At 50.1% G+C, this 41793-nt stretch carries 24 protein-coding genes and 7 pseudogenes; 17 read left to right on the top strand and 14 right to left on the bottom strand.

From position 1 onward, the window contains the following. The 5 genes and pseudogenes from G5154_RS20455 to G5154_RS20435 all read left to right on the top strand — a co-directional run. A partial coding sequence (locus tag G5154_RS20455; protein ID WP_421251589.1) for a T6SS phospholipase effector Tle1-like catalytic domain-containing protein occupies nt 1–1823 on the top strand: 1823 nt, incomplete at its 5' end. Further along, on the top strand, nt 1820–2506 hold the full coding sequence (locus tag G5154_RS20450; protein ID WP_421251588.1) for a DUF2931 family protein: 687 nt from the start codon (nt 1820–1822) through the stop codon (nt 2504–2506). The genes G5154_RS20455 and G5154_RS20450, both read left to right, overlap by 4 nt. Before the next feature lie 26 nt (nt 2507–2532). Continuing rightward, nucleotides 2533–2709 carry a hypothetical protein gene (locus G5154_RS20445; RefSeq protein ID WP_421251587.1) on the top strand — a complete coding sequence of 59 codons (177 nt, stop codon included), beginning with the start codon at nt 2533–2535 and terminating at the stop codon, nt 2707–2709. A 124-nt stretch (nt 2710–2833) separates the two neighbouring features. Beyond that, entirely contained in the window at nt 2834–4354 is a 1521-nt protein-coding gene (locus G5154_RS20440; RefSeq protein ID WP_421251586.1) for a tetratricopeptide repeat protein, read from the top strand. Next, nucleotides 4287–5326: pseudogene (locus G5154_RS20435) on the top strand (DDE-type integrase/transposase/recombinase). Before G5154_RS20440 ends, G5154_RS20435 begins: the two are co-directional and overlap by 68 nt. Nucleotides 5327–5408: 82 nt before the next feature. On the opposite strand, the gene pykF reads toward G5154_RS20435, so the two are convergent. The 4 genes from pykF to galE are packed head-to-tail and all read right to left on the bottom strand — an operon-like array spanning nt 5409 to nt 10119. Then, nucleotides 5409–6821, bottom strand: coding sequence for a pyruvate kinase PykF (gene pykF / locus G5154_RS20430; RefSeq protein WP_421251585.1), 1413 nt, complete (start codon nt 6819–6821; stop codon nt 5409–5411). Between the two features lie 20 nt (nt 6822–6841). After that, the gene (gene galK, locus G5154_RS20425) at nt 6842–7990 is read right to left on the bottom strand and encodes a galactokinase (protein WP_421251584.1); all 1149 of its coding nucleotides are present in this window, start codon (nt 7988–7990) and stop codon (nt 6842–6844) included. Beyond that, complete coding sequence (locus tag G5154_RS20420; protein WP_421251591.1) at nt 7987–9045, bottom strand: UDP-glucose--hexose-1-phosphate uridylyltransferase; 1059 nt, start codon at nt 9043–9045, stop codon at nt 7987–7989. Before G5154_RS20420 ends, galK begins: the two co-directional genes overlap by 4 nt. A 60-nt stretch (nt 9046–9105) precedes the next feature. Continuing rightward, nucleotides 9106–10119 carry a UDP-glucose 4-epimerase GalE gene (gene galE / locus G5154_RS20415; RefSeq protein WP_421251583.1) on the bottom strand — a complete coding sequence of 338 codons (1014 nt, stop codon included), beginning with the start codon at nt 10117–10119 and terminating at the stop codon, nt 9106–9108. A 201-nt stretch (nt 10120–10320) separates the two neighbouring features. Here galE and G5154_RS20410 point away from each other — a divergent pair, with 201 nt between their 5' ends. The 9 genes from G5154_RS20410 (at nt 10321) to G5154_RS20370 (ending at nt 26937) form a co-directional block, all read left to right on the top strand. After that, nucleotides 10321–11328: a substrate-binding domain-containing protein gene (locus tag G5154_RS20410; protein ID WP_421251590.1), complete on the top strand. Its 1008-nt coding sequence runs from the start codon at nt 10321–10323 to the stop codon at nt 11326–11328. A 438-nt stretch (nt 11329–11766) separates the two neighbouring features. Further along, nucleotides 11767–13047, top strand: a complete 1281-nt coding sequence (locus G5154_RS20405; protein WP_421251582.1) for an MFS transporter — start codon at nt 11767–11769, stop codon at nt 13045–13047. Between the two features lie 54 nt (nt 13048–13101). Continuing rightward, nucleotides 13102–16164: a beta-galactosidase gene (locus G5154_RS20400; protein WP_421251581.1), complete on the top strand. Its 3063-nt coding sequence runs from the start codon at nt 13102–13104 to the stop codon at nt 16162–16164. Nucleotides 16165–17048: 884 nt separating this feature from the next. Beyond that, on the top strand, nt 17049–19484 hold the full coding sequence (locus G5154_RS20395) for an inverse autotransporter beta domain-containing protein (protein WP_421251580.1): 2436 nt from the start codon (nt 17049–17051) through the stop codon (nt 19482–19484). 68 nt (nt 19485–19552) lie between these two features. Next, nucleotides 19553–20257: a ZirU family protein gene (locus tag G5154_RS20390; protein WP_270906224.1), complete on the top strand. Its 705-nt coding sequence runs from the start codon at nt 19553–19555 to the stop codon at nt 20255–20257. A 243-nt stretch (nt 20258–20500) separates the two neighbouring features. Continuing rightward, nucleotides 20501–22177, top strand: a complete 1677-nt coding sequence (locus G5154_RS20385) for an Ig-like domain-containing protein (protein ID WP_421251579.1) — start codon at nt 20501–20503, stop codon at nt 22175–22177. A gap of 1336 nt (nt 22178–23513) precedes the next feature. After that, nucleotides 23514–23891 carry a winged helix-turn-helix domain-containing protein gene (locus G5154_RS20380; RefSeq protein WP_374841491.1) on the top strand — a complete coding sequence of 126 codons (378 nt, stop codon included), beginning with the start codon at nt 23514–23516 and terminating at the stop codon, nt 23889–23891. A 71-nt stretch (nt 23892–23962) separates the two neighbouring features. Then, nucleotides 23963–24718 (top strand): hypothetical protein, encoded by a 756-nt coding sequence (locus G5154_RS20375; protein WP_270906227.1) that lies wholly within the window; start codon nt 23963–23965, stop codon nt 24716–24718. After that, the gene (locus G5154_RS20370; RefSeq protein WP_270906228.1) at nt 24715–26937 is read left to right on the top strand and encodes a putative bifunctional diguanylate cyclase/phosphodiesterase; all 2223 of its coding nucleotides are present in this window, start codon (nt 24715–24717) and stop codon (nt 26935–26937) included. Before G5154_RS20375 ends, G5154_RS20370 begins: the two co-directional genes overlap by 4 nt. A 135-nt stretch (nt 26938–27072) precedes the next feature. Here the strand turns inward: G5154_RS20370 and G5154_RS20365 are convergent. The 6 genes and pseudogenes from G5154_RS20365 to G5154_RS20340 all read right to left on the bottom strand — a co-directional run. Next, nucleotides 27073–27279, bottom strand: a pseudogene (locus tag G5154_RS20365) (IS481 family transposase); the annotation flags it as partial. Then, a pseudogene (locus G5154_RS20360) lies at nt 27276–27572 on the bottom strand (integrase core domain-containing protein); the annotation flags it as partial. The pseudogenes G5154_RS20365 and G5154_RS20360, both read right to left, overlap by 4 nt. A gap of 16 nt (nt 27573–27588) precedes the next feature. After that, the gene (locus G5154_RS20355; protein ID WP_307896554.1) at nt 27589–28671 is read right to left on the bottom strand and encodes an IS110 family transposase; all 1083 of its coding nucleotides are present in this window, start codon (nt 28669–28671) and stop codon (nt 27589–27591) included. Between the two features lie 273 nt (nt 28672–28944). Beyond that, a pseudogene (locus tag G5154_RS20350) lies at nt 28945–29819 on the bottom strand (IS3 family transposase); the annotation flags it as partial. Between the two features lie 254 nt (nt 29820–30073). Beyond that, entirely contained in the window at nt 30074–30523 is a 450-nt protein-coding gene (locus tag G5154_RS20345; protein ID WP_270906230.1) for a hypothetical protein, read from the bottom strand. After that, nucleotides 30474–31190, bottom strand: coding sequence for a winged helix-turn-helix domain-containing protein (locus tag G5154_RS20340; protein ID WP_421251578.1), 717 nt, complete (start codon nt 31188–31190; stop codon nt 30474–30476). The genes G5154_RS20345 and G5154_RS20340 overlap by 50 nt, the downstream gene beginning before the upstream one ends. Before the next feature lie 638 nt (nt 31191–31828). Here G5154_RS20340 and G5154_RS20335 point away from each other — a divergent pair. From G5154_RS20335 to G5154_RS20325, 3 pseudogenes are all read left to right on the top strand, one after another. Further along, nucleotides 31829–32143 (top strand): annotated as a pseudogene (locus tag G5154_RS20335) (transposase); the annotation flags it as partial. 78 nt (nt 32144–32221) lie between these two features. Then, nucleotides 32222–33426, top strand: a pseudogene (locus G5154_RS20330) (IS3 family transposase). Between the two features lie 81 nt (nt 33427–33507). Beyond that, a pseudogene (locus tag G5154_RS20325) lies at nt 33508–33977 on the top strand (IS5 family transposase); the annotation flags it as partial. Between the two features lie 224 nt (nt 33978–34201). Here the strand turns inward: G5154_RS20325 and G5154_RS20320 are convergent. From G5154_RS20320 to G5154_RS20305, 4 genes are all read right to left on the bottom strand, one after another. Continuing rightward, nucleotides 34202–35509: a carbohydrate porin gene (locus G5154_RS20320; protein WP_421251577.1), complete on the bottom strand. Its 1308-nt coding sequence runs from the start codon at nt 35507–35509 to the stop codon at nt 34202–34204. Between the two features lie 175 nt (nt 35510–35684). Continuing rightward, nucleotides 35685–37028, bottom strand: a complete 1344-nt coding sequence (gene melB / locus G5154_RS20315) for a melibiose:sodium transporter MelB (protein ID WP_421251576.1) — start codon at nt 37026–37028, stop codon at nt 35685–35687. 213 nt (nt 37029–37241) lie between these two features. Further along, entirely contained in the window at nt 37242–39368 is a 2127-nt protein-coding gene (locus G5154_RS20310; protein ID WP_421251575.1) for an alpha-galactosidase, read from the bottom strand. 964 nt (nt 39369–40332) lie between these two features. Further along, nucleotides 40333–41541, bottom strand: a complete 1209-nt coding sequence (locus G5154_RS20305; RefSeq protein ID WP_421251574.1) for a tyrosine-type recombinase/integrase — start codon at nt 41539–41541, stop codon at nt 40333–40335. Nucleotides 41542–41793: the final 252 nt, after the last annotated feature.

Genomic DNA, 41793 nt, shown 5'->3' with positions numbered 1-41793 from the left:
GCACCAGCAAAACCGTGACTCTGAAAGATGGCCCAACCCTGGTTGAAGGCTTTGCGGTGGGGCCGGTGACGGTCAAGCTGGAGACCCAACCCTGGCTCAAAGCTGCTCAGTCCCGTGAAGCCCTGAAAGAAGGCGAAACCAGCCAGGTTCCCGCTTATACCGAGAAGTTTTGGGGGCACGACGATGTGAAGCGCGAACACATCAAGGTGACTTCCGGCGACCTTTGCCTCACTGACCCTGAGCAGCCGCTACCAGAAGGGCACAAAGCTGGGCAGGCCCAACCGCCGCGCTTTATCACCAAGCACTCCTACGTGATTGAGGTGAAAGGCTATCAGCTGAATATCCTGCGTATCGGGGTGTTCTTTGACGGCACTGCCAACAACACCGCCAAGCATGAAGAGGGTAAAGCGGCGCTTGAGGACTTTCTGGCTCAATGCAGCGATCCGCTGGAGCAGGAGCGGATGCGTCAGCAGTGCATGGCTGGGGCGGTCTCGTTCAGCGATACCAGTCAGGCGAATGACGTCACCAATATCGGCAAGGCTTATGAGCTCTACCTTCGTACCCAGCAAGGGCGAATATCAGTTCCTGTCTATATCGAGGGGATCGGTACAGAGGCTGGGCAGGGTGATTCCATGAAGGGACAGGCGCTGGACTACGGTCCCACATCCAGTTACGACAAGGTTCTGTTGGCCTGTAGAGAGCTGGTTGTTGCAGAAATTACCCTGCAATTAGGGCGGGTTTTGCCGACTCTGGGGTGTATCCACAAGATCGAATTTGATGTATTTGGCTTTAGCCGGGGCGCATCGGCGGCGCGTCAATTCGTGAACACGATCGACCAGCAAACCGATCACCCGTTGGTCGAGGCGGTAGCCAAGGAATCTAGCATCCGCCTGAAAGCCGGTTTTGACTGGGCCAGCCGGGAAGATTGCCGGATAAAGTTTGTCGGACTGTTCGATACGGTGTGCTCGTCGTTGCTGGAGGCGCGTAGCGTCACGCTAGCCCCGGATTGTGCGGAGCGCGTTGTGCACCTGACGGCCAAGGATGAGTGGCGTTACTTCTTTGCCCTGACCCGGATCACTAATGATGTGGAGGGCAAAAAGATTGCGTCCAACTTCACCGAACTGGCGCTGCCCGGTTGCCATTCGGATATTGGTGGCGGTTATTACAGCCGCTGGAGCTTACGTAACCCTAATAGCGATCCGGCTCTGACAGAGCAAAAGGCTATCAAGCTGTTTCAAAGTATGGAACCCGCAGGAACTCGTCCAGAACAAAGTTCCGCTTATCAGCAAGCGATGGACTATGCCCAAGCCAAATTGAGTCAGGGGTGGGGTAACGGGCTGTCTGTGCTACCAACCCCTGCCAGTGACCCGATAAGAGGCAAAGTCAGCTTGCGGGTACGCACGTTGAACCGCCCCGAGTTTGGCTGGGAAAGACCGTTGGAAGTGAGTGTTACGGTGCTGCTCAACCGGGTGGTCGAGGGGGAGTATTCCCGTATCCCGCTGCACATCATGGTGGAAGCCGCACGGGCGGCAGGGGTGCCGTTTCAGGAGTGGAAAGCAGACAACAGAGACTTGATGCTGGAGAGCGGCGCCCCGATGCGGCCACGGGTTGATTTGAGCAAGCTGGATGAGCATTGGGTTAATGCAGGTAGCGAGGCTGGGGTGGCCAAAGATTTGAGCCAACAGCTCCCGGATGATGTCTATCGATACTTGCGCTTTGAGTACTTGCACCACAGCGCAGATGATGGGCTGGTGAATGGGGCAAACCGTATCAAAGGGCGAGAGGCTCGCCGTATGATCAGTAACTTGGAGGGGGGTAAATGAGACGATGGTTATTACTGCCGTTACTGTTACTGGGGCTGGCAGGGTGTAATGACAATGGTCCGACCAAGATGGATTGGAGCTATATGGTCGGATCTAATACGGATGAGATCTGGCATACCCGCGCCCTGTTTTTTCGAGAAGGGGTAAGAACCCATGAATCGAGCAATGGCGTAGTGTCTGTTGTGGGTGAGCGGCTGTTAAAAGAAAAAGATTATCAGTGGGATGTCGGAAAAGGTCGGAGTTTTTACGGCCAGCCGGTGCCGGACAAGGTAGAGCTAGAATGGGTGTCGTATCACGACAAGAAGCGATATGGGATTACGCTGGAACTACCCAAGGATCTGGGCAAGCAGATGGCGCAGCGTTATCGGCTTAACAACGGTCAAATAAAACAGCGCAATGTGATAGGGCTAGGATTTGCCCCCGGTGGGTATGTCGAGGTGTTTTTAACCAATCCTAAAGTGCAGCCAGACGTGCTGATTGCTAGTGGTATGGCCCATGAAGTGACTGACGATTGGTATGACAAGAAAGTACCACTCAATCGGCAGTATGGAATTGATGAGTTCACTGAGCGATTTGGGGCACTGTACCAGAAATATCCGATCCCAACCGGCGAGGCGTGGGCTCCTATCATGGATGCCTACCGCGCCGCACAGCCCAAGACGGATACCGATCCGATCAATTGATTGGGATTGCGGTTTAAGAGGTATCAATGAAGCAGTACCAAAACTGGCTGGCCCAGTATCTGATTTGTCGTCGTGATAACGACCATGCCATGGCCGCAGAATTGGCCGAGAGCATCTGTGCTTTCTGGCAGGCTAGAGGCGATAAGGCTGAACATACCAAGTGGCAGAAGGTCTGTCAGGATCACCGAGAGAAAACCACCTGACAGGCAAGGCTCATGGCCAGGGAAGGCGCCGCATTAGCTGTATGCCCAATCAGGTGGCCGCGTAGCATAACGCATTAGCCCGCAATGCAGCATCGTCACTTTTTCACTCAGCGAAGAATTTCCCATGATATATCGAGTCTTATGGCTGGCACTGGCAGTCAGTGTGCTTGCAGCCTGTTCTTCCACGACCCCACGTACTGACACCGAGTTATCCCAAGCGGCAAAGCAGGGGGATGGCCGCGCCCAGTATGAGCTGGCCAAACGTCTGGCAAGTCAGCCCGATTACCACAACGCCATGCACTGGATGCAGCAGGCCGCCGAGCAGTCTGGCCCCTTGTCCGCCGATAAAGAGATCCGCGCCAGCGCCGCCTGGCAGGTGGGTGACTGGTATCAGGCTGGGCTCGGGGAGCCCAAAAATCCAGCGCTCGCAACCCAGTGGTGGCAACGTTCAGCTCGCCTTGGCAACACCCAGGCCAGCTATCGGTTGGGGCTGATGTGCCAGGAGCAGCATCAAGGCAAGCTGGTGAGTGAATGCCTCGATTGGTTCGAGCTAGCGGCTAAGCAGGATCATGCTGACGCTCAGCTGGTACTGGCCCGCTGGTACAGCACCCAACCGGGGGCCGATACGGATGCCATCAAGTGGCTTGAGCGGTCCGCAGAACTGGGTAACCGTGATGCCCAGTACCTGCTGGGTGAGCGATATGCGCAAGGTAAAGGGGTAGTCAAACGACCAGACCTCGCCCAGCGCTGGAACGATAGAGCCGCCGCCCAACAGCAACCGGACGCCTTGTTGCTGCAAGCTAAACAGGCCGCCCCCACCAATGCTTTCGCTACCTATCTGCGTGCTGCCACAGCAGGCTCTGCTGAGGCTGAGCTCTGGCTAGGGATGGCTTATCTAGCAGGGGAACAAGTTTCTACAGACCCCGCCTTGGGTCGCTACTGGCTGGAGCTGGCCGCCGGGCATGGCTCCCATGATGCCGAGTACCAACTGAGTTTGCAGCAAGTGGATCGGGAGCAGCAGATCCACTGGTTAACTCGGGCTGCTGACGGTGGCGTACCAAAGGCATTGTTTGAGCTGGCGGAGCTACAGCATAAGCAAGGTGAACTGGAGCAGGCCAGAGCCAGTTATGCCAAGGCAGCCCAACAAGGACACATTCTCGCCCAGTACACCTACGGTGAAATGCTGCGTCTGGGACAAGGTGGCAAAGAAGATTACGCGCTGGCTCTCAAGCAGTATCGCCTAGCGGCCCAGCAAGGTGACCGCCAGGCCCAATACCGGATGGGAACACTGCGAGAGGAAGGCCTGGGGGCTCCGCGCAACCGGTGGATACATGCCTATGCCTGGCTCTCATTGGCTACCACAGAAGGGATGCCGGAGGCTATGCAGGCCCGTGATGAACTCGAGGCCACGATGACCAAGCCAGAAGTCAAACAAGTGCAGAAACTGTCGGAACATTGGTTTGGCAAGATGTATGGAGATGTTATTCACCTAACAATTGCCCACAAAAGGGAGTGGTCATACGGCTTCAAACCGGATAACAAAACGGTACCCCTACCGTGTTATCTTGAGTCACCATATGACCACCAACGAGAAAGTAGCACGTCGCAAACGCAGCCTGCTAGAGCTTGCCAAAGAGCTCAATAATGTCAGCAAAGCCTGCAAGCTCATCGGCTACAGCCGTCAGCAGTTCTACGAAATTCGCCGTAATTACCAGACCTATGGCGCCGAGGGATTGCTCGACAAATTGCCCGGCTGTAAAGGGGCTCATCCCAATCGGGTCGCTCCCGAGATTGAACAGGCCATACTCGATTACCCCCTCACCAGACCAACCCATGGCCCGCTGCTGGTCGCACAAGAACTGGCTCTGCAAGGCATAAATGTCAGTGCGGGTGGTGTGCGTGGCGTGTGGCAACGACACGACTTGCTCTCCAAACACGATCGCTTGCTGCGCCTTGAGAAAACTCACCGTGAGCGCTCATTGAGCTCAATGACGAGCAGATCCGCCTGCTCGAGCGCTTCAGCTCCGAGTTTCGCGAACGCCAGATTGAGGTTCACTACACCGGGGAACTGGTGGCGGTCGACACCTTCTTCGTCGGCGCACTCAAGGGGGTGGACAAGGTGTATCTGCAAACCGTACTGGACTGCTACAGTCGCCACGCTAGGGGACGGTTCTACACCAGCAAGCTTCCGATGACCTCGGTTCATGTTCTTAATGAAACGGTACTGCCGTTCTTCGAAGCCCACGAGCCACGGGTCTATACCATCCTGTCGGACAATGGACGCGAGTTCTGTGGGCGCCCTGACAATCATCCCTACGAGTTGTTCCTGCAACTGGAGGGAATTGAGCACCGGACCACCAATATACGCAGGCCACAGAGCCACAGCTTTATCGAACGGCAGCATCTTACCCTGTTGGATGAACATTTCCGTATCAAGGGGAGGACGACCAGGTATGAGTCGATGGAACAGAAGCAGATAGACCTGGATAGCTACCTGCAGCACTACAACATCCAGCAGCCACATCAAGGCAGGATGATGGAGGGACAGACCTCCTACAGCATGTTCAAAAAGGGTCTGAAATTGATACCGAAGGAAGTGCGCACTAAAGTAGCGTAAACAAGACACCGGTTTGAGGCCGGTGTCAGGTGATAACTAGATCTGTACATACAGAAATGGTTTGGATTACAACAGCCAGTCGTTACAGAACGTGAACAGAAGCGGTGTTGGTGGTGCCGCTCGGTACCAGAGCACCGGAGACCATCACAACCACGTCACCTTTCAGACCCATGCCGATTTCCAGCGCGGCTTCTTTACCGATGCGATAGAAATCGTCGGTAGAGGCGATGCTGTCAACCACGTGAGCAACCACACCCTTGGTCAGAACCAGCTGGGCAGCGGTCTTCTTGTTGGTGGTGATAGCTAGGATCCAAGCTTTCGGGAAGTACTTGCGAATGGCCTTGGCAGACTTGCCGCCTTCGGTAGCGACCACGATCAGCGGGGCGTCCAGCTTCTCGGAGGTCTCTACGGCGCCTTTACATACGGCTTCGGTGATGCGCAGCCTGTTGCTGTCGTTGGCAGCAGACAGGTTGGACGGCATCACGGCATCGGTACGCTCGCAGATGGTGGCCATGATGGTCACGGCTTCCAGCGGGTACTTGCCCTTGGCGGATTCACCGGACAGCATGACTGCGTCGGTACCGTCCAGGATGGCGTTGGCCACGTCTCCGGCTTCGGCGCGGGTCGGACGAGGGTTCTTGATCATGGAGTCCAGCATCTGGGTGGCAGTGATAACCACTTTGCGGGCCTTGTTGCACTTGGCGATGATCATCTTCTGGGCGAAGATAACTTCTTCAACCGGGATCTCTACACCCATGTCGCCACGAGCAACCATGATGCCGTCGGAAACAGCAAGGATCTCGTCGAAGTTGTCCAGACCTTCCTGGTTTTCGATCTTGGAGATGATCTGGATGTTCTCGCCACCGTGGGCTTTCAGGTGCTCACGGATTTCCAGAACGTCTTCTTTCTTGCGGATGAAGGAAGCAGCAACGAAATCAACGCTCTGCTCGCAACCGAAGATCAGGTCGCGCTTGTCTTTCTCGGCCAGGGCCGGCAGCTTGATGGAGACGCCCGGCAGGTTGACGCCCTTGTTCTCGCCCAGATCGCCGTTGTTCAGTACTTTACAAACAACTTCGCGCTCGGTGATTTCGATAACGTCCAGACCGATCAGGCCGTCATCAACCAGGATGCGGTTGCCGACGCGCAGATCGTTGGCGAAACCTGCATAGGTCACGGCCACTTTGTCTTTGTTGCCAACCACGGTCTGGTCGGTGGTGAAGGTGAAAGTCTGGCCAGCGACCAGCGCAACGTCGTTGCCGCCTTCCAGCTTCATGGTACGGATTTCCGGACCCTTGGTGTCCAGCAGGATAGCTGCGCGCTTGCCGGTCTCGGCCATCACTTCGCGCAGGTTGCGGATACGGGTGCCGTGCTCTTCGTAATCACCGTGAGAGAAGTTCAGGCGCATGACGTTCATGCCGGCGTCCAGCATTTTGGCCAGCATTTCTTTTGAATCAGTCTTCGGGCCGATGGTGCAGACAATTTTGGTCTTTTTCATTTTTGAGTTCCTAGTTTTATTTAATTTCTACAAGCGCCATCAGTTGACCGGCAAACATAGCAATCAGCCTTTAAGCCAGAGACAGTCGGATACTCCGCCTCGACGGCGGCAATCACCTCGGCCACCTTCTCGGGACGCAACAGGGCGACCACGCAGCCGCCGAAGCCGCCGCCGGTCATACGCACGCCGCCATCTGTGCCGATTTTAGCCTTGATGATCTCCACCAGACCGTCGATGGCGGGCACTGTGATCTCGAAGTCATCGCGCATGGCGGCGTGTGATTCGGCCATCAGCTCGCCGAGGCGGGTCAGGTCGTGGCTGGCCAGCGCATCGGCCGCCGCTAGAGTGCGGGCATTTTCTCCAACGATGTGGCGGGCACGGCGATAGCAGGCTTCATCCAGTCCGGCCTTGCCTGCTTCGAGAGCTGCCAGATCGAGATCGCGCAGCGCCTTGACCCCGTAGTGACAGGCGGCCTCTTCGCACTGCTGGCGACGGGTGTTGTATTCGCTGTCCACCAGACCGCGGCGCACATTGGAGTTGACGATCAGCACCGCCAGATCCGCCGGCATGGGGATGAGGTGGGTCTCCAGCGAGCGACAGTCGAGCAGCAGGGCATGATCGGTTTTGCCGCTGGCGGAGATCATCTGATCCATGATGCCGCAGTTGCAGCCGACGAACTTGTTCTCCGCCTGCTGGCCATTGAGGGCGATCTCGGCCTGAGTGATGTCGAGCCCCAGCGCCTCTTTGAAGGCCTGACCAATGGCCACTTCCAGCGAGGCGGAGGAGGAGAGCCCCGCCCCCTGCGGCACATTGCCGGAGACTACAAGATCGAGGCCGCGCAGGGCATAGCCACGCTCCTGCAGATACTTCACCACGCCGCGGATGTAGTCGCTCCAGCGCTGGCTGGGGTGGTGTTCAATGGGCTGGTCGAGGTCGAACTGGTCGCGCTGGTTGTCGTAGTCGGCGGCGATCACCTGCACTTGCCGGTCATCGCGCAGGCCGATGGCGACGCAGGTCTCGTAGTCGATGGCGCAGGGCAGCACGAAGCCGTCGTTGTAGTCGGTATGTTCACCGATGAGGTTGACGCGGCCGGGGGCGCGCACCAGCAGATCGGGCGCTTTGGCAAATTGCTCGGCAAAAACGGTGCTGACGCGTTGGCTGGGGGTCATAGGGCCTCCTCATTGGTGTGGCTGGTCTGGGTGTAGTGAACGGGGCTCAGAGCGCGCAGCCGCTCGGCGGCCTGCTCGGGGGTAAGGTCGCGCTGGGTTTCGGCCAGCATCTCGAAGCCGACCATGAATTTGCGCACGGTTGCGGAGCGCAGTAGTGGCGGATAGAAGTGGGCGTGCAGTTGCCACGCCTCGGGGCAATCCGATTTGGGCGGTGCAAAGTGCCAGCCCATGGAGTAGGGGAAGCTGCACTCGAACAGGTTGTCGTAGCGGCTGGTGAGCTCCTTGAGCGCTACCGCCAGATCCTGTTGCTGGGCCTGGGTCATATTGAGCATGGAGGGGACGTGCGCCTTGGGCAGTAGCAGGGTTTCGAACGGCCAGGCGGCCCAGAAAGGAACCACGGCAAGCCAGTGCTCGGTCTCCACCACGATGCGCGAGCGATCCGCCAACTCCCGCTCCACATACTCCAGCAGCATGGGGCAGCCATGCTCGGCCAGCCAGTCACGCTGGTGCTGCTCTTCGCGGGCGATCTCGTTGGGCAGGAAGTCGCTGCCCCAGATCTGGCCGTGTGGGTGAGGGTTGGAGCAGCCCATGACGGCCCCTTTGTTTTCAAAGACCTGCACCCACCCCCACTGGGCCGACAGCTCGGCGACCTGATCCATCCAGGTGGTGATCACCCCCTCGATGGCGAGCCGCGGCAGCTCGGGCAGGGTCTTGCCGTGATCCGGCGAGAAGCAGATGACCCGGCTGGTGCCGCGGGCGGCTTCCAGTTTCAGCAGGGGATCGCTGGCGCTATCGGCGGCCGGAGTATCCTGCATCAGGGCGGCGAAGTCGTTGGTAAAGACGAAGGTGCCCTTGTAGTCGGGGTTGATGTCGCCAGTGACCCGGGTGTTGCCCGCGCAGAGGAAACAGTCGGGATCATGGGCCTGTTTGGGGGCCTGACTCACCTTCTCCACCTGTCCCTGCCAGGGGCGTTTGGCCCGGTGGGGGGAGACCAGCACATACTGGCCGGTCAGCGGGTTGAAGCGGCGATGGGGATGATCGACGGGGTTGAACATCATCTCTCCTGAATAAGGTATTGAAAAATAGAGTCGTTTATTACCGGGGAGCAGGCGGACCTACTCCTCGTAACCGTTCGGATTGGCGGATTGCCAGCGCCAGCTGTCGGCACACATGGCGTCGATGTCCCGGGCCGCCTGCCAGCTCAGCTCACGCTGTGCCTTGGCCGGATCGGCCCAGCAGGCAGCGATGTCGCCCGGGCGGCGCGGTTCGATGCGAAATGGCAGCGGCTTGCCACAGGCCGCAGAGAAAGCGGCGACCAGCTGCAACACGCTCTGGCCCTGGCCTGTGCCCAGGTTGTAGATGTGCACGCCACCCTTGCCTACGCAGTGTTGCAGCGCCTTGACGTGTCCTTCGGCAAGATCCATTACATGGATGTAGTCGCGCACGCCGCTGCCATCAACAGTTGGGTAATCGTTTCCAAAGACCGACAGGCAGTCGCGACGGCCGATGGCGACCTGAGTGATATAGGGCATCAAATTGTTGGGAATGCCTTGGGGATCTTCCCCCATGGTGCCCGACTCGTGGGCGCCGACCGGATTGAAGTAGCGCAGCAGGGTCATGCTCCAGTGGGGCTCGGCCAGCTGCAGATCTTCGAGGATCTCCTCGATGATCAGCTTGGATCGCCCGTAAGGGTTGGTGGCGCTGCGAGGGAAATCCTCGCGGATCGGCAGGCTGGCGGGATCGCCATAGACGGTGGCCGAGGAGCTGAACACCAGATTGTGCACATTGGCCCGCTTCATCGCCTGCAGCAGGGTGAGGGTGCCGCCGAGGTTGTTCTCGTAGTAATCCAGTGGAATGCGGGTCGACTCGCCGACCGCCTTGAGGGCGGCAAAGTGGATCACCGCGTCGATCTGTTGCTCGGCGAAGATCCGGTCCAGCAGGGCTGCATCGCGAATATCTCCTTGATAGAAAACGGGTTGTTGGCCGCTGATGGCGGCGACTCGGGCCAGCACGCTGCGTTTGCTGTTGCCGAGGTTGTCGACCACCACGGGATTCATGCCTGCCGCTTGCAAGGCCAGACAGGTGTGGCTGCCGATATATCCGCAGCCGCCGGTGACTAGAACCTTCATCTTGCTCTCCATATAAAAACATTGGCAACAGTCTAAACGAGAGGCCTCGACGTAAACTGTGAGCTCATCTACAAATTAGTGTAAGCGGTTACACTAATTTGGTGTGAGACTACATTGCAAGATGTTTTTTCTCTATTCTTTTCAATTACTTTCAAGGGTATAATGGTGTTTAACGATAATGTGAAAATGAGTGAAAACAGTATGAGTACCATCAAGGACGTCGCTCGGTTAGCCAACGTATCGGTGGCAACAGTCTCACGAGTGATGAACAATTCACCAAAAGCCAGTGCAGCGTCCCGGGTCGCAGTGCAGAGAGCAATGGCTGAGCTTGGTTATACTCCCAATGCAAATGCCAGAGCCCTGGCTAACCAGTGTTGTGATACCTTTGGTGTTGTTGTTGGAGACGTGGCGGATCCCTTCTTTGGGGCATTGGTGAAAGGTGTAGGCACTGTTACTACGGAGCAGGGGCTGCATTTGTTGATGGGAAATGGACGACACACAGCAGATGCAGAACGGGAAGCAATAGAGTTGTTGATTGCTCGCCGTTGTGAAGGGCTTGTTGTACATAGCAAAGCATTATCTGATGACGAATTGCTGCAATATGCTGAGCGCATTCCTGGTTTGGTATTGATTAATCGTTACATTCCAGCTCTTCAGGCGCGTTGTATTGCATTGAATAACCAGCAAGGAACCACGTTAGCCACTCGGCATGTATTGTCGCAGGGACATGTCAAAATTGCTTATCTGGGTTCAAATCGACCTATCGAGGATGCCGAGTCACGCTTGAATGGTTATCGGGATGCATTGATATGCGCAGGGATTGCGCCAAGTGATGAGTTGATTGAATTTGCCCAACCAAATGAAGAAGGGGGGGAGCAGGCGACGCTGAACTTACTCGCCAAAGGAGCAAAGCTTACAGCTATAGTAACCTACAATGATGCTATGGCGGCAGGCGCACTCTCTGTACTGGCTGATAATGGAGTCAAAGTTCCAGAAGAAGTGTCCGTGATAGGCTTTGATGACATTATCTATGCTCGATATTTGCGTCCTAAACTAACGACTATGCGTTACCCTATTGAGTTGATGGCGGCTCAGGCTGCAAAGTTATCACTTGCCTTGATTCGTGGGGAGTCTTCACCCGAGCACTCTCATATATACACACCACTTCTAATAAACCGTCAGTCAGTTGCTCGTCCAGTGTCGGAATGACAACTTGTTAGTTCTCCCCGCGGCATAAGTCAATCATTTTGTGTGCGAATAACTAGCCCGCTATCACAACGTGTCTAGCGTACGCCTAGCTCATCTCGGTACCTGCTATGTACCAAAATCAGGTTAAACATAGTTCCTTTATTGCCAATTAGAGTGAGCATAGTGCGAGCGCTATCTAGTCATTGCTTACGTTAATGAGTTTACTTTGTGGTATCGTTTTCCTGCTTTTTTATGAAAAAAGTAGATTTTTATTAGTTTATTTGTGATTTTTATCACTTATTTTCTTTTCGAGCCCTCTCTGTGGTGTAACCGATTACACAAATTGTATCTCTCGTCACATTACGCTCCATCATAAGTGCGTACTCTTGCAGTCATGGGAGTGGATCTTGATGGTTCGCTCAAATGGTCGGCTTGTTATGTGAAATGGGTGGATACTTGATGAGCATTGAAAGACTGTTCGGATTGAACAAAAATTTGGTAATGTTTGGCGCCATATTCTTCCTTTACTTCTTTATAATGGGAGCTTACTTTCCTTTTTTTCCAATTTGGTTACATGATGTAAATGGCATCAGCAAGGCTGAAACTGGAATTGTTTTCGGCACAATTTCTCTATTTGCACTTCTATTTCAGCCCGTGTTTGGGTTGATTTCTGACAAGCTAGGGCTGAAAAAGCATTTGCTCTGGATAATCATCGGATTGCTGGTCTTCTTCGCTCCCTTCTTTCTTTATGTATTGGCACCATTGCTGAAATTGAACATCTATCTCGGTTCTATCGTAGGGGGCATGTACATAGGTTTTGTATTTGCTGGCGGGGCTCCAGCCATCGAGGCTTATGTTGAGAAGGTGAGTCGTTCCAGTCAGTTCGAGTTTGGCCGCGCAAGGATGTTTGGCGCAATAGGCTGGGCTCTCTGTGCCTCTATCGTAGGTATCATGTTTACCATTAACAATGAGTTTGTGTTCTGGATGGGGTCTGCTTTTGCTGTTGTAATGGCGGTTCTATTTTATTTTATAAATCCTGGTCGTGGTAGCACCAGTGAGGTATTAGATAGTATTGGCGCCAATCAGAAAGGGTTTAGCGTAAAACTGGCAATGGGGTTGCTGAAACAAGCAAAATTCTGGTTTTTCACCCTCTATGTAATCGGTGTGGCATGTACGTATGACGTATTTGATCAACAATTTGCAAACTTTTTTACCGGATTCTTTGATACAAAAGAAGAAGGTACTCGTTACTTTGGTTATGTCACCACTATGGGGGAGTTACTTAACGCCAGCATCATGTTTTTTGCCCCACTGATTGTGAATCGAATTGGCGGAAAAAATGCCCTACTAATCGCTGGAACCATCATGTCTATTCGAATCATCGGCTCCTCATTCGCCGAGACGGTTAGCCATGTCATTTTGCTGAAAACTCTGCATATGTTGGAAGTTCCATTCCTGTTGGTCGGCACATTCAAGTACATCACTAGTGAATTTGATGTTCGCTTTAGTGCGACTATCTGGTTGATTGGCTATCAGTTCTTCAAGCAGCTAGCAACCATGTTTATGTCTGTGTGGGCTGGATCTATGTATGAGGTGATGGGCTTTCGTGAAACCTATTTGGTATTGGGCATTATTGCCGCAACTTTCACCTTTATTTCTATTTTTACCCTCTCAGGAATGGGACCACTTGGGCTGTTAAAGGGTAGATCGATGCTTTCAAAAAAAGCCGCCAGTTACTAACAGACTGTTTTGTAATCAGAGATTTGAAAAAGGTTATAAAAGATGAATAACAGTATGACGTTACAAAAAATCGTTTGTCGTGCCGATTGGCAAACACAGGCTGTGACCAGTGTTAATCGTTTACCCGCCCATACCCCCATGTTCAGCTGGCGCAGCGAAGCGGATGCCAGGGGGGATCTGGCCTCTTCCTCCCGTCTCTTGCTCGATGGCGAGTGGCGCTTCTCCTTCTTTGCCGCTCCCGAATTGGTGCCTGAGAGCTGGCTGGCGCAGGATCTGGTGGATGCTTGCCCCATTACAGTGCCGGGCAACTGGCAGCTGGATGCCGCCTATCCAGCTGCACGGCCGCTCACCGATGGCCCCATCTACACCAATATCAAGTACCCCTTTCCCTGCGATCCGCCCCGAGTGCCAGCAGAGAATCCTACTGGCTGCTACTCCCGCGAGTTCGAACTGCCCGCCGACTGGCTGGCAAGCGGACAGAGCCGGATCATCTTCGACGGGGTGAGCAGTGCCTTCCACCTCTTCTGCAACGGCCGCTGGGTAGGTTACTCCCAGGACAGTCGGCTGCCCGCCGAGTTCGATCTGACTCCTTATCTGCAGAGCGGTCGCAACCGGTTGGCGGTGCTGGTACTGCGCTGGTCTGATGGCTCCTATCTGGAAGATCAGGATATGTGGTGGCTGTCGGGGATCTTCCGCTCCGTCAGCCTGCTGCACAAACCGTCCCGCCATCTGATGGATATGCGGGTGACCCCCGAGCTGGATGCCTGCTATCGGGATGGCCGTCTCAAGATTGCACTGCAGGTGGCTAATGGGGCCGGTTTGTCGGTGGAGGCCAATCTCTATGACGGTGGCGAGCGGGTTGCGACCCTGCGCCAGCCAATCGGCACCCAAGTCATTGATGAAAAAGGGGCGTATGACGATCGCGCCGAGCTATGGCTCGACGTGGCTGCGCCGCGCAAGTGGAGCGCCGAGACGCCCCATCTCTATCGTATGACCCTGACCTTGCTGGACGAACAGGGCCAGGCCATCGAGAGCGAAGCGTGCGATGTGGGCTTTCGGGTGGTGGAGATCTGTGGCGGCCTGCTGCGGGTCAACGGTCAGCCGCTGCTTGTTCGCGGTGCCAACCGCCATGAACACCATCCAGCCAAGGGTTATGCCATCGATCGCGCCACCATGGAGCGGGATCTGCTGCTGATGAAGCGGCACAACTTCAATGCGGTGCGCTGTTCCCACTATCCCAACCATCCCGATTTTTATCGCCTGTGCGATCGGCTTGGCCTCTATGTGGTGGACGAGGCGAATCTGGAGACCCACGGCATGACCCCCATGGGGCGGCTGGCGCGGGATCCTGCCTGGAGCAACGCCTTTCTGGAGCGGGCCACCCGCATGGTGGCACGGGATTTCAACCACCCCTCCATCATCATCTGGTCGCTGGGCAACGAGTCGGGGTACGGCCCGGCCCACGATGCCATGTATGGCTGGATCAAGCGCAGCGACCCGAGCCGTCCGGTGCAGTACGAGGGGGGAGGGGCCGATACCCCGGCCACCGACATTATCTGCCCCATGTATGCCAGAACCCATCAGGATCAACCCTTCCCAGCGGTGCCCAAGTGGGCGCTGGCCAAGTGGATCGGCCTGCCCGGCGAGCACCGGCCGCTGATCCTCTGCGAATATGCCCACGCCATGGGCAACAGTCTCGGGGGCTACGCCCACTATTGGCAGGCGTTTCGCGATCATCCACGTCTGCAAGGCGGGTTTGTCTGGGATTGGGTCGATCAGGGGCTCGACAAATACACCGCCGATGGTCGCAACTACTGGGGCTATGGTGGCGACTTCGGTGATGTGCAAAACGATCGCCAGTTCTGCTGCAACGGCCTGCTGTTCCCTGATCGCACCCCCCATCCCACCCTGTTCGAGGCAAAACGTGCCCAGCAGCCGTTCCGCTTCAGCCTGCTTGAGCACACCCCGCTGCGGGTGCGGATCGAGAGCGAATACCTGTTTCGGGAAACCGACAACGAGCGGCTTTGCTGGCAGCTGTGTGAGAACGGCCATGTGCAGCAGCAGGGGGAGCTCTCCCTTGATCTGGCGCCACAGGGAGTGATCGAGTTGACCCTGAGCAAGACACTGCTCCCTTTTGCTGCAGGCTCACTGGCCTGGCTCGATCTGGCCATCGTGCAGCCGCAGGCTACCCTATGGTCGCAGGCGGGTCACAAGGTCGCCCGTCAGCAGTTCACCCTGCCGACCCCCCTTGCTTTGCCAGCGCCGGTCGCTGCCGCCACCCTGAGCGAGCAGCCGGATGGCTGGCGGATCACTGCCGCAAACAGCCAGTGGTGGCTCGATAAGCTGAGCGGCCGCATCACCAGTTGGCAAAAATCGGGGCAGGAGCAGTTGCTGGCGCCGATCATGGATCACTTCTACCGCGCCCCGCTCGACAACGACATCGGCACCAGCGAAGCGGATCACACCGACCCCAACTCCTGGATTGCCCGCTGGCAGGGTTGTGGCCTCGGCCAGTGGCAGCACCGCTGTCTGGGGCTCGCGGTCGCCGGAGGGGATATCCGGGTCAGCCATGGCTACTTCCACCGCGATGAGCTGCTGCTGGTGAGTCACTGGCATCACCGCTTTACCGACGATGGCGCCATGAGCCTGGAGATAGAGACCGAGCTGGCACAGGTGCTGCCGTCGCTGCCGCGGATCGGTCTGTTGCTCCATCTGGCCGAGGTACCGGCGCGAGCCGAATGGTTGGGGCGTGGGCCGCACGAGAACTATCCGGATCGCCTGTTGGGCGCCGATCTGGGGCGCTGGAGCCTGCCGCTGGAGGCGATGCACACCCCTTACATTTTCCCGAGTGACAACGGCTTGCGCTGTGATACCCGCCAGTTGCAGCTGGGCAGCACGACGGTGAACGGCAGCTTCCATTTCAGTGCCAGCCGCTTCAGTCAGCAGCAGTTGGCCGCCGCCCGTCACCAGAGCGATCTGGTGGCTGAAGAGGGGCTGTGGGTCTGTCTCGATGGCGCCCACATGGGGGTGGGCGGTGATGATTCCTGGAGCCAAAGCGTGCGTCCCGAGTATCAGCTACTTGGACACCGATACCGCTGGGGCTGTACCTTATATTAAGTTAAGTCTACAGGACTATTATAACGAAGCGCCGGGTTACAACCCGGCGCTGTTGTTTGCACAAGAGTGCAAGTTTAATGTGCCAAGGATACTCTCTTGCATATAGCTGAATAATGACATTATTTATGCCTCATATGAGATCGCTGATAAAGCAGTTCTGCTGACGTTGCCTCGTGGCTCTTATTTAACAATGACTGTTAGTCAAGTTTTTAGTTGGCTGTTATTGCTTAAAGAAGTCGGTGAAGTAAATGCTTTATCTAGTTGATAACTATTCATGAAAATATGAAGCTTAATTTTCACTGAATCTGGGGTTAATTTTTTTGTGATATAGATTACATGATTCAATAATAAAAAAATAAAACAAAGTGGCGGTGTGGATTGATGGTATGAAAATAAAAGTAATACTTAAGTGGAGTAGGCAATATTTACTTTAAATACAATAGGGTATGTTTGCTTGATGATTTTTAATTGGTTTATTATTTGTTTATTATAGCTTAATTAACTTCTTCGGTTTCACTTGTTCCTTGTATAGTCCCACCGATAAAGGCATACCCTAGGAACTATTTATGAATTTCACACCAAGCAAGGTCCATCAGTTTATGTGGGCTTATCTCTTTTTAGGACAGCAGGCATTATTTCCTGTGGCTTATGCGGCTGGGCAACTCTCCATGCCCGCAGCCAAGCAACCTGAACTTATCCGCTATCAGATAGCAAAGGGAGATACGCTTGGTTCTGTCTCACGCCAGTTTGGCATAACCCCTCACCAACTGTTGGCATTAAATGGCAACCTAACGCTAAACGGCCCTCATTTGCCGGTAGGTGACACTATCAATTTACCGCGTGCGTCCGTTTTACCTGCGCTGTCAGGCGCCAATCCACTGCATTTGACGGCGCCTACGCCAACCCCTGTGGATGTCGAGCAGAAGGTTGCCGAGCAGGCTGCCCGCTTGGGGCTGCTGTTTTCGCCTGCCGAGTCAGAGATGCCGGCAGATCAGGAAAACCACAGTGAATTGGTTAAGGGGTTTAAACGAAGTCTGCGGCATCTACCGCCTTCCGCGCAGAGCGTTACACAGGATGCGACTGCACCGCATCATGGGCCAGAACAAGAGAAGCAGTATTGGCGTCAGCAACTGGTCACCCATTTTGAAGAGGAGGCCAATGCCTATGCAGCATCCTTGCTGGGGACGATGGGTACAGCCAGAACCCGGGTGACACTGGATGACGATTTCAATATGGTCACTGCCGAGGCGGATCTCTTGTTGCCGCTTGCGGAAGAGCAGCAGACCCTGCTGTTTACCCAGTTTGGTCTACGCCGAAATGGGCAGGCGCGCACCATTGCCAACTTGGGGGTGGGCCAGCGTCATTTCCTAGACCGCTGGATGCTGGGCTACAACCTGTTTGCTGATTATGACCTGACCAACCGGCACTGGCGTGCGGGAGTCGGGGCTGAGGCGTGGCGTGACTATCTCAAGTTGGGTGCCAACTTTTATACACCACTGAGCAGTTGGCGTGACTCCCCACGGTTTGAGGGTATGGAAGAGCGCGCAGCACGCGGTATGGATGTGCGTCTTGAGGCCTATCTGCCGGCCTATCCGCAATGGAGCGCATCGCTCACTGCCGAGCAGTATTTGGGGGAGCGGGTTGACTTGCTGGGCGCAGATCAGCTTGAGCGCGATCCGCATGCCATCACTGCCGGTCTGCACTATAACCCCTTCCCGTTACTCAAGATGGATGTCGAGCAAGTTGAAGCGAGCGGCAGGCAACATGACACCCGTTTTACGCTGGGGCTGGAGTGGAAGCTGGGGGCAACACTCTCGGACATGTTGAATCCGTCCCGTGTCGACAAGTCGCTGGCGGGTATGCGCCACGATCTGGTTGAGCGTAACAATGACATGGTACTTGAGTATCGCGACAAGGTACTCCTCAAGGCCTCTCTCAACGACCAATATTCTGCGGGAGAGGGGCAAGCCCTGACCTTGACGCTCAACATTCAGCATTCCCGCCAGATAGCCTCCATCCAGTGGTTTGGCGAGATCCTGGGGCTCAGTGGACTTGGCCCTGCCGATACGGTTGGGCAGGACAAACGTTCCCTCACACTTCCAACCTTACCCATCTATCGCATTGGTCAATCCAATCAATATCCGATCGTTGCCATCGTCACCGACATCGATGGCCATGAAGCCATTGCGGAAGGGGTTGTTGCCGTTTCGGAAGACTCAGGGCTGCAACCAGCTATCCAGTTGGCAGAACACTTTGTTCAACTTCGCCCCGGTGCTCACTACCAAGTTGATTGGGGGGTTGTTGACCCCCGTCAGAAGCCCTCCAAAGCACGCAATGCGATCCCGATTGAGAGTATTGAGGGGGATGTTGAAGCGGACCGCGATGGTTATCAGTACCGCTATCGCCTGACATTTCAGGGGCCTGCACAAGTACTGAGGGGGCGTGAGCTGGTTGCTCCCGGGCAACCCAACCCCGGCACTCGTTATCGCCTGGATGTCGAGGTCACCTTCCCCAGTGGCCATGTGGCGAATGACAGCATGGAGTTTGAGTTTATTGATGACGCAAAGGTGCCGGGGGCCCCGACGTTGACCGCGACCGACAGCAATGGTGACGACAAGCCGGAAGTCAGTGGCAAGGCAGAGCCGGAGAGCACGGTGACCATTACCTGGCCGGATGGCTCGACCAGCACAACGACCGCGGACGTGGATGGCAACTACAGCCTGGAAGCCCCGACGGTGCAGGGGAGTGGCACCATTACCGCCACGGCTACCGACAAGAACGGCAATACGGGGCCGGCTACCAGCGTGAACTACACCGACTCAACGGCGCCGGGGGCCCCGACGTTGGCTGCGACAGATCGCAACAGCGACAACAAGCCGGAGGTCAGTGGCAAGGCAGAGCCGGAGAGCACGGTGACCATTACCTGGCCGGATGGCACGACCAGCACCACGACCGCGGACGTGGATGGCAACTACACCCTGGAAGCTCCGACGGTGCAGGGGAGTGGCACCATTACCGCCACGGCTACCGACAAGAGCGGCAACACGGGGCCGGCTAGCAGTGTGAATTACCTCGCGAGCTTGATGGGAGTGACGATTACCGGGCTGGTTAACGGCTTCCCTCAGGTGGGCTCTGTACTGACGGCCGTGCCTGACTGCGGCTCGAGCGCGTGCCGTGCAGGACTGACCTGGCAGTGGCAGGTCGAGGAGGGGGTCGGTACTGGACGTTTTGTGGATATCGCTGGGGCGACCAGCGTGACCTATTTACCCGTGCGAGAGGATCAGAAGAAACGGGTGCGCGTCATTGTTGCGGCGCTGTGAGCATCCGGAGTGGCGTTTATCGACGCCATGTAAGTCATTTTTTGTAGCCAAAAGGAAGAGAGCAAGTGATGAGAAAGCAAAAAATCGCGGTATCGATCGCAATGGTAATGTGGGGGGTAGCCAGTGGCGCCAGCGCGCTGACATCGGCTCCAACCGATACTGTGAAGGGGCGACCCCCAACGTTGACTGGAGTGTCATTCAACTATGTCGATGTCAACAACAACGGTCGAGTGGATGTAGGTGACAGCCTCAAAATTGAAGAACAAGGTTTTGATGATCCGGATATGGATGCTCAAGCACCGAGTGAGTACAAGTGGTATCGCGATGGCATTGATATGGGGGTAACCGGTGATAGTTATACCCTGACTTTGGCAGATCTTGGTACCCAAATCACAGCAGGAGTGATTCCACAAACCGATGCAACCACGACAGACCCTTATCAGGGGAATGAAGTTGCGGCGGCGGGGGGCTCTCCTGATGGCGATGGTTCTGTTGATGTGGTTGATCCCAATGAGGTGGATGCCGTCGAGATCGTCATTGCGGCCACTGACGCTGCGCTTGGTGGCAATCCGATTGTCTCGACCGAACTCAGGGCCAAGGTCACTACCAGTGCCGGTGGGGTTGGGGTGGCGAGTGATTACAACTACACATGGCAAATTGAGGATGGTGCAGGTGGCAACTACATCAACATTCCTGGGGCTGTCAGTGAAACCTACACCCCAAGCAAGGATGATCAGAAGCGCAAGCTGCGGGTTGATGTCACCAAGAAGTAAAGCCATCACCAGCCCCGGCTGGATGGGCATGATATTCGGACCATCGCCCGCAGCAAGAGGTTGATGGTTATCGGATGGATAACGGGTTGTCCTGCCTTGCCAGGGAAGGTGAGGTGGGCACATCAATCAGTAATACAGGGCGCCCGCGGGCGCCCACCATTTTAATCAGCTTGGCCTGTAAAAATGGCGAGGCTGGCTAGTTGCAGCAGGTGATGGTGCTGTCGTAAACCGGAGAGTGTTTGAATGAAGGTGATATCTCGTTATTTGTCATATCTGGCACTGTGGCTGGTGCTGGGGCAAACGACAGGAGCAATGGCCGAAAGTGCCAACACCCTGTCGGTGCAGGGGCGTGCGCCAGTGGCATCTGGCGTGACACTGACTGGCCCGGCGGCGCCCTTGGTGGGGGATACCCTGCTGGGAACATATACCTTTAATGACCAGGATACTGATGAGGAACAGGGCAGTGTATTGCGCTGGCTGAATAATAGTGACATCGAACTCGCCAGAGGTGATCGCTATCTGTTGACCGATGCCGAGCGTGGCAAACAGCTTCGCTTTGCGGTCATCCCGGCCACCAATCCGGCGGTGACCGATCCGTCCGAGGGGGTCGAGACAAGCAGTTCGCTCTCTGCGGTGGTGCAGGGGCGGCCAGACCCCGCCAAATCCACCTTCAGTGTCGACAAGTCCACCATAGTGGCGGATGGGGTTGATAACGCAGTTTTGACGCTGACCCTCAAAGACGACAATCAAACACCGGTAATCGGCATCAGTGATCGGGTGGAGCTAGGTTATAGCGGTGTGGATACAGATGTTATCTCCCTGATGGAAAACGACCGGGGCAATGGCATCTATGAGTACATCCTGACGGGGACCAAGTCTGGCGTTGTCACCCTGACGCCACAGCTGGATGGCGCTCCCTTGACCACTCTTCCTCAATCACTGCAGGTGACTCTGGCCGCCAACCCTGCCACCGCGAGAGTGGCCCAGCTGGTGACCACCACTGACAATCAGCCTGCGGATAACGTCAGCGCTGACCTGCTGACTGCGACTGTGCATGATATCGAGGGGAACCCCATGCAGGGCGCTAGCGTGGTATGGTCGCATGGCAGCACCACGGCAACCTTGGGCGCAGCGACAAGTGTGACCGACAGTAATGGTCTGGCAACAGTGACCCTCATCAACACCCAGGCTGAGACGGTCGCCGTGACGGCAAGGGCTGAAGCCAATTCCGGTGACACGGGCATGACCAGTGATGCCAACTTCGCACTCTACCCGGTGCTCGATAGATTAGCCGTGGGCACCAATAATCAGCCCGCCAATAATAAGGCCTTGAACACAATAGTGGCCAAATTCAAAGACCTTGCTGGGTCGGTTCTGGCAAATGTGCCGATCACTGTGCAGTTCAGTGCTGACAAGGGCACCGCCACGTTCGATAACGAGTCGCCATGGACGACCACTACCAATGACGTTGGTGAGGTGATCGTGTCACTGCGCAACAGCGTGGTTGAGGATGTGGAGGTGACGCTATATGCGAAAAATAGCGATACCGTGCAAAAAGCGGCAACGGTCAGCTTTACAGAATTGATGATAACGAGATTCCTCAAGCCGGATCCGGCCACCATGAATTGGCTGGATGCCGACAACTACTGCAATAGCATCGGACGCCGTCTACCGACGGTAGCTGAATTGCAGGCATTGTTTGTCGAGATATCTCCTTCTTCTGGTGAGAATTATGCCTTGTGTCATGTTCATGGATGGCCACTGGCTAACAAGTGTGGTGGCTCTTTCGATGACTATTGGACGAGTGAGACGTACGACCCTCTTGCTGTTAGTGCACATGCCGCCGTCTATATGCACACAGGTCTCGCTGGTGGATTCGGTGACACAGAGCCTAGCCAGGTGGTGTGTATACGCCGTTAAGGGCCGCGAACAAATCTATAAGGTGTAGAACTGACGGGGTATGGCGATGATATGATTATCGCCATACCTTTTTACCTCCCATCATAGGCAAGCTGTATCAGTAGCTTGCCTTTGTAAAATAGGTATTTTATTGACGGTGGATTATTAACATTTGGATTGATACCAACGCTCCATTCGAGTTGATAAAAAATATGGGTGTGTACTTAACATAGAGTGTGAGGTAAAGGTAGCCAATTAATCGCTCTCCAAGTAAGTATTACCTATCTATTTGTCGGAGTAACGAGATTCAAGACTATCTAAATCAATACTTCGCAGTCTATATAGGCCCACGCCATTTGCCTGTTTATCTGATGCCCCCAACAAGTTTATCTATTGTGCTGATGTGCTTTAAATCGCATTTAACCGTCTTGAAATGTCTAATCTAATATAGTAGGCCTGTACCGATAGCTAGTATAATCCAGAGCATATATTTTAAAATTAGAAACGCTTACAAGATCTTAAAACCAGTGAGCTAAATTAACAGAAGGTATAATAAGACGTTTATAAACGTTTTGGATTGAGGTATATATTCAAGATGTGCCAAATCATGGTTGGAATGCACCTTGAAAATATAATGATTAAGACACTGTGAACTCGAAATGTTGCGTGGATTAGAATTGATTTTTTCAACCGCAAATGGGGGGGGCGAACTAATCAAAACTGGTTCAATAATAAAGTGTCTTGAATTTATTATTTTCATGTTGTTGTGGTTGAATAACTTATGGGCACATGTGGTACAGAGGATTTTCTAGTGCGTCATTTTTTATTTCCTGTTTGACTGAGGTGGATGGATGATAAGCTCTAATGGGAAGGGATGATATAAATTCATGGAGGATTATTTATCATGTAGTAGCAGACGCGTTAAAGCAGGATAATTAGTTGTTATTACTATAAGCATCTTTGGTTTTAGTAACATAATACAATACCTCACCAAAATATTTTAGATTCGCGTCTCCTATGATGCTCATTCATAAGGATATCAGAGAGCGATGTTTTGCTGTTAGCGATTTCATCACTTATTCCACATATAAATTATAGCGAGTGTGTCGACGACACCATGAAACGTGCAATGGTAATGCATGTTTTGTGTGTGTGTTATTAATAGTAACTTATGAAAAAGTTGTGATTCGCACTTTTTGTGCATTGTAGCGCTCTAACTGTATGATTTTTATAGTCTTTATGTTTTACGATTTTATTATTTTACTATCAATACATTAGGTGAAAAAAATTAGATTATAGATGTGAAATGATTAATAAAGGTCAAATAAACAAAATTTAGCCTGTCGGAGGTAGTTCTATGTATAAGAAGATGGTGAATAAGTCTAGGGATGTATCATTTGATCTTGAATCGGGAATTGTTGAATATAAACTTTCAAATGGAAACTTGATGTACTCAAGATTAGGTAAAAAGGATAGGGATGTTCTTAATTATTTAATTAAGAACATTGGCCGCCTGATCTCCAAAGATGAAATACTAGAAAATGTTTGGTTAAATAGAATTGTGTGTGATAACACAGTTGCTGTTTCTCTATCTAACATTCGTAAGGTTATAAAGAAAGCGGATGAAGATTGTGCGTGCCTTACAAATATATCAGGCGCGGGTTATATATTTAATCCAAGTAAGTCTGGTTTTAAATTGGAAGCTGAAAAGAATATTAATGACCTTGTAATGTAGATATGTGTATTTAATAGTAAAAGTAATATCAAATAACGAATAATCACAAGGTTGCATAGGATCGAGTGCTAATGGATAACAATGCAGATTTTTTCGATGGAAGTCAGACCATAGAATGGTGGAACAGTTATACAACACTACATATGCAAGATATCTTTTGTATAGATCCAAGGAAAAAGAATGCTTGCTTGTACTTTAGACCTCAATATATTGAAGCTAAACATTTTTATCACTCATGTAGCATTCAGATTTTGGAGGTGATTACAAAAGTACAACTACATCTTTTGGTTGATTGTTGCCGCGCATTTCATTGCGTAGGAAGGCGACCAAGTGCTATTTTTTTTAAAATTGAAGCGAGAATTATTCCTTCCGTTATTTGTTTGCTATTGAGTATTTTTGACGAACTAAAGTCACAGAGAATAGAAATAATCTTAGATATAAATATGCCAAGCTTACCACAAGACACTATATATGATGAAGTATATAGAAACCTATATCGTATTGTGGATAGTGGCCATATGGTTTGTATGGGGGGATATGATTGGAAAAATTGCTTACCAAGGGACTTAAAAATCCCTTATGAAGTTTTTAAATATTTCAGGTTGGGTCCACCACCTGCGAATGTTGCTGAGATTAATCATTTTATGGACACTTGCTTCTATGTAAAAGAAAAATATAGTCTTAATTTAATTCTAGATAGAATACAAAGCAAAACCGAGCTAGATGTAGCTTGTAGAGCGCCATATTATGCCTTGATGGGGGAGTATCTATCTCCAGTTCTCTTGGTGAAAGACACTGAAAGCATTTATACTAAGGTCACACCATGAATCATGTCAAAAAAGTTTATATACTGTTGTCTGTAGTTTCAATAGGATTATGTAACATTATCTATCAAGGAGTATTCCACCATCTTGCAACTGATGGGCACCATCATTCAGAATATAGTATAACTTGGGCTCCCAATGCATACATGGTATTTTTTCTATGGGCATTTTCAAATTGCATCCCTAAAAAAATTATTATTTCTTTGTTGTTCATGACGATAATTGGATTCAACTTATTATATTTTTCTAGCCAAAACTATCCCGTTGGAATGGGCACATATGGCACATCAATTATTATGTATGCAGTAAATAATACGATATTTATATTTGGTTTTTTTTATTTATTAAAGTTTTGGCAGCTTCATTTTTTTGAGGGTAATAAAAATTATGTTATATCGTATGTTGTATTGCATGTCGGTGGTGCTATATGTACGTTGATCGCTAGTTTTTCTATTGTAATATTTCCTAGCGCGTCATTAGTATTGGTATATCAGCTATTTTCAGCAAATCTCATGGCCTTTACATTTTTTACATCATACTTGTTTTTATCCGACATGTTGATACCAAATGATAAGAATACTAAGCTTTTTCAGTTTAGTTTATTAGTGTTACTGTCATCTATGGTTTTTTACATCGTGAATATACATTTTCATGATCTATCTAAAGAGACATTTGCTCTTATTTTAATGGCATCATTTATCTTTTTGTTCATTCGAACAAGCATATATTTAAAGATAATGATTGTTTCACTTGTCTCCGCTCTCTTTGCAGCAGTAAATGTAGCTCTCTCACTTTCATTGTATGACTTTATTCTATTTTATGGCATTTGTGTGAGTACTAGCATAATTTTAATTATGCGGAGGAAAGAGATTGAATTCATCAATGAATTGCAAGATAACCTTGAGGCTCTAGAAAAAAGCCGTTTAATGGACCCATTAACTGGAGTCTTAAATCGTGAAGGTTTAATCAATGCACTAAAAGAAAATGTTCTGTGTAAAAAAGATTGCTTGGTTGCATATGCTGACTTAGATAAATTTAAAGAAATCAATGACGTAATGGGACATTCATCTGGAGACCTTGTATTACGAATTGTAGCAACAAGAATCAGAGCTGCACTTGGTCAAAATCCTGTAGTCGCGAGATTAGGTGGTGATGAGTTTGGCTTCATTATTACTGGAGATAAATCTTACACATTGGATCTATGCCAAAACATTATTGATAAAGTAAAAAACCCAGTGATTGTCAGCGGCGTAGAGCTTTCTATTGGAATATCTATAGGCGTTTGCTTTTATCCAAACCAGGAGACTGTGCTTGATTTTATTTTAGATAAGGCTGATATCGCTATGTTTGTAGCTAAACGAACCAAGGCTAAATCTCCTGTTTGTTTTGAAAGGCACATGGATCATAGAAAGAAACATGAGAAAATATCTTGGAGCAGAACTTTTAATGTTGAAGATATTCTGAAAAATAGTTACGCAGTATTTCAACCGATGCATGATATAGAAAACGGTAAAGTTACATCTTTTGAGGCACTTCTAAGACATCCAACTATCGGGACTATCGATATAATAAATTGGGCTGAAGAATATGGTTATATGAATGAGATTTTTGAAATGATGGTTATAAGCGCGTTGGATATTATTCGCACCACGAATATACCAGTTACCGTTAATATATCACCATCACAGTTGATATTTAATGGTGATATGATCGAAAGTTTTCTGGCGGAGATTATTCATGATAATGGACTTTCGCCATACTCCATTAATATTGAAGTGACAGAGTCTGTGCCTATTCTTGATCAGGAGCTATTTATTGATGTTGTTGGAAGAATAAAGGCATTAGGTATCAGAATTTACCTAGATGATTTTGGTACTGGATATGCATTTTTCTCAACTTTGAGTATAGGTACATTTGATGCAATTAAAATTGACCGTAAACTAGTACGTGAGATTCATGAATTTCAATCAACACAGCGTCTTCTATCATCAATAATCAGTTATGCATCAGCAACTGGTATAATGATTATTGCTGAGGGAGTTGAGACTAATGCTGAGTTAGAAATACTAAAAGCGCTTGGCATGAGATATATTCAAGGATTCTATTTTTCAAAGCCTTTAAAAAAATTACAGGTGCTATCTTACTTATCGGTAGAAAAGAGTCAAAATGATAATGTCGTTTCAATAAAAAACACTAAGGGCCCTTATATTTATTTGAATTAAAAACAACATGACTTAGGCAACAATAAAATAGTCAAAAATAGAGATTGACATGTAGCTAAAGTTAGATACTAGACAGCGCTACTATCTGTACAGATCTAGTTATCACCTGACACCGGCCTCAAACCGGTGTCTTGTTTACGCTACTTTAGTGCGCACTTCCTTCGGTATCAATTTCAGACCCTTCTTGAACATGCTGTAGGGTGTTTGACCCTCCATCATCCTGCCTTGATGTGGCCGCTGGGTGTTGTCGTGTTCAAGCTAGTTATCCGGGTTAGTCTCCAGCTACTCCACCGACTCACAGCAGGTCGTTCTCCTCTTGATATGGAAGTGTGTAGTGGTCAACTAAATCCGGACACTTGGTTAGGCCGATCTTCGGCTTTTGCTGGCGGTATCCCATTATTGTGGTGATGTGGACGCCGCCAGTTGTAGTAATCCATCAGGTAATAACTGATATCCCGCTTTGCCTCCCGCACGCTCATGTATCCCATAGCCGGGAGCCACTCTGACTTCAGGCTTCTGAACAATCGCTCCATCGGGGCGTTATCCCAGCAGTTACCACGACGACTCATGCTCTGGGTCATGCGATAGCGCCACAGTCGTTGCCGAAATGCCCGGCTGCCATATTGGCTGCCCTGGACGCCCTTCTAAGAGTCAAGTCGTTATTTGAGTGCTGTTGATCAACCGGTTTTGATTGCGTAACAACGTATAGACTTCACGCGAGATATAACGTTTTAGGCAACGTAGCGCTTCCATTTTTGAGTGACCCTCAGCTACCCGTTTGGCCACATATTCTTGTGTTTTCGTATCGGTGCGCAATCGTCCTATAGCGATAATATGCAGAGCACTATTGGCGGCACGATCACCACCACGATTCAGTCTGTGACGGTTTGTTTTACCGGAAGATACGGGGACTGGGCTGACGCCACATAAAGCCGCAAAGCCAGACTCAGAGGTCAGGCGCTGAGGATTATCACCAGCAGTGATCAGCAGTTGAGAAGCACATTCGTACCCTACAGCTTTTCGCCTGATAAGCTCTGGCGCTAGCTCATCGACAATCGACGTTATCATAACGTCCAGATCGGCTATTTCGTCATGTAACTCCAGATATCTTCGAGCCAGTGATTTCAGTGCAATACGATAGGCATCCTGAACATTGCGGTAGGCGGTAACATCGGGTCGCCACGAGGCCAGTGTGCGGATCAAATGCATCCTCGTGAGATGACGGATCTGGTCACGTAACTCATCAGGAGCTGACACGATATTCATCTGGATCATTTGTAGTGCAATGCGTCGGGCTGCAACAGCTGTTTTACGGCAGACTTTCAGGACGCGAAGCGCTTCAATCATTCCGCTACGTGTTTTGGGCGTGACGGTGCGTATGCGGGAGAAAGCAGCGTGGGCAGCACTTTCGGCATCGATCGTATCGCTTTTACCACGTTTACGACGTTCCATTTTATCCGGTGCGGTGACCTCCAGTACCTCGATCTCTGAACTCTGGAGGTAGCGCAGCAAGCCTGCGCCATAGGAGCCAGTACATTCAACTCCGATGCGCTCAATCGTACCAAAAGATGCCATCCAGGCCAGCATTTGTCGGTATCCTTGGCGTGTTGCCGCGAAGAACTCACTCCCCAGAACTCGGTTGTTTTGATCAACTACAGCCGCGACATGTAAATCTTTATGCGTATCAACGCCCCCAACAACGGACGGTGATTGAGCGGATTTTGTCTTTGCCATAAGTCATTTCCTGCTTCGGAAACTATCCGTCATTTCTCCTGACGATAACCCGGACAGGACAGTAAAGAGACAAGCCGTCAGGCCCTTCTTGAGTCACGCGCATCGGTGAGGAGATGCCTCGCATGAAATACTTCCCGGTAACCGACAGGTCCAGGGAAAGACACATTTCTGGTCGTTCAGAGTGAGGGTCAGGAAACCGGGGAGTCTTCACTGCATCAGTGATCTTACCAGTCAGGCAAAACAGCAAGCATGGCGATGAAAACTGACAGTGACATTATTACTGTCGGAGTGAAATAGCACACCGGATGGGCAACCCCGCTGCTGATAGGCCATCTCCAGTGCTTTGATTGCCAATTCTGCATCAGGCTTCTCAGATATCGCCCACCCCACAACCCGCCGGGTATGCAGGTCAAGCACCGCTGCCAGGTAATGCCAACGACCACCTGCCCAGACGTAGGTGATATCGCCACACCACACCTGATTGGGTTGCTGGACATCAAATTCTCGGGCCAGCAGATTGGGAATGTCCGGTCGTTCAGACCGAGCGACCTGATAGCGATGAGCGCCCGGTTGCTTGGATACCAGACCGGCTTCCTTCATCAGGTTACGTACTTTGAATCGACCAATCTGATACCCCAACTCTCGCATCATCGACATCAAGGCACGGCTGCCCGCTGAGTTCCGGCTTTCTTTGAACAAACGGCGCAACTCACAGCGCTGTTGCATACGTTCACGGTTAATCGTCCGCCAGCGAGCCAGATAATCGTAAAAACAGGAGGTGGGAACATCGAAGGCGCAGCAGACCAGAGTGATGGGGGCTTGCTCCCTTAATCGGTCTATCAGCGCGTACGTGTGAACTCGTCCGCCATCAAGAGAGCAGTAGCCTTTTTTAGTATGTCCTTTTCACGTTCGAGCCGGTTGATACGGGCTTCCAGCTCCTGGATTTTCTGCTGCTCAGGAGTCAGCGCTTTGCTGATTGGGGTTGTGCCACAGCGTTCGGATTGAAGCTGCTGAACCCAGCGGCGGAGCACTGTTTCACCGACATCCAGTGAACGGCTTGCTTCGGGGACAGAATATCCCTGGTCGAGCACCAGGGATGCGGCTTCGAGTTTGAATTCGGCAGTAAATGAGCGACGTAATCTTGTCATTGAACACCTCAGGTCATGGTGGCGACTGTACCACCTAAAATGGTGTCCGGGATGATTAGACCACTACACATAAATCGGTAGAGTCGATGCCTCTAGACTTAGAGGGCTACAATACTCACGCTAGGGGGGAGAAAAACGCCATCCCGTCAGCAAGTTGAATAATGAATTTGAAATGATATTAAAATAAAAAAGTGGACACTGCACAGTACCCATTTGGGGTGCTTCATTAAGTGGTAATCAGAACGGTATAAATATCACCAGAACCCTAGTTTACCAACAGTATTTGCCTTGTAAATAAAAAATGAGGGATTTCTGACCATGACTAAGTCATATTCCTTTGTATGAATTTGTTTTGCCGAAAAAATTGAAGCGTCAGAAATGCTGATATTTACCATGTCATTTTCATTTAAAAGTGTTGGTTTGCTTAACTCTTTAGATTCCAAAACGAAGAATATAATGTCATTATTTTTTTTTGCGAGTATTCCACTGTAGTATATTTTCTCGCCGGTTTTCTTATTCCATCCAAGGGATTTAACTTGACCAAATTTGCATGAATTAAGATATGTGATTTGGTCATAGCGAGCTTCTGTTTTGAAGTCACAGCCGAGGCCATTAATAAATGGAGTGAGGGCATAGAAACTAAACATAACTATGCTAATTACTTTTATATATTTTAAGGTCGTGTGAATAATTTTCATGTCCATAAAAAAAATCACCTTTTTCATCTTTTAAGAGATGTTTCAATGAGTTTTGCTGTTTTTCATTTAGATAAAATACACCACATGCTCGAGTTGAAGAATTTAATTGATAGCAATATAAATCCCCCGTGTATGTGAAAAATACAAATGAAAGATAGAGTATGAGGATAATGTAAACGAAAAATAAAAGACCTTTGGCTCTTATATAAAGCTTCCTTGTTACAGGTAAATGATTGGCCGTTAACAAGGTTGCCTTTTGTTTTTCCTCGATAGATAAGTCATCATCAGTTTTTTTCAAAGAATCCAAAGTTGAAGGATGACATTCGTCCTGTTCATCCTGTGAGGCACTCTGACTTTCAAAGGCTAAATTATCAATAATTTTAAAACCTATAGCATTACCATGTAATATGTATCCTCTGCGGTGAACAGTTTCAATACTAAAATCTGGTGCCGCATTTGATAAAGCTTGTCGGATGTTTTTTATCGCGACAGCAAGAGAGTTTGGAGAAATGAACTTGCCTGGCCATCCGGCAGAGAGAAGGTCATCCTTGCTTGAAAAGTTATTAACATTTTTGAGTAGATATGCGAAAATAAGACTCTCACTTCGGTTGAGTCTTGCTTTTTTTTCGTCATTCCAGGTTAAGTCACCCGATACAATGTTAAATCGTAGCATTTTTTTCCTATAACAACCCTATTCATAATAAAGTATCACCGAAGTTGGATGATTTTACAATTCTCTACGTTTAATGGTAGTAAAAGTTAACGATTATTTTTTAGCCATAGGCTGAGGTGATATAACTACTTGAAAATATTGGTTTTTGTTTCGGTGTTGGACTGTGTGATGAAGTCTTACTAATACTGACATTACTGTCAATTGAGGTTGCTGCTCGGTAATTATGGAGAGTGTTTATCTACGTTAACTTTCGTGATTAAACATAATGGTTGATGTGATGTGCAAGAAATGCAATATGCATATATAGGTTGAGACAAGTACTGTCTTTCGATTTCAGGTATGAGATCTTGAAGAAGTAAAATATTTTTGTTTAATAAAATAAATGGTGTATATATGCGTGCGGCTATTGAGTAGGCATGGCTGATAGTGTGCTAATGTTGCCTTGAGTGGCTCTAGTATGTTCAACAACGTTCAGTTTAAGCTGTATATCAACGCCCACTTGGCCTCGTTATATCGAGGCCTTTTTTATGATGTATTACTGGTAAATAATGGCGTTATTGTCCAAATTGATCCAGTTAAAATGGATCCGAATGAGGGCTTTGTGACCTGATCATCTGCATTCTCTTCAAGACTGCATCATGGGCACATCGTTTCACCCCATCACTAACAAGCCTCAATACAACAAGTCCTTGATTAACCGTGGCTCACTCAACCTTCTGGGTTTATGCCGAGGCCATGAGCAACTGGTTTCACTACAACCATCATGGTGACGGGGCTGTAGCCAGCTTTACGCTGGCCAGATCATGATGCTCATGGGGATTTTCAAACTCACTCTGTAGGCGACTCAGAGACTACTCGGTTCTCTGTTCAAGTTGAGAAACCTACCGCTTTGTGTCCCCGAATCCAGCGGCGTCAGATTAGCATGCACAGTGGTAGTGGCTAGATTGGCCCCTTGAAGATCCAGACACTTCGCCCCTCTTAACTTAAGAGGTAGTCTTGGAACTATGTTCAGTACTAGTCGCAACGAGAAGATGGTCGAAGTGTTAACAGGGGCTGAGCGCTGTCGACGCCGGACTCCGCAGGAAAAGCTCTCCATCGTGCAGCAGACCTTTGAGCCAGGAATGACCGTCTCTCATGTCGCTCGCTTGCACGACGTCAACGCCAACCAGCTTTTCAAATGGCGTAAGCAATTCCAGGAAGGGTCTCTCACGGCGATCACCGCCGGTGAGGATGTTGTTCCAGCCTCAGAGTTGGCTGCTGCCATCAAGCAGGTCCGAGAGCTCCAGCGTCTGCTCGGGAAGAAGACCATGGAGAACGAGATCCTCAAAGAAGCCGTGGAGTATGGTCGAGCAAAAAAATGGATTGCGCATGCGCCCTTGTTGCCGGGGGACGACGATTAAGTGCTGTGAGCCAGGCCCTTAATGTATCGCGTGCGCAGCTATCCGTTCGTGTTCATCGAAAACCAGGTTGGCAAGATGGTCGTCATCATCGCCAGCATGATGATGCTGCCTTACTTGGCCGGATCATGGAGGCGATGGCAGAGCTTCCCTCCTATGGCTATCGCCGAGTCTGGGCGCTGCTACGGCGTTAGTCAGAGGCAACACGACAGCCTGTGGTAAACGCCAAGCGGGTATATCGCGTCATGCGCGATCATAGACTGCTGCTGGAAAGAAAACCGGCGGCACCATTGACCCAGCGGGCACAGAAGGGGCGTGTTGCAGTCAAAGAGAGCAATCGACGTTGGTGCTCAGATGGCTTCGAGTTTCGCTGCGATAACGGTGAAAAACTACGAGTCACGTTCGCCATGGACTGCTGTGACAGGGAAACCTTGGATTGGGCTGCCAGTACCGGGGGTTACGACAGTGACACGGTGCAAGATGTCATGCTGAGGTCTGTCGAACGTCGCTTCGGGGATTCGTTGCCGGCATCACCGGTGGAGTGGCTGACTGATAATGGCTCGGCGTATCGAGCCCATGAGACCCGCGCGTTTGCACGAGAAATCGGGTTGGAGCCCCGAACGACTGCGGTGAGAAGCCCACAGAGCAACGGTATAGCGGAGAGCTTCGTCAAGACGATGAAGCGAGACTATATCGAGATGATGCCGAAACCAGATAGCCGAACAGCGGTAGGCAATTTGGCCATCGCGTTTGAGCATTATAACGAGCACCACCCGCACAGCGCCTTGGGATACCGTTCACCCCGGGAATTTCTGCGCAGTCGGGTATCACAACCCTAAGCGGGAAAAAGTGTCTGGAGCTATGGGGTCAAATCCAGTGGCCTATCGGCAGTCCTCAAAAAGGGGGGCGGTCATCATCACCTGGTTATGGACTTGGCGGGCCTGAAGGTGTTTGATGAAGGCGAGTGGGAAGTCAGGAAACGCAGTGCGGAAAAGCGCCGAGTGTGGTGTAAGTTTTCTTTAGCGGTGGACACGGCAACCCACGATATAGTGGCAGCAGAAGTGTCATTGGAGAATGTCTATGATGCCGAGGTGCTGCCAACCTTACTCACTCCACTGCTTTGCATGCTGGGACGTATTAATGCGGATGACTGCAAAGCCTGCAATCAACTAATAGAACACAAAGGGTTACGGCCTGTATCCTGCCTCGAAGAGCGCGAGGTAATGAGAAAAGGGGCATCTGAGAAATGAGGCGGTGCTGCTGATGTGCAAGGAGGGGCTGGCGCACTGGAAGAAGATATCGGGGTATCACCGTCGCTCGCTGGCAGAGACGGCCATGTATCTGTTCAAGCAGTTACTGGGTGAAAATCAGTCTGCGAAAATACAACGGTTAGGTAGGAGCAGTGATGGTGTATTTGAGCGCGACAAACAAACTGAATAGCCTTACCGTCAAACCGCCCTGACTGTATGCAATAAAAAGAGGGAGGCTAAATGCCTCCCTTACTCATGAGCCCCAAAGGTTGAGACTAAAATATTTGTGACAGACTTAAATTAAGAGTCTGAGCTTACCTTATAATTTTTTGCATCTGATTCTAGCAGTGATCTGGGTAATCTATTACCACCATACCTCTACATTAAAGCCGAATGTCGCTTCGCTTTCACTACCAGCGTTACCACTACTTAAAGTGACAGGCTTACCATATACATCGCCTTGGCGACTCCATTCATTATCCAGCTCGGCATAGGTAGCAAATAGGCGGAGGGTCGGCCGTGCCCAGACCGAGCGACCAGCTTGGAACATCTGTGCCAGCGTGACCTTAGAGAAGCTGTTCACACCAGCACCATTTTGTGCCTTAACTCGTTCATAGCCGACTTCAAGAGCTGTTGCTGTAAAGTCATTCCAGCTGTATTGTGGCCGTATACCCGCACTAAACCACTCACTACCATAGTCATTATCTAAATCTAGATTTTGATATGCAGCCGAGTAAAGGGCACCCCAGTTGTCATTAAGGAAGAGATCTCCATGGTTTATAACACGAAAACTACTGCCATCATGATCAACTCCAATCGCATATTTTACAGCTGATGCACCCTCAGCACTCATCAAACCGCCAGCCAAGCCATCGATACCATACTGTATAGCAAGCGTATTACTACCTAGTGCCCATTTCTGCTGGTATAGCATACTCAACATTGCACCGCTATCAGTGATATTTTGGCGTGTATAGCCATTGTTATCAAACTGCTCAAAATTATCATTTTGGGAGAATACATAGTTCAAGCCGAGAGTTATATTTGCATCTTCCCATACATTTATGTCGGATAGGCGAACATCAAAGTGATGTAACGACCGGCTTTCATCATGATAATCTCCGCTCTCACTAAACGCAGTATAATTACTCTCCGGGGTAAAATAGGCGAGATGAAGTTTAGCACCGTTAAGGTCAATGCTTTCAATACCGAAACCCTTATTAGAAACATCCCAATACTTGACATCGATCATATGAACTTCATGACGCTGATAAAAGCGTTCACCAGCCCAGACTACTGCACCTGGCAAACTTGGTAAGATATTATGGGCAGAAGACCAGACCTGTAGCGTACCAACATCCCCCCACTTGTCTCCACTGCCAATATAATATGTAAAGTCGAAATAAGCTTCATCTTGTCGCCACAAGTCAGCCTTGAAACCTAACTCCCACCAGTTCATCTCATTGCCAAGACGATAGTTGCCATATCCCTCTTGAGCACGTAATACAGTATCTAGCTCTCCTTTCCCTCCATTACGCTCATCATTATTAGTGCTGATATTGCCCCATTTGGCATACCCCATAGTGCTGAAATTTTCAAAAGCAGCCTGAGAAGACAAAGGTAGCATGGTTAATACGAACAAAGTGAAAAGGTTTGATTTTTTAATTTTCATGTTTTCCCTTATTTGTTTAATTAAATTGGTTTTGCATTCTAACGCGCAGGAAAATACAAGGCATAAGTGATTACACCTAGAAAATATAGTCCTTCGGATGTGATAATAGTGCGACAGTCACCGAGACGTTAAATGACGAACGCACTTATCACTTACAAGCCGTTCGCCAATATTTTTACGCTCGACCCAGTGCCGCCAGTACCTCATCATGAAACTTACCATTGAGCTTGTAACGTGATTTATAAATTAGATAGCTCATACAAATTAACAGACTCGGAATACCTAGCATCAAGACCTGCATTCCAAATACTGTGCTTTCGCTTTGCACAGTATTTGGCACGTAGCCAACTATTGTTAAGCCAATACCTGTTAGGAAGCCTGCAAATGCACTTGCAGCTTTCACCAGCATGGTTTGCACCGAGAAGACGACACTTTCACTGCGCATGCCCATCTTGTATTCACCGTAATCAACCACATCGGCCAGCATCAGAGTTGACATCGCCAAGGCAAAACCTGAGCCAAACTTCATTGCGGCTCCTGCAATTCCGATCAGTAGAGTGTTCTCTGGCATAAAGTTGCCAGCAAGCAGCAAGATGACATAACTCATGAGTGGGAAAATGCAAGCCAGGCGCCAGATCATAGGGCGAGATAGCTTGCTAACGATCAGTGGAAAAAGCACCAACCCCATGATCTCGGCAGAGCCCGCAAATCCCATGAAGACTGCGAACATATCTTTATCACCCATCGCATAGGTGAAATAGTAGATAGCAAAGCTACCGGCTAACTGCATCGCTAAGTTAAAACACAAAACAATACCAATCAGTGCCTTGAGTTGGTCATTTTGGAAGATGATCGCTTTAACATCCTTGAAATTAATCTTCTCAGATACTGTGGTCGCAATAGCGCTATCTTCTTTTACTTTCAATGCGGTCAGCAAAGCACTCAAAATAAATAGCACAGCGATAATCATAGACACCTTGGCGAATCCGGCTCCACTATCACCATCACCCAATATATCAATAGCCTTCATGCCAAAGGCTCCCATTACAAACCAAGCAAAGCTTGCGAACAGACGGGGGATTACCACAATCTGCTCTCGTTCTTTTTTATTACTGGTTAAAGCTGGAATTAATGACCAGTAGGGAATATCCATAATAGTATATGTCATTCCCCAGAGGATATAACTGATAGCTGTATAGATGTAAAGTGCAGTCCCTTCAAACTCATGAGTGAAGAATACAGCCACCATCACTACTGAGTTAATTAGGGTGCCAATAACGATCCATGGTCTGAATTTACCATAGCGGCTACGAGTATTATCAACAATCATCCCCATGATGGGATCGTTAAACGTATCCCAAATTCGGGCGACTAAAAATAAAGTACCTACAAATGCAGCTTCAAGACCAACTACATCTGTATAGTAATACATTAAATAAATGTAAATTATCGAACATGCCAAATCTTTACCAAGAGCTCCTATACCGTAGGAGAGTTTGGCTCCATTGCTTATACTCATAACATTTCCATCCTTATTGTGTGTGTCATACGTGATTTTCATTATTAAGATCGAGGGATGGCCCTCAATTTTTTATAAATAAGGTTCAAAACTGAAGTGTTACATCAGCCTCGCTTATTAATAATAAATATGCTATTGATGGCGACCACAATTAAATGGCCGCCTCACTATGCTTAATGTCTATTTGTGAATGTTTACAATTAAACTATCGTCTTATAAGGCAGAGATATCGATCAAGATAGCTGTGGTTGGATCAAGAACGGGCATTGCCAGACCAACCTGACTCAACCATTCACCACTTAACACGATGCCATCAACAGTCCACGCTGGCTGTTGATTAACCAAGCCATTATGAAAATTATCTGGTTGCGCAATAATATTGACGCGATAGCGTGTTTGTTTGGTCAATCCAGGTATCCGTAAAATGCCGCTATGAGCATAGGTAGGCATCTCCATTTGAGCGACCATCAGTAATGCCTGTCTGGCATCTTGGGCTACAACAGCATGAATTTTCTGTGCTTGCGGATCATCACTCTCTATACGGTAGGTGATCCCACTATGAAGAAGGGGTCTATATTGCTTGTGTAAGGCAATGTATTTGGCAAAGCCAGCCTTCTCTTGATCAGACTCTTTTACCGGATCGAGTTCGATCCCCATATGGCCAAACAACGCAGTGATCCCTCGGAAGTCGATATCAGACACTCTGCGAGTTGCATGGCAATGCCGAGCGCCAATATGAGAGCCCATCACTTCAGGTGGATAAAAATAGCTAAACCCGCGCTGAATCTCCTGGCGTTTGAGTGCGTCATTGTTATCAGATGGCCAGAAACGTTGCACTCGCTTAAGGATCTCATAATCGATACGGCCACCACCGGCAGCACATGACTCAATCTCGATATGTGGGTGTCTGGTTTTGAGCTCATCCATTAGCCGATAGACATTATGTACCTGGCGTGTTTGGCAAGCCTGACCATGGTGCGCTGGTTGGACGGTCTCGCGGTTCATATCCCACTTGAGATAAGCAATATCATATCGACTCAGTAGGTTATCTAGACGTTCTAGTAAGTAGGCAAAAGCGTCAGGATTCTGCAAATCAAGAAGATATTGATTGCGACCGGTAGGTTGGTGATAACCATCGAGCTCCATCAGCCAGTCAGGATGCAGGCGAAAAAGATCTGAGTCTTTACTTATCATCTCGGGCTCAACCCAGAGACCAAACTCCATGCCTTGTGACTTGACATGTTGGATCACCGGCTCTAATCCTGCGGGGTATTTTTCCTCATCAAGGTACCAGTCACCCAGTGCAGCTTTGTCGTTATTACGCCCCTTAAACCAGCCGTCATCGATAATAAAGCGCTCAATTCCCATCTTGGCTGCTTCGCTGGCCATACGCATGATGTAATCTGGGTCATGATCAAAGTAAATGCCTTCCCAAGTATTAAGGTGGACCGGGCGGAGGGTCTGATTATTGCGACGTTCCGGGAAGGTAAGAATGTGCTTTCGAACAAATTGATGAAACTGCTGGCTCATGTCATTTAGCCCATTAGAGCTATAGGTCGCATAGAGCCAAGGGGTACTGATGCACTCATTGTGAGCCAGAGAGATTTCGCCTGGATAATAAAGAGCCTCAGCTTGTAAGAAGCGCCGGCCATCAGCTTTAACATCCACCCGCATTCGATGGTTACCACTCCAAGCCAAATGGACCCCCCATACTTCACCATGCTGTTCACCAAAACCTTTTGTACCAGTGATGATTGCAGGGTAATGCTCGTGTGATGTACGACCACGACGGTTTTCTTGCTGGTAGCCACCATGCTCTAGAGTGTGGCGATGCTGTTGGAACTCATTAACCCATCGGCCATAAAATGATAAGCACTCACAGGCACGCATTGGCAACGGCAGAGTCGTTGCCAGTCGATTTACCGTGAAGGCGTCTTGGCTGTCGTTGCACAACGTGTGCCTCACGGAAACCACGTCAGAGGTCTGATCGATTCTCAACTCCGTGAGCAACGTTAGGCAGGCGACCTGATCATTGCTGATGATGCGCAGGGCATGATCATCTTGCTGTAACTCACGTATGGTAAAGACCGGTGACCAGTCTTTACCTGCGCGGTGTCCTTCTAGGGCTGGAGCACTGAAGACACCGCTACCTGCATCGGGGAATAATGTCAATGGCACATCACAATCAAGGCGGCCGAAAGGAACAGGGCGGTCTAGTGCTGGGTTGCAACTAGCATAAGGCTCGGTCAGTTTGTTGCCCCAATAGATAACTTCGGCACCTTGCTCAAGGTTGACTAGCAAATCGGTACGTCGACCACTCATCTTGCAGATTTTTTCCATTACGCTTCCCCAGCCTGTAAACAAACATTAATCGTTGATTGATTTTGCGCAGCTTAATCAAAGCAATGATTGATTAATGTGATTTGGTCGACAGTAGTGTAATCGGTTTCACTCGTGCGACTAAAAAATGTCAATAGCACAACTCAACTCACAAAAATTGGTCAAACCAGCTATTTTTTGATCATTGGGTGATTCGAATGAGTTGCTTTTTATCGGCTGGCTGCCAAGCGTTCAAGCTAGGGCATGATGGACAACCTGACGATGGAATGGCTGATGTACATTGATAATGCTGAGTATTTAAGCTCTAGATGAGGTCAGGTTTTGTAGGGGGGAGGCTAGGGTGAAAGTTCGCAACGCGTGAGGCATAGCGTGCCTGCAAGAAGATCACCTGTGACGCATGGCAATAACATTCATATGTGCAGAACACAGATGATATCCAGGAAATGGTTGCAATAAATGTAATCGATTACAGTTCTTTGACTTGAAATCCAATTAGGTAGTGAGGGCCGTTTGGGCGTCAGAGACTTTCACCTTGATGGTGTTGGCAGGTCTCAAGAGAGAGGTGCCCGTCCGCCTCCAGATAGCTGATTGGCCGTGCCGGTGGATGCATCAGTCATTTTCGAGTGTGGTAGAGGTCGAGCATTCAAAAAATCACGAATTGCTCATTCACATAGGGCTTAACGAACTGCGGCGCCATCAGTTTGACGGTATGCCCCAGCCCTTGCAATTTATTGGCCCAGTTCAGTTATTTAGTAATCATCGATGACTTGTCAGTATGACATTGAGCTCAGGTGGCTGCGAAATCGTGATAAGCCACCTGACCGGCAAGGCCAATGGCCAGGGAAGGCGCCGCATCAGCTTTATGTCCATCAGATGGCTACTTAGCATATCAGCTCTTTTTTACAAAATAGTACATTAGGCAAAGAAACAGAGAAGGAAGCGGCCCATCAGGGCCGCTTCCTTCTTATTCAGTTGGCAAATCACCAGCCACAAACTCAGCCCACGCATCCATCATAGGACGTCGCTGGTCCAGCAAGTCAGTCCGATGGTAGGCCGCTTCGACCTTGTTCTGCACTGTATGGGCTAACGCTCGTTCAGCGAGATCCCGCGCATAGCCCTGCTCGCTACACCAGTCGCGAAAGCTGGAACGAAAACCATGTGCCGTTGCCAGACGGCCAGGAGTAGAGCTTGGCGCTTTTACCCGTCGTAAAAATGTTGTTAGTACCATATCTGATAGGGGGACCTGATCGCGTGGTGAAGGGAAGACCAATTCATCATGCAACCCCTGCAATCCCATCAGGATCTCAACAGCTCGAAGAGATAACGGGACGCGATGCATTTGTTTGGCCTTCATTCGTTCCGCTGGTAAGGTCCAGACTCTTGCTTCCAGGTCTACTTCTGACCATTTCATCGATCTGACTTCACCTGAACGGCAAGCCGTCAGGATCAAGAACTCCAGCATTAAGCGAGTTACATCGTACTGTTGTGTTGTCCTGAGATGCTGCTGAACAAAGGTTGGAATATCACGCCAAGGCATGGCTGGTTGATGCTCGGTACGAACAGCTTTACTGGGTAGTAGTGGGAGTAAGTGATTTACCACATCGACCGGGTTTGCTTGGCAATGACCATGCGCCCAAGCCCAGGCCATGACCGCATGCAGCCGTTGTTTCACACGGCTGGCAGTTTCAGGGATCTCCAACCAGATCGGCATTAAGACCTCAGCGATCTGCGCAGGAGTGATGGCAGAGATTGAGTACTGGCCAATCATGGGGAATGCATACTGCTCGAGCGTCGAGATCCACTGTTTGCCGTGTTTGGGGTTTTTCCATCCAGGCAACAGTTTGGAGTGAACTTCTCGAGCCGCAGCCTCAAAAGTTGGGATAGAGGGTTTGCTCTCTTCAGCACGTTTGAGTTCGAGTGGGTCAAGGCCATTGGCGAGTTGCTCTCGCATCTTCTGTCCTTGCTTGGTGGCATCTGCGATGGATATCTCTGGGTAAGAACCAAGCCCCGCATTTCTGCGTTTGCCGGTCACAGGGCTGACATAACGAAGCACCCAGTTGCCACGACCTTTCGCTGTTGATGGATGAAGTGCAAGGCCTGTTACACCACCATGTGCAATTGCTTTGTCACCCGGCTTGAGATTACGTGCTTTGGTATCGGTAAGAAGTGCCATAGGGAAGATTCCTTGAGAATGTAGCATGCCATGGACTATGCCATCCATTGTGCCATTTAGATCGGGATCGTGTCATTTATAGTCGGACGATGTTGGACGATTCCGTCTGTAAGTCATTGATTGTAATTTGATACGTAGGATGTGACTGGCTTTGGCTGGACTTGATTCAGGCGGTCTCCCTCACCGCCAAATTGAAAAGCCCTGATGGAAACATCAGGGCTTTTCTTTATATGCGATTTTTGATACGTCCTC

The sequence above is a fragment of the Aeromonas sp. 600527 genome (genome assembly GCF_049175415.1).
GTDB lineage: Bacteria > Pseudomonadota > Gammaproteobacteria > Enterobacterales > Aeromonadaceae > Aeromonas > Aeromonas veronii_A.
Note: the sequence above shows the minus strand (reverse complement) of the source record. Positions and strands in the feature narration are given on the sequence as shown.

What these genes read in the sequence shown, in the direction of transcription:
- G5154_RS20345 (WP_270906230.1), bottom strand. Translation starts at nt 30,523, where the DNA reads ATGGACATGAAAATTATTCACACGACCTTAAAATATATAAAAGTAATT.
- pykF (WP_421251585.1), bottom strand. Translation starts at nt 6,821, where the DNA reads ATGAAAAAGACCAAAATTGTCTGCACCATCGGCCCGAAGACTGATTCA.
- galE (WP_421251583.1), bottom strand. Translation starts at nt 10,119, where the DNA reads ATGAAGGTTCTAGTCACCGGCGGCTGCGGATATATCGGCAGCCACACC.
- G5154_RS20305 (WP_421251574.1), bottom strand. Translation starts at nt 41,541, where the DNA reads ATGGCACTTCTTACCGATACCAAAGCACGTAATCTCAAGCCGGGTGAC.
- G5154_RS20445 (WP_421251587.1), top strand. Translation starts at nt 2,533, where the DNA reads ATGAAGCAGTACCAAAACTGGCTGGCCCAGTATCTGATTTGTCGTCGT.
- G5154_RS20385 (WP_421251579.1), top strand. Translation starts at nt 20,501, where the DNA reads ATGAAGGTGATATCTCGTTATTTGTCATATCTGGCACTGTGGCTGGTG.
- G5154_RS20450 (WP_421251588.1), top strand. Translation starts at nt 1,820, where the DNA reads ATGAGACGATGGTTATTACTGCCGTTACTGTTACTGGGGCTGGCAGGG.
- G5154_RS20410 (WP_421251590.1), top strand. Translation starts at nt 10,321, where the DNA reads ATGAGTACCATCAAGGACGTCGCTCGGTTAGCCAACGTATCGGTGGCA.
- G5154_RS20310 (WP_421251575.1), bottom strand. Translation starts at nt 39,368, where the DNA reads ATGGAAAAAATCTGCAAGATGAGTGGTCGACGTACCGATTTGCTAGTC.
- G5154_RS20420 (WP_421251591.1), bottom strand. Translation starts at nt 9,045, where the DNA reads ATGTTCAACCCCGTCGATCATCCCCATCGCCGCTTCAACCCGCTGACC.
- G5154_RS20405 (WP_421251582.1), top strand. Translation starts at nt 11,767, where the DNA reads ATGAGCATTGAAAGACTGTTCGGATTGAACAAAAATTTGGTAATGTTT.
- G5154_RS20320 (WP_421251577.1), bottom strand. Translation starts at nt 35,509, where the DNA reads ATGAAAATTAAAAAATCAAACCTTTTCACTTTGTTCGTATTAACCATG.
- galK (WP_421251584.1), bottom strand. Translation starts at nt 7,990, where the DNA reads ATGACCCCCAGCCAACGCGTCAGCACCGTTTTTGCCGAGCAATTTGCC.
- G5154_RS20355 (WP_307896554.1), bottom strand. Translation starts at nt 28,671, where the DNA reads ATGGCAAAGACAAAATCCGCTCAATCACCGTCCGTTGTTGGGGGCGTT.
- G5154_RS20440 (WP_421251586.1), top strand. Translation starts at nt 2,834, where the DNA reads ATGATATATCGAGTCTTATGGCTGGCACTGGCAGTCAGTGTGCTTGCA.
- melB (WP_421251576.1), bottom strand. Translation starts at nt 37,028, where the DNA reads ATGAGTATAAGCAATGGAGCCAAACTCTCCTACGGTATAGGAGCTCTT.
- G5154_RS20370 (WP_270906228.1), top strand. Translation starts at nt 24,715, where the DNA reads ATGAATCATGTCAAAAAAGTTTATATACTGTTGTCTGTAGTTTCAATA.
- G5154_RS20390 (WP_270906224.1), top strand. Translation starts at nt 19,553, where the DNA reads ATGAGAAAGCAAAAAATCGCGGTATCGATCGCAATGGTAATGTGGGGG.
- G5154_RS20400 (WP_421251581.1), top strand. Translation starts at nt 13,102, where the DNA reads ATGACGTTACAAAAAATCGTTTGTCGTGCCGATTGGCAAACACAGGCT.
- G5154_RS20380 (WP_374841491.1), top strand. Translation starts at nt 23,514, where the DNA reads ATGTATAAGAAGATGGTGAATAAGTCTAGGGATGTATCATTTGATCTT.
- G5154_RS20340 (WP_421251578.1), bottom strand. Translation starts at nt 31,190, where the DNA reads ATGCTACGATTTAACATTGTATCGGGTGACTTAACCTGGAATGACGAA.
- G5154_RS20375 (WP_270906227.1), top strand. Translation starts at nt 23,963, where the DNA reads ATGGATAACAATGCAGATTTTTTCGATGGAAGTCAGACCATAGAATGG.